Annotated in this window: 38 protein-coding genes and 1 pseudogene; 13 read left to right on the forward strand and 26 right to left on the reverse strand. The window is 70.1% G+C overall.

The annotated features are described in order from the left end of the window. The 9 genes from MOPEL_RS06840 to ychF all read right to left on the reverse strand — a co-directional run. The coding region (locus tag MOPEL_RS06840; protein WP_009482144.1) for a phospholipase D-like domain-containing protein at positions 1–371 on the reverse strand (371 nt) is incomplete at its 3' end. Further along, a complete protein-coding gene (locus MOPEL_RS17930) occupies positions 368–4,360 on the reverse strand; it encodes an Eco57I restriction-modification methylase domain-containing protein (RefSeq protein ID WP_009482145.1) in 3,993 nt (1,330 codons plus the stop codon). The genes MOPEL_RS06840 and MOPEL_RS17930, both read right to left, overlap by 4 nt. Before the next feature lie 8 nt (positions 4,361–4,368). Further along, a complete protein-coding gene (locus MOPEL_RS15870) occupies positions 4,369–4,806 on the reverse strand; it encodes a hypothetical protein (protein ID WP_009482146.1) in 438 nt (145 codons plus the stop codon). After that, positions 4,803–6,677 carry a site-specific integrase gene (locus MOPEL_RS06855; protein ID WP_009482147.1) on the reverse strand — a complete coding sequence of 625 codons (1,875 nt, stop codon included), beginning with the start codon at positions 6,675–6,677 and terminating at the stop codon, positions 4,803–4,805. The genes MOPEL_RS15870 and MOPEL_RS06855 overlap by 4 nt, the downstream gene beginning before the upstream one ends. After that, on the reverse strand, positions 6,674–8,422 hold the full coding sequence (locus MOPEL_RS06860; RefSeq protein WP_040633394.1) for a hypothetical protein: 1,749 nt from the start codon (positions 8,420–8,422) through the stop codon (positions 6,674–6,676). Before MOPEL_RS06860 ends, MOPEL_RS06855 begins: the two co-directional genes overlap by 4 nt. Before the next feature lie 11 nt (positions 8,423–8,433). Then, complete coding sequence (locus MOPEL_RS06865) at positions 8,434–9,909, reverse strand: tyrosine-type recombinase/integrase (protein ID WP_245544734.1); 1,476 nt, start codon at positions 9,907–9,909, stop codon at positions 8,434–8,436. Then, complete coding sequence (locus MOPEL_RS06870; RefSeq protein WP_009482150.1) at positions 9,860–10,459, reverse strand: hypothetical protein; 600 nt, start codon at positions 10,457–10,459, stop codon at positions 9,860–9,862. The genes MOPEL_RS06865 and MOPEL_RS06870 overlap by 50 nt, the downstream gene beginning before the upstream one ends. A gap of 39 nt (positions 10,460–10,498) precedes the next feature. After that, positions 10,499–11,155, reverse strand: a complete 657-nt coding sequence (locus MOPEL_RS16585) for a hypothetical protein (RefSeq protein WP_009482151.1) — start codon at positions 11,153–11,155, stop codon at positions 10,499–10,501. After that, positions 11,152–12,264: a redox-regulated ATPase YchF gene (gene ychF / locus MOPEL_RS06875; protein ID WP_009482152.1), complete on the reverse strand. Its 1,113-nt coding sequence runs from the start codon at positions 12,262–12,264 to the stop codon at positions 11,152–11,154. Before ychF ends, MOPEL_RS16585 begins: the two co-directional genes overlap by 4 nt. Positions 12,265–12,897: 633 nt before the next feature. Here ychF and MOPEL_RS18110 point away from each other — a divergent pair. Continuing rightward, positions 12,898–13,587 (forward strand): lipase family alpha/beta hydrolase, encoded by a 690-nt coding sequence (locus MOPEL_RS18110; protein WP_009482154.1) that lies wholly within the window; start codon positions 12,898–12,900, stop codon positions 13,585–13,587. Between the two features lie 39 nt (positions 13,588–13,626). Here the strand turns inward: MOPEL_RS18110 and MOPEL_RS06885 are convergent, their stop codons facing one another. After that, the gene (locus tag MOPEL_RS06885; protein ID WP_009482155.1) at positions 13,627–14,484 is read right to left on the reverse strand and encodes a thioesterase family protein; all 858 of its coding nucleotides are present in this window, start codon (positions 14,482–14,484) and stop codon (positions 13,627–13,629) included. 73 nt (positions 14,485–14,557) lie between these two features. On the opposite strand from MOPEL_RS06885, the gene MOPEL_RS06890 reads away from it, so the two are divergent. Then, positions 14,558–15,778: a DNA recombination protein RmuC gene (locus MOPEL_RS06890; protein WP_040633369.1), complete on the forward strand. Its 1,221-nt coding sequence runs from the start codon at positions 14,558–14,560 to the stop codon at positions 15,776–15,778. Between the two features lie 104 nt (positions 15,779–15,882). Continuing rightward, entirely contained in the window at positions 15,883–16,875 is a 993-nt protein-coding gene (locus tag MOPEL_RS06895) for an LLM class flavin-dependent oxidoreductase (RefSeq protein WP_009482157.1), read from the forward strand. Between the two features lie 77 nt (positions 16,876–16,952). Here the strand turns inward: MOPEL_RS06895 and MOPEL_RS06900 are convergent, their stop codons facing one another. Beyond that, a complete protein-coding gene (locus MOPEL_RS06900) occupies positions 16,953–17,954 on the reverse strand; it encodes a 4-hydroxy-3-methylbut-2-enyl diphosphate reductase (RefSeq protein ID WP_040633372.1) in 1,002 nt (333 codons plus the stop codon). A gap of 158 nt (positions 17,955–18,112) precedes the next feature. Here MOPEL_RS06900 and xseA point away from each other — a divergent pair, with 158 nt between their 5' ends. Together xseA and MOPEL_RS18940 are read left to right on the forward strand one after the other, a co-directional pair. After that, complete coding sequence (gene xseA, locus MOPEL_RS06905) at positions 18,113–19,354, forward strand: exodeoxyribonuclease VII large subunit (RefSeq protein WP_009482159.1); 1,242 nt, start codon at positions 18,113–18,115, stop codon at positions 19,352–19,354. Continuing rightward, complete coding sequence (locus MOPEL_RS18940) at positions 19,351–19,758, forward strand: exodeoxyribonuclease VII small subunit (RefSeq protein WP_009482160.1); 408 nt, start codon at positions 19,351–19,353, stop codon at positions 19,756–19,758. Before xseA ends, MOPEL_RS18940 begins: the two co-directional genes overlap by 4 nt. Positions 19,759–19,813: 55 nt before the next feature. Here MOPEL_RS18940 and MOPEL_RS06915 read toward each other — a convergent pair whose 3' ends face one another. The 6 genes from MOPEL_RS06915 to MOPEL_RS06940 all read right to left on the reverse strand — a co-directional run bounded on the left by MOPEL_RS06915 (position 19,814) and on the right by MOPEL_RS06940 (position 26,319). Beyond that, positions 19,814–20,482 carry a DUF4245 family protein gene (locus MOPEL_RS06915; protein WP_009482161.1) on the reverse strand — a complete coding sequence of 223 codons (669 nt, stop codon included), beginning with the start codon at positions 20,480–20,482 and terminating at the stop codon, positions 19,814–19,816. Between the two features lie 116 nt (positions 20,483–20,598). Beyond that, complete coding sequence (locus MOPEL_RS06920) at positions 20,599–21,684, reverse strand: trans-sulfuration enzyme family protein (protein ID WP_009482162.1); 1,086 nt, start codon at positions 21,682–21,684, stop codon at positions 20,599–20,601. A 168-nt stretch (positions 21,685–21,852) separates the two neighbouring features. After that, positions 21,853–23,175, reverse strand: coding sequence for an ABC transporter ATP-binding protein (locus MOPEL_RS06925; RefSeq protein ID WP_009482163.1), 1,323 nt, complete (start codon positions 23,173–23,175; stop codon positions 21,853–21,855). 42 nt (positions 23,176–23,217) lie between these two features. Further along, on the reverse strand, positions 23,218–24,084 hold the full coding sequence (locus MOPEL_RS06930) for a carbohydrate ABC transporter permease (RefSeq protein WP_009482164.1): 867 nt from the start codon (positions 24,082–24,084) through the stop codon (positions 23,218–23,220). A gap of 7 nt (positions 24,085–24,091) precedes the next feature. Continuing rightward, positions 24,092–25,045, reverse strand: coding sequence for a carbohydrate ABC transporter permease (locus MOPEL_RS06935; RefSeq protein WP_009482165.1), 954 nt, complete (start codon positions 25,043–25,045; stop codon positions 24,092–24,094). Next, positions 25,042–26,319, reverse strand: a complete 1,278-nt coding sequence (locus MOPEL_RS06940; RefSeq protein WP_009482166.1) for an extracellular solute-binding protein — start codon at positions 26,317–26,319, stop codon at positions 25,042–25,044. The genes MOPEL_RS06935 and MOPEL_RS06940 overlap by 4 nt, the downstream gene beginning before the upstream one ends. A gap of 251 nt (positions 26,320–26,570) precedes the next feature. On the opposite strand from MOPEL_RS06940, the gene MOPEL_RS06945 reads away from it, so the two are divergent. Continuing rightward, entirely contained in the window at positions 26,571–28,364 is a 1,794-nt protein-coding gene (locus tag MOPEL_RS06945) for a fumarate hydratase (protein WP_009482167.1), read from the forward strand. Beyond that, positions 28,364–28,993: a carbonic anhydrase gene (locus MOPEL_RS06950; protein ID WP_009482168.1), complete on the forward strand. Its 630-nt coding sequence runs from the start codon at positions 28,364–28,366 to the stop codon at positions 28,991–28,993. Before MOPEL_RS06945 ends, MOPEL_RS06950 begins: the two co-directional genes overlap by 1 nt. A gap of 185 nt (positions 28,994–29,178) precedes the next feature. Here MOPEL_RS06950 and glmM read toward each other — a convergent pair whose 3' ends face one another. The 3 genes from glmM to rplM all read right to left on the reverse strand — a co-directional run bounded on the left by glmM (position 29,179) and on the right by rplM (position 31,832). Continuing rightward, positions 29,179–30,531 (reverse strand): phosphoglucosamine mutase, encoded by a 1,353-nt coding sequence (glmM, locus tag MOPEL_RS06955; protein WP_009482169.1) that lies wholly within the window; start codon positions 30,529–30,531, stop codon positions 29,179–29,181. A 324-nt stretch (positions 30,532–30,855) separates the two neighbouring features. Then, positions 30,856–31,338 carry a 30S ribosomal protein S9 gene (rpsI, locus tag MOPEL_RS06960; RefSeq protein ID WP_141631231.1) on the reverse strand — a complete coding sequence of 161 codons (483 nt, stop codon included), beginning with the start codon at positions 31,336–31,338 and terminating at the stop codon, positions 30,856–30,858. A gap of 50 nt (positions 31,339–31,388) precedes the next feature. Next, positions 31,389–31,832: a 50S ribosomal protein L13 gene (gene rplM / locus MOPEL_RS06965; protein WP_009482171.1), complete on the reverse strand. Its 444-nt coding sequence runs from the start codon at positions 31,830–31,832 to the stop codon at positions 31,389–31,391. Between the two features lie 318 nt (positions 31,833–32,150). Between rplM and MOPEL_RS06970 the strand changes: the two genes are divergently transcribed. The 4 genes from MOPEL_RS06970 (at position 32,151) to MOPEL_RS06985 (ending at position 37,103) form a co-directional block, all read left to right on the forward strand. Beyond that, entirely contained in the window at positions 32,151–32,720 is a 570-nt protein-coding gene (locus tag MOPEL_RS06970; protein ID WP_009482173.1) for an ArsR/SmtB family transcription factor, read from the forward strand. A gap of 76 nt (positions 32,721–32,796) precedes the next feature. After that, positions 32,797–33,102, forward strand: a complete 306-nt coding sequence (locus MOPEL_RS06975; protein WP_009482174.1) for a DUF2249 domain-containing protein — start codon at positions 32,797–32,799, stop codon at positions 33,100–33,102. Positions 33,103–33,271: 169 nt separating this feature from the next. Further along, the gene (locus tag MOPEL_RS06980) at positions 33,272–34,330 is read left to right on the forward strand and encodes a DUF8744 domain-containing protein (protein WP_009482175.1); all 1,059 of its coding nucleotides are present in this window, start codon (positions 33,272–33,274) and stop codon (positions 34,328–34,330) included. Next, on the forward strand, positions 34,314–37,103 hold the full coding sequence (locus MOPEL_RS06985) for a multicopper oxidase domain-containing protein (protein WP_009482176.1): 2,790 nt from the start codon (positions 34,314–34,316) through the stop codon (positions 37,101–37,103). The genes MOPEL_RS06980 and MOPEL_RS06985 overlap by 17 nt, the downstream gene beginning before the upstream one ends. Before the next feature lie 42 nt (positions 37,104–37,145). On the opposite strand, the gene MOPEL_RS18115 is transcribed toward MOPEL_RS06985, so the two are convergent. Beyond that, entirely contained in the window at positions 37,146–37,778 is a 633-nt protein-coding gene (locus MOPEL_RS18115; RefSeq protein ID WP_009482177.1) for a class I SAM-dependent methyltransferase, read from the reverse strand. A gap of 184 nt (positions 37,779–37,962) precedes the next feature. Between MOPEL_RS18115 and arfB the strand changes: the two genes are divergently transcribed. Then, on the forward strand, positions 37,963–38,394 hold the full coding sequence (gene arfB, locus MOPEL_RS06995) for an alternative ribosome rescue aminoacyl-tRNA hydrolase ArfB (RefSeq protein WP_009482178.1): 432 nt from the start codon (positions 37,963–37,965) through the stop codon (positions 38,392–38,394). Positions 38,395–38,463: 69 nt separating this feature from the next. Here the strand turns inward: arfB and MOPEL_RS15875 are convergent, their stop codons facing one another. Next, complete coding sequence (locus MOPEL_RS15875) at positions 38,464–40,344, reverse strand: DEAD/DEAH box helicase (protein WP_009482179.1); 1,881 nt, start codon at positions 40,342–40,344, stop codon at positions 38,464–38,466. 146 nt (positions 40,345–40,490) lie between these two features. Here MOPEL_RS15875 and MOPEL_RS07005 point away from each other — a divergent pair, with 146 nt between their 5' ends. Continuing rightward, positions 40,491–44,594 carry an AAA domain-containing protein gene (locus MOPEL_RS07005; RefSeq protein ID WP_009482180.1) on the forward strand — a complete coding sequence of 1,368 codons (4,104 nt, stop codon included), beginning with the start codon at positions 40,491–40,493 and terminating at the stop codon, positions 44,592–44,594. Between the two features lie 85 nt (positions 44,595–44,679). Here MOPEL_RS07005 and MOPEL_RS07010 read toward each other — a convergent pair whose 3' ends face one another. The 4 genes and pseudogenes from MOPEL_RS07010 to MOPEL_RS07025 form a co-directional block, all read right to left on the reverse strand. Then, the gene (locus tag MOPEL_RS07010) at positions 44,680–45,336 is read right to left on the reverse strand and encodes a hypothetical protein (RefSeq protein ID WP_040633380.1); all 657 of its coding nucleotides are present in this window, start codon (positions 45,334–45,336) and stop codon (positions 44,680–44,682) included. Between the two features lie 168 nt (positions 45,337–45,504). Continuing rightward, a complete protein-coding gene (locus tag MOPEL_RS17635; RefSeq protein WP_169316292.1) occupies positions 45,505–46,326 on the reverse strand; it encodes a hypothetical protein in 822 nt (273 codons plus the stop codon). A 188-nt stretch (positions 46,327–46,514) separates the two neighbouring features. Next, positions 46,515–46,808, reverse strand: a pseudogene (locus tag MOPEL_RS07020) (integrase core domain-containing protein); the annotation flags it as partial. A gap of 4 nt (positions 46,809–46,812) precedes the next feature. Beyond that, on the reverse strand, positions 46,813–47,284 hold a 472-nt coding region (locus MOPEL_RS07025), incomplete at its 5' end, for an IS30 family transposase (protein ID WP_009482184.1).

Consider the following 47,284-nt stretch of genomic DNA (forward strand, 5'->3'; position numbering starts at 1 on the left):
ATGCGGCGGGCGTCAGCGTCGGGCTGGCGGGCGAAGCCCATCGTGTCCCGCTCGGCCGCGAGCCAGGCATCGTGCTGCTCAACCGCGGCATCAATGCGCGAGTCCATCGCGGCGTCATGAGCACTTACCGCGCGGACCGCTTCCTGCTCCGGCTCGGCCCCAAGCAACAACCGCACCCGGGGTGCCTGCTCCAGCTCCCCTGCAAGCAGACCGAATCCGCCGGGGTTGATGTATGCAGTCGCGATCGCCACTGGAGGTGGGGTCACCTTGTTCTGGCGCAGCAACCGGAGCAGGTCATTCACCCGGTCAGCGACGCGGACCGGCGGTTCGTTAGCGGAGTGGTTCGTCGCGAAATCTGGCAGTTGGGTCATTGCGTCGCCCCCCGTAGAGCCTGGAGCAACGAAGACCGGTAGGACGCTGGGACTGAGTCCTTAGTCTCCTTGAAGTCGGCGAGCACGATCGCCACGTCATCAGCGCCCAGCCCGAACCCTAGGACTGCTAGCCGATCAAGCTGAACACGGATGTCCGTATCCGACATCCGAGCGAACGGCGCCGCCTTGGAAACTACGTGCCCGCCCGGCAGGTTGCGTAGCCCTCCCCGCGCAAGGAGCTCGTGAACGTAACCAGCCGCTTCGGCAATCTCCGCCTCGGACCAATCCGGAAGGGGGACGCCATTGATTATACGAGAACCAACATGGCGGTCGACAAAACGTCTCGCCCACCAGTCCGCAACTAAACTGTTGATGTATCCCAGGAGCGCCAGCTTACGACGCACTGACGTCCCTTGGGGGTGGACGATACCGTGTGAGTACCCAGTTGAGTACAGGAACCCTTGAGCTGGTAGCGCCGTAGCGATCAGCGTCCGCGAATCATCGTTTCGCGACGGAAAACGATACGTAATAAAGGGGTGATCCTCGCTCAGTACGATTTGATCACCATCTCGCACCAGACCTCTCTCCGACTGCTCTCTAGCCAGGCCCCGAACGTCATTTATGAACTTTCGGAAAGGATCATCCGCGATGGCATACTGGTCCACGTGTCGGGTCATGAGGACACACCAAGAGCCTTCGCTAAGCTTGCTCGTCGCCCCGTAACTCTTGTGCTTACCAGAGCCCGAGAAGTCCCACCGGGAAGAGTCGCTCTTACCCTCGATCCAACCGACGTCCTCTCCGCCCAGCTTTGCATGGTGACGCATCTTTGAGAAAACACTCTCGTCCTGAGGCGAATTGAACCATGGCACGACCATGTCGTCCGTCAGCTCCTGAATTTCACTGAGCGGAATACGCATCGGGCCATGTTCCACAACTTCTCGGAAGTGGCCCAGGCTAGTAGCACCGGGATAGATGGCGACCTCAGGCGGCCTCTCCCCATGGGTGCGCGTGAGGGACAGGAAGACGATAGCCGTCGATTTGTGCACGTCTTGGAACATCCAACCCCCGGTGTTCCGCGCCTCTACAACCGCGACCGAACCGCTCCGCAGCAGTGCCTGACGCAACTTCGCCCAGCCGCCCAACAGGAGCACCCCCTGGGGCATGACCACACCAAGGGAGCCGCCGCAGCGCAAGGTCGAAAGATAGCGTTCCGCGAACATCTTGGCGAAGTCGAAATGGCCAACGCCGAGCAATTCGTACCCCTTGCGGGCAACGTCTTGCAGTAACTGACGTTGCTCTTGCTCGGTCTGCTCATCAGCAGCGATATCAGGGCGGATCGCTCGAAGGTGCTCGATGTGCGCCTCGCGATCGGCCGCGGGCAACGCGTTAAGACCAGGGTCCCTAACTACCCAGAACTGCTGCGCTTCGTGTCTAACTTTATCCCAAGGTGGATTGCCGATCAGCACGTCGAACCCTGGTTCCGTGCGCAGAAACACCTCCGGGAACAAGAACGGCATGTGGGCTGGGCGCAGCAGGTTGACAACATCCACGACAGTAGGCCGTTCACCCAGCGCCAAGAGTTGCTCTTCGCTAAAGATTAGCCCGACGTCAATCTTCCCCAGTCGCGCAGCAACTGCAGCGTCGAAGACTTTGCGTGCAGGCTCAGCAGCAATAGCTGCGTCAGCGAGCAGGCGTGCACTCTCCTCAACTTCACTCATGGTAGCTTCCGAGGCATTCGCGACGTCAGCGAGCAGGGTTCGGGCCTCAGAGAGGCTGTCAGTCAGCACAGAGTCGAAGAGCCCTTCCTCTCCTGGCTTCCGCGTTGGGTTGAGTGCATCAAGCGCCTCATCAATAGTGATTATTCCAGTGAGGCTGTTGGCATGCACGAGACCGTGATCCAGGTTGCTCATGGGCAGGCCGGGCACGAAGGTGTGAATCCACAACGCGAGTCGACACAACTCAACCGCCATCAGATTGACGTCGAAACCGTAGATGCACCGCCGGGCGATCTGTCTACGCAGGAGTCCGATCTCGTCCACCTCGGACTTGGCGACGTCGTCGCTCCCGAGAGCATCCTTCGCTGCGGTTGCGAGTCGAAGTAGTTCGTCAGTGACCCCGGGGACCGTGTGTTGGGTAAGGAATCCGCGCATTAGTGCTTCGATCTTGTCGACCGCCGCGACGAGGAAGTGCCCGGACCCCATGGCGAGGTCGGCGACGCGGAAGTCGAAGAAGTCGCGCGCGGCAGCCGCCGAGTCGCCGTTGTTGAGGTGGGTCTCGATCTTGGTGAGGTGCTCATTGAGCGCTGGAGTGATGGACCGCTCTATGAGATGGTCGACGACGACCTTGGGGGTGAAGTAGGACCCGGTGGCTTTGCGTTCGCCGGAGGCGCTGTGGAAGTACACTGAGCCGGTCGGGGCGTACTCCGTGTCCCCGTCCCTGGCCGGCACCCACGCCCCTGACTTGTCGACCGTTAGCGGCTGCTCAGCCCTCGACAGCGAACTTTCGAGCAGGCCCTCGTAGATGGTGCCGAATTCGCGCACGGACAGGGACCGGAAGTCGACAGGCCCTTCCGTCCCGTCCTTGGTGGTGTCGATGAGCAGGCGCCTCAGGGCAGGCCCGAGGGCACTGTCGGGCAACTTGATCCTCGTGAAGAGGGCACCGTCGGGTGACCTGTCCGGGTCGGAGGAGAAGAGCCCACCGTTGTAAGCGGGGATCTGCCAGGCGGTGTTCCCTTGGTCAATCGCGTCCCACACCTGCACCAGGTCCAGCCACAACGTCACGGAGTCTCCGAAGTCACTGTCGGCGGTGGTGATGAGGCGTTGGGCGTTGGTCTTGAGGCTGTTCGCGTCGAAACCTTCGTTCCGGCCCGACGGAAGGAGTCCACGGTCTTCGGCGTATGCCTGGAACAGGAGCCGGAACAGGATTCGCAGTGTGACCCGGTAGGCGACCGCCAGTCCGTCGGCGTCGAGCCGCAGTTGCGCGTGCTTGGCGAGCTGGTTGGCGACCTCGACAGCGAGCGAGGGGATGATCTCTTCGTAGATCCGCTCCCGGAGTCGGTCTCCGAGCTCGGTGGCGTACCGGGTGCTCTCGGCCAGCAGTTGGTCTGTCGTGCCAGCTACGGCTAGCGCGTCTGCGGTGAAGATCAGCGGCAGGAGCCCTGCGAAGGCTGCGTCGACCGTTGACAGGTCGATCTCGAAGTAGGTCTCGGCCTGACCCTTGGAACCGACACCGACGCCGTCTCGGCCGGGGTAGAGGCGGATCTGGTCCTTGCGCAGGACCACCAGCCACGGGACCTCCTGCTGCGCAGCAACTGCTAGGCCATAGGCGACGGGAGACAGCTGGAAGCGGGGGCTCTTGGAGTCGAACTGCTCGGTGTCGTCGAGCAGCACCGCGACGGCACGTGATGCGTCGGTGGGGGTCGACAGCAGGACGGCTCCACCGGTCGCCGGCTTGGTCTTGAATCCAAGAGCGTCGATGAGCTTCTGTCCGCGGGTGCTCAGCATGGCGGCGCCGGCACGGTTGAGGGCTTCCCAGTCGTTGCGCTGAGGAACGTTCTGGGTCAGGTGATGGGTCGCGAAGAGACCGCTGTTCGTGAAGCCTGCGACAGCGGTGGAGTCGTGGGCCTTCCGGAAGCCGGCGACGCGCTCGGTCGCCGCCAGGACATCAGGTTCTTCAAGAACTGATTGGAGTTGCCGTTGCGCCTGCTCCGTCGGCATCTCGATGGGTTGCGCGAGCGGGTCTGGTCCGAAGAGATGAGTGGTCGAACCGTTGACGACTGCGACGACGAGCTGCAACTGGGTCTTGCCGCGACGCGCAGCGAACAGGTCGCGAAGTGCCTGCCGAGAGGGTGGAGTCGCTGCCCGTCCGACGGCGACTTGGACACCCCCTAGGCCGAACGGGTCGGGCCCGATGAAAACCTTGTCCGTCGTGACGCCGGCATGAGTTGCGGGGTCGCTCCAGTTGACGGTCTTGCTTGCATTCAGACGCATTGGCCAGATCAGCCTTTCGGATCGGACGGCGGCTCTTCGGCCGGTTGGACTGGTTCAGGTACCGGCCGCAGTTTCCTTGCCGGGGTGGGAGCAGCTGGGGAGCGGTTGGACTCAAGGGCCTCGACCGCGATGTGCCGCTCCAGCATCGCGATGGTCGATCTGGTCTCCCGCAGCTGCTCACGCAGGCGGCCGTTCTCCTCGGTCAGGGTCTCGACTCGTTCCTTCAGGGCCCTGACTGGTTCGGGGTCGGTGCCGTGCGTGGCGATCCGGTCGCGGAACTCAGCCTGGAGGTCCTGGTGTCGGTGGGTGAGGATCCACCGTTTGACGCCGGCTTCCTCGGCGAGGGACTTGATGGTCAGCTTGCCGTCGGAGCGGACCGGCTGACCGTCCAGCAGTCTGGTCATTGCTTCCCGGATGGTCCGGCGTTCTGGTTCGTGCTCGCTCATGACCGCCCACCCTCTTCCTGTTCGTTGCGGTGGGTCGTGACGATGGTTTCTCGCCTGTCGATCTGGGCGCGGATACGGTGTCGCAACGGTTCGGGTGTCGTTGGCGAGTCATGCTCTTCCTGCAGCGCGGCCAGCTCGGATCGGGTGGTGTTGATGTGCTCCTCGGTGCGGGCGATGTTGGCACACCGGTGGTCGCAGGCCGTCAGGTCCGGGGTGGCTGCCGTCCGCGCGGTGGTGTCCTTGCGGCACAGCGCCTTTCGGGGGTCGAAACAGCAGGCGAGGGTCTGGCCTGGGGCGTCGTAGACGCGCATGGCCGGGTTGGCCATGAGGGCCGCCGCCTGCTTGGTCGTCAGGGCCAGGCCCTCGAAACGGTCGCGGTACTCGCCGGCTGCGCCCAGGTAGCGGGCGGCAGCCGGACCGCCGACGTGCGGGTGTGCTTGAAGGTGCTCGGCGGCCCGGTGCAGGGTGTCGCTGAGGGCGAAGGCTTCTTCCATCGGGAACAGGTCTCGCAGGCCGGTCGATGCCCTGCCGCCGTACCCGTCCGTGGTGGCCGCGTGCAGGTGGCCGTACTGGACGCCGAGGGCGACCCGGCCGCCGGGGCGGCGGTAGATGAACCAGGCCAGGGTCCGGCGTAGTCGTCGCAGGTTGACCGGTCCGTCAGGGTCCTCCGGGAGGACGTCCTGGGGACGCTCCAGGTCGCTCGCGCGCTGGTTGCACCAACCGGTCAGGTGCTTGATCGCGTCGATCACCCTTCTGGACGACGGCCCGCCAGGGTCCAGGTCGGTCCCGTTCACGCGGGCCTTGAAGAGGGTGTCACTGAACAGGAGGTCACCCTCGTGCAGGCCCTCCATGACTGCGATCGCGTCCGCGACGGGCTTGATGGCGACCCAGGGGTGTTCGCGGTCGACTCCCTCGGGAAGGCTCCGGCCTTCGGCCACGGCCGCCTTGTAGGTGCGGCCTCTGATCTCGTAGCCGGCCGCAGATCTGCCGGGGGTGCTGGCCGTGGGTGTGCAGCAGCCGCGACGCAGGCCCAGGACCTCATCAGCTCGCATCCCGGTCAGGTAGGCCACGGTGATCAGGCACGCGGTGCTGACTACTCGCCGATGGGTCTCGGCCCGGTCATGGCCGAGTTCACCGCTCCAGGGCAGGGACGTCGGACCGCCCGACGCGGGACGGGGGAGACTCGGGCTCAGGCTGAGCAGGTGGAGCAGGCGTGGCGCCTCCTGGACCAGTCGCAGGCACCACACGAGCAGTGCGGACATGGTGGCCGGGTGGACGGGGATGGACTTGTTCTCCGCGGTCCATTCGCTCTTGCCGATGACGTGCTCCATGCCTTCGCGTTCCCAGAACGGTTGCCTCAACCGGGCGCTCGAGCGCATGTAGGGGCTGAGCAGCCATAGCCTGCTGAGCCCGAACAGGCGACGCGACTTGGGGTTCTGCCCGACCGGTGCCGTGGCGACCTGGGCGGCGTACTCGCGAAGGTCGTCCTCGTCGAGCTCGGCGAGAGCGCTCAGACCGCGTTCCTCGAACCAGCCGAAGAACGGTTTGAGGTCCTCGAACAGGGTTTTCAGTGTGGAGGGCGCGAGCCGTTTCCGGGCACTGGCTGGCCGGTCGAGCTGCTCCAGCGGGGTGTCCATCGTCAGCAGCAGGTAGAAGAAGTGTTTCAGATCGGCGCGTAACGCTTCGGGACAGTGGGTGAAGTGCAGCCGGATCCACCGGGTGGTCGGTCGCGGGCACAACGGGCTCAGGTCCCAGACCTCGTCCCCGAAGACCGAGCCGCCGGGAACGACCGTGGCCCCGGCAGCCGGAAGCGATGGAATGCAACGGGCCGGGAACCCACCCAGGCGGTCCGGGGCTGCTGCTGTCGTCATGCGTCCAGGTCCCGTCGCAGAAGCCGTTCGATCACTGCCAGGTCGGCGTCGGTGGCCTCGTCACGGGCGGTGGCTCGCTCGGCGGGGGTGGTGCTGGACTCGAGCAGGTGTTGCAGCCGGTCCAGGTGCTGCCGGTAGCGGGCGTCGAAGCGGGCAGGGTCGACCGAGGCAAGGTTGTCCAGCGCCTCATCCAGCAGGATTAGCCGGGGGAGGTGCGCGGGCGTGGCGACCGCGTTCGGGCAGGCCATGCACATCAGGAAGGAGGCGGTGCAGGGCTCTCCGTCCGGGGTGAACGGGCTGTGGTTGAAGTCCAGGCACGCCGTCGCCGCGGTGTCCAGACTGCCGGAGCGGACGGCGTCGGCCGTCTGCGCCGGCAGGCCCAGGTCCTGCACAGGCGCGTAGCGCAGCCGCACCGTGTCTGTGGCGTGCTCGACGGCCGCCGCCTGGCCTTCCAGGATCACGCCCTGGTGAAGGTGCGCGGTCAGGGGGTCCGGTCGACGGTAGACGTCCTCACTGACCGCGGCGGAGTTCTGGCTGGACCTGCGGTTGATGACCTGCTCGGACAGGCGCAGACGCCCGAAATGCAGGTGCAGCAGGCCCCCGTCGTCATCCCGCAGGTCAGCGAGCTGGTCCCACCGGCACACTGTGCCGCCCTTGGTGAAGCCACTCGTGACGAACCACCTGGTGGCGTGGTCGGTGGCCCCGCTCGAGGAACCGGCGATCAGCAGCCGGTCCGTGGCATGTCCCAGGTTCTCCATGCACTCCCGGGCCGGTGCGGTGATCGTCAGCGCGGTGCGCAAGGTCCGGGCGTGAGCCCCGGAGAAAGAGTTGGTGAAGTACCTGCGGTGTCCCCGCCTCGGCTTGTCCAGGTGCGAGACCAGCACCTCGTCCCGCCCGGGTTCGGAGCCAAGGTCGGGCACCACCATCGACTCCAAGGTCGACAGGTTGTACCCGCGGTCGCACACCAGCGCTGCCATGATCGACAACACCTCCACCCTGGTCGGGAAGAGGGCGTAGGTGGGGTGCAAATCCCCGGTGCCCAGGACGGTAGCGGCGTGCATGGAAGCCTCGTGCTGGCCTCGGCCGAACCGCAGCCGCCCGTCCTGCACGAGCCGATCAAGTAGGGCTCCCCGGGACAGGTTGATCCCGCCATAGGAAACACGGGGACCGTCGTCAAGCCGCCCCTCACGGTGGCGCTCGAGCGCGGCGACGTTCGCCGAGATCCTCGCCTCGCACACCCGGGCCAGCTCGCCGGCGCGGCGGCGGATGGCCTCGAACTCGGCGACTGAGTAGGAGTCGTACAGCCTCTTGCGTGGTTTGTGGGTCCGCTGGGCAAGGGCGCGTCTGGCCAGGGCGCCGACCTCAGGTACCTCCTTGAGCAGGACCCGCATGATGTTCACCTGACCAGGCCACCGGTTACGGGCCTCCCGGTCACCACGCCAGGTCCACCAATGCTCCGGGGCGAAGTCGCTCAACGTGGCGATGTTGATCCCCAGCGGTTCCAGGCTGCGCAGGAACGCCAACGAGGTGCGGTGCGCCGTGTTCATCGACGTAGCTGAGCGCCACCTGCCGTCCGGTCCGGTGGCCGCGGCGAACGCGTCGACCAGCTGCTTGCGTACCTGCCCGTGGGCTGGGGCCACGCTGAAGTCGAACGGGCCGGCCTCCTGCCCGTCCGTGCCGATGACGGACACCACCAACCCGGTCGGGTCCAACCGTTCGGGGCGGCGATAGCCCGCTGCTGGCATCGACACCGGCGTCACCCTCGGCCACCCCCGCCGTCGTTGACCAGGCCGGTCGCGGCCAGATGCCGCTGCACGAAGTCGGTGAACTCCTGCTCGCTCCCCGTGGAGTCCCCGGCGTTGAGGAACAGGTCGACCTGCAGACCCGAGACCGGCTCCAGGTAAATGTCCCGGGTCGTCTGAGGGTTCGTGTGCCCCAGCAAGGTCTGCACCAGGATCCACGGGTCGCCGAACAGCATCCGGTAGTCCCTACGCTCCTCCGGCGTCAGGCCCATCCGCCGGTCGAACGCGTGCAGCAACGTGACCAGCATCCGTAGCGCGAACGAGTGGCGCAGCATGTGCGGGTAGCAGGAGACCGGGACTCCCAGTTGGGAGCACCGCCGGTTGGCGGTCGAGAAGACCGCCTCCCAGGACTCGTACCGCATCGGCAGCCCCGAGTCGCCCAGGAACAGCGTGGCCGGTGCGAGCCCTGCCTCCTCCTGGACGAACAGACGGGCGCGGTCGCGCCAGTCGAGCTGGTCCAGGGTGGTCGTTCGAACCTGTCCGTCCCCGTCCCGCACCCGGAGGCCCGAACGGTCCTGGCCGACCACGACTTGACGGCCCGGCATGTCTTCGTAGCGACCCTCACGTCGAGCTCGGGACACCGCCTCGGCCCTGGTGGAGAGCACATAGGCCTCCAGCTGTCGACGCGCGGAGGCGGACAACCAGAAGTCCCGGCCCCGTCCCTTGGCGACGCCAGCACCTACCCTTGCCCGCAGGAACTGGCCGGGGTTATCGACGGCGGGCAGCTCCTGCACCAACAACGTGCCGGCCTCCCTCAGCCGCAACCCGCTGGACCAGAGCAGGTCGGCGAAAGCCAGGTTGCGTCCATCGTTGCGCCCGCGCCAGGAGCGGTCGGCCGAGCCATCTGGCAGCCGGCCGGCAAGGCCCACGTCCCGCCACTGCCGGTACGCGCCCGGTGTTATCCACTTCACCCGGACAGGCCTAGCATCGCGGGGCCGCAACGAACGCGAGCCGGCACCCCCAGCAGAAGCGACTTCATCGGCGGCCGGGTCGCTGGCGGTCACACCATGCTTGTGCTGCCAGGCGAAGAACTTCTTGCACGCCGCAAGCTCACGACTGAACTTCGCCCCGGAGACTCGGTGCTCGTTGTCCGGATCGCGCCGACGCCAGTACTCAAAATCCAGAAGATCAGAAGGCGTCGCCTCCCTCCACGGCCTTCCCTGCGACTCCAGGAAACTCAAGAAGAGACGCAGATCCTTGGCGTAGGACAACTGGGTCTGCTCCGAGAGCAACTTGTAGCTCGCCGACGCGAAGAAGGCCAGCACGTCGACGTCGGGCGCGCCGTCCGGTCGGAGCAGGAAGGGCTGCCCCGGACCCAAACCTGCTGATCGCTCCCTCGCGACGAGCTCAGCCGCCCCCGAAGTGCTCACCCCGTGTCCCTCAAGCAGCGAGCGGCCCAGCCTCCACATCACCGGGGTCGAGCTCGACATGGCCACACACTACCCCGCAACACCCCCACTTTCGGGGGAAGGGTGGGTCGATGTAGATGAGGTCGACCGACTCTCGATGCGTGTAGGTCAGCATCTCGAGGGCGTGGAAGTTCTCGGAGTTGACCACCGTATGGAACGGCTTGCCCTCAGCGTGCTCGACACGATCAGTCTCGATGAGGCCGGGATAGATGCGGTCGCGGAACTCGGCCACGGCCACGAGAACCTCGCATAGCACGACTTGACTCTCGGGCTCGTCGGAGCCGAGCTCACTCAGATGGGCCAGGCGAACTCCGTCGGCCTTCTCGATTCGGTCGACGCGCCAGAGGCGGTGATCACGCGCCCCCGACGATCCACGGGGTGGAAGCACTCGTACCTTGTCGCCGCGACGCACCGGCTTGCCGGGCAGCTCGACAGCCTCGGGCTGATGCTGCTCGAAGACGAGACCGAACGTGCGACGTTTGGTGAGCGCGGCGATCTCGGCTTCCAGATCAGCACCGAGTTGCGGATCGGCCTTGCGTGCCTGCCGCAGCAGCTCCGTCAGTCTCGACAATGGTGTGCCCTCCTCGCCCGCACCGATGCGACCTAGCGCTTACTTCTTACTCCCAGACGGAATCCCTGTACGGAATTCCACGAGGCCCGCGTCAAACTTCTCTGTCAACCGTCGGATGAAGTCGGCCCATGAACGAACTCCGCCGAGGCTCAACCCCCCTGGCGTGGTTCCTCGATGGACAATCTCGCCGCGCACCTCCACAAGGGTCGAGATGTCTTTCCGTACGGCTGCATTCGACTTCTTCTGCCACCGGATTGCTCGCAGTGGACTGTACCCCAGGACCTGGTTGTAGAGCCCTTCGACGCCTGAAACGCTCGCGGTGTTGAACCCGAACCGCCCTTGCGCGTCTCCTTCAAGGCGGGAACGCACAAGTCCAAGCACAGCGGCACGCCACGAGTCACCGACGAACGCCCATGGGTCACCGTTCTGATCCGCCACCCACGTACGCAGCGCTTCAGGAAGGTCCTCGGGCGATCGGTTGTCGAGCAGCCAGCTCACAGACTCGAGCAGCGCCTCTTCAACATAGACCTCCCACGCCGTGTAACAGAGGGCGGTGCCAGCCCTGAGCAAAGGCCCGTAGCCTGGCCCCGGAGGCTTCCCAGGTTTCGGGTCCTTCTGAGCCGGATGATGGTCGAGGAGGGAAGCGACATCCTCGAGGAGGCTCCTCGCCGAATCGAGCGCAGGAGGCTGGCTCACTTCTTGCCGCTAGAGGTTAATCCGCTACGGAACTCCACGACGTCGCCGTCCTGCATGACGTACTCCTTGCCCTCCATGCGGACCTTGCCGGCGGACTTGGCCTCGGCCATGGAGCCGGCGGCGACGAGGTCGTCGTAGGAGACGATCTCGGCCTTGATGAAGCCCTTCTGGAAGTCGGTGTGGATGACGCCGGCGGCCTGGGGTGCGGTCCAGCCCTGGCGGATCGTCCAGGCGCGCGACTCCTTGGGCCCGGCCGTGAGGTAGGTCTGCAGGCCCAGGGTGCGGAAGCCCTTGTCCGCGAGCTGGTCCAGACCGCGCTCGGTGATCCCGACGGACTCGAGCAGCTCGGCGGCCTCGTCGTCGTCGAGCTCGGCGACCTCGGACTCGAGCTTGGCGTTGAGGAAGATCGCCTCGGCCGGTGCGACGAGCGACTGCAGCCTGGCCTGCAGGTCGGTGTCGGTGAGCTGGTCCTCGTCGACGTTGAACACGTAGAGGAACGGCTTCGTGGTCATGAGCCCGAGCTCGCGCAGGAGGCCCACGTCGACGCCCTGCTTGGCGAGGTCGTCGGCCTTCGCGAAGAGGGTGTCACCCGCCTCGAGCGTCCTCTGCGCCGCGACCGCGGCGTCGAGGACGGCCTTGTCCACCTTCTTGCCCTTGACCTCCTTCTCGAGGCGGGGCACCGCCTTCTCGAGGGTCTGCAGGTCGGCGAGGATGAGTTCGGTGTTGATCGTCTCCATGTCGGAGGCCGGGTCGATCTTGCCGTCGACGTGCGTGACGTCGTCGTCGTCGAACGCGCGCACGACCTGGCAGATGGCGTCGGCCTCGCGGATGTTCGCGAGGAACTTGTTGCCCAGGCCCTCACCCGTGGAGGCACCGCGGACGATGCCCGCGATGTCGACGAAACTCACCGTCGCGGGCAGGATCTTCTCGCTGCCGAACATCTCGGCGAGCGTGTCGAGCCGCGGATCGGGCAGCGGCACCACCCCGACGTTCGGTTCGATCGTCGCGAACGGGTAGTTCGCGGCGAGCACGTTGTTCTTCGTCAAGGCGTTGAACATGGTGCTCTTGCCGACGTTGGGGAGACCGACGATTCCGATGGTGAGTGCCACGGGGCCGGAGTCTATCGGCTCCGACGCACTCCTCCGGGAGCGCACCGCGGCCGCGGCGCCCGACGAGGAACCCGTGCACGGATGCCAACGGAACCGCAGGCGATCCGCACGCATGACCACCGGTCCTGACGGAGGCACCCAGGCGGGCCTAGCCTGCGGTCGTTCTTACCTGCGAGTAACGAGGCTCGCAGGTGCCACCGAGGAGAACCCCATGACCATGCGTCGCCTCACCGTCGCGGCCGCTGCCGCTCTCACCGTCACCCTCGTCGCCCCGCTCCCGGCGCTGGCCGCCGACACCACCCCGGCGCCCACCACGACCCCCGCGCCCACCGCCACGACTACTGCGCCGAGCGCCACGACCGACACCCCCACGACCACCACGGCGCCCGCTGCCACAGCCACCACCCCCACCGAGGTCTCCGACCCGGTCATGTCACCCCACAGCCCCCGCGGCGTGCCGTCCGGACCGGAGGGGCGCCCCTTCCTCACCTGGCCGCTCGCCTCCGCGCACTCCAAGCTCTACCCCGGTTCCCGGCCCATGGGCACCAACGACTGGTCCTGCCGCCCCACTCCCGGCACCCGCCCCGTGGTCCTCATTCCGGGCACCGGCGAGGACGCTTCGCCACCTGGTCGATGTACGCGCCCCGACTCGAGCTCGCCGGCCTGTGCGTCTACACGTTCAACGTCAACCCGGTGACCAACCCCCTCGACGAGGCGAAGCCGTTCTCCGGGCACATCCGCAGCTCGGCGATGTTCCTCGGTACGTTCGTCGACCGGGTCCTCGCGAGCACCGGCGCCGAGAAGGTCGATCTCCTCGGCCACTCTCAGGGTGGCGGGCCCCTCCCCCGCGCCTACATCAAGTACGAAGGTGGGGCGTCGAAGGTCGGGCGGCTCGTCGGTCTCGTCCCCTCCAACCACGGCACCACGGTCTACGGCCTGCAGACGTTGCTCGCGAAGGAGGGGACCGCCTCCAATTGGCTTCTCACCACGAACGCACGGCTGCACAACAACCACGCCCTGCCCGAGCAGCTCGTCGGGTCGCCGTTCCTCACGGATCTCAACGAGGGCGGGATGACGCAGCCGGGTGTCGAATACACCGTCATCACCACCCGCTACGACGACGTGGTCACGCCGTACACGAACGCGTTCATCCACGAGCCCGGCGTGAAGAACATCGTCATGCAGGACCTGTGCCGCCTCGACCACACCGACCACTTCGGGTTCACCTACGACCCGGTCGCCCTACAGGTCGTGCTCAACGTGCTGCGGCCCGAGAAGGCCACGCCTCCGACCTGTGTGTACGTGCCCGGCTACGTGCAGTGACCCCGGATCCCCGCCCGCTCGAGGGGTCATGGCGACACCTCAGGCGGGCGGGGTCCACCCCTGCGGGATGCGGACGCTGCACAGCTGCCGCGACTGCGCGACGAGCACGCCGCGCGAGTCCCAGATGAGGGCGTCCTCCTCCATGAGGCCGCCGGTGAGGGTCGCCGACCGCGTCTGCATCTGCAGCCAGCCCGGAGCCGGACGGCCGCGCACGTGACCGCTGAACTCCAGCGTCGGCGCCCACCCGCCGATGCCGAGGTCGAACGACACCGGCGGCATCGCGTCGAGGAAGAACAGGAGCGACATGGGGTCGGCGTCGCGCCCGTCGGCGAACCGGATCCACGCCCGCATCTCGCCGCGGCCGGACGGTCGGCCGAGGGCCCACCCGGTCGTCGCGGGGTCGAGCCGCAGGTCGAGGCGGTGCATGAGCGGCGGGACGTCCATCGGCCCCATGGTGCGGGCCTTCGCCGCGTCGACGCACTCGTCCGGGCCGGGCATCGCCGGCGCCTCGACGCTGCGCCGCACCGGTGAGGCCACGTCGAGATCCCCGTACGTCGCGAGCGCCCGCATGCGTTCCTGCACAGCACCGTCGGCGCCGGTCTGGGTGATGACGGCCTCCGCGGTCGAGAACGTACGCCCCCGCCGCAGCACCTCGGTGTCGACGCGCATCTCGCCGTCCGCACTGGCCGAGAGGAAGTGCGCGGAGAACGCGAGCGGGTCGGCGTGCGGCGTCTCCCCCTCGCCGAGGACGCGGGTGATCGCGTCGGCCGCGAGCGCCATGACGACGCCGCCGTTGACGGCCGGGCCGATCGCCCAGTCGTGGGAGAACCGCCCCGTGAACGCGCCGGGGGTGTCGGTCTCGGCGAGCTGCGTCGCCGTGTCGAATTCGAAGGCCATGGAGCGCAGGTCTACCAGAGCGGAACCGCGGGTCGGTGAAGGATTGTCGGTGGCGGCTGCCACAGTGCCTCCCATGGAGACCTCGCAGCTCACCGTGCCGCTCGTCGCCCTCCTCGTGGGGGTGTGCCTCGGTGCCGTGCTCGCGTGGCTCGCCGTGCGGTCGCGGTACGTCGCGCCGCTCGCGGCCCTCGGCGCGGAGCGCGACGTGTTGCGTCAACGCGTCGAGGAGCTGCGTCGTCAGGAGGACGACGACGAGGCCGTCATGGCGGCGATCGCGCCCGTCACGAGTGCTCTCGCGCGGGTGGAGCGGCAGGTCGGCGTCCTCGAACGCGACCGGGTCGAGCAGTTCGGGCGACTCGGTGAACGTCTCGGAGAGGTCGCCCGCAGCACCCGCGCGCTCCAGCAGGAGACCTCGACGCTCGCGAGTTCACTCAACTCCTCCACGACCCGCGGCATGTGGGGCGAGGTGCAACTCCGTCGTCTCCTCGAACACGCGGGGCTGCTCGCCCGGTGCGACTTCCAGGAGCAGGCCCCGGGCGAGAACGGGCAGGGGCGGGCGGTGCGTCCGGACGTCGTCGTGCGGTTGCCCGGAGGCAAGTCCATCGTCGTCGACTCCAAGGCGCCGCTCACCGCGTTCCTCTCCGCCCAGAGCCCCGAGCACGACGAGGCCCGCAAGAAGCAGCTGCTCGGCGCGCACGCCGCCTCCCTGCGGGGCCACGTCGAGACGCTCGCGAAGAAGGAGTACTGGACGGCGTTCGCGCCCTCCCCCGAGATGGTCGTGTGCTTCGTCCCGGCCGACGCCGTGCTCGCCGCCGCGCTCGAGGCCGATCCGGCGCTGTTCGACCACGCGATGAGCCGACGCGTCGTCCTCGCCTCCCCCGCCACGTTGCTCGCGCTCCTGCGCACGGTGGCGCACACGTGGCAGCAGGAGGCGCTCACCGAGAACGCTCGCGAACTCCTCGACCTCGGCCGGGAGCTCTACGACCGCCTCGGCACGCTCGGCGGCCACGTGGGCAAGGTCGGCGGCTCACTGCGGCGAAGTGTCGACGCCTACAACGCGATGGTCGGCGCGCTCGAATCACGCGTGTTCGTCACAGCCCGGCGCATGCACGACCTCGGCCTCACCCACGACGAGCCCGTGACCCTCCCCGTCGTCGACGTCGCCCCCCGCCCGCTCACGAGCGCCGAACTCCTCGACCACGTCGACGACGGGCCCGCCCTCCGCGACGCCGCCGCGCTCCGCGCCGAGCGCAGCCTGCCCGGCGCCGTCCGCCGCGACGAGGAGACCGCCTGAACGACACCGCCACGCACCCTCCCCGGCGAGGCGTCGGAGCGTGGGAGGAACACGGGACGTGCCATCGGTGTTGAGGGAGGGACACCCACCCCCGACGGAGGACAGTGAGCACCGTGCGTCTCTCCCTGCTCGATTTCGCCAGCAAGCACGACGGTCAGACGGCCGCCGAAGCCCTCGCCGCGTCGGTCGCCCTCGCCCAACGTGCCGAGGCGAGCGGCCGGTTCGAGCGCATCTGGTACACCGAACACCACAACATGCCCTCCATCGTCAGCTCGTCTCCGGCGGTGCTCATCGCGCACGTCGCGGCGAACACGTCGGCGATCCGGCTCGGCGCAGGCGGCGTCATGTTGCCCAACCACTCCCCGCTCGTCATCGCCGAACAGTTCGGCACCCTCGCCGAGCTGCACCCCGGCCGGATCGACCTCGGCCTCGGCCGCGCACCCGGCACCGACCAGGTCACGTGGCGTGCGTTGCGCCGCGACCCGCGCGCGTCCGACCAATTCCCCGAGGACGTCGAGGAGCTCCGCGGCTACCTCGCCGGCGAGAGCCTCGTCCACACGGTCGACGCCTACCCCGGCTCGGGCACGCGGGTGCCGCTCTACATCCTCGGGTCGTCGATGTTCGGCGCACGTCTCGCCGCCCGCCTCGGCCTGCCGTACTCCTTCGCGAGTCACTTCTCCCCCGCCGCGTTGCAGCCCGCCGTGGCCGCCTACCGGGCGGAGTACACGCCGTCGGAGGACTTCCCCACCCCGTACGTCATCGCCGGCGCCAACGCCGTCGCGGGCACGACGCTCGAGGACGCCCGCCGGCGCCACGAGACCGTGCTGCGCGGCCGCGTCACGAGCATGGTCAGGCAGAACCCGCAGTTCCGCGGACGCGAGCTGACCGAGGCCGACGTCGACGCACTGATGACGTCCCCGCTCGCCGACCAGGCGCGCACGATGCTCATGTACACGGCCGTGGGCACCACCGACGACCTGCGTACCTACCTCGAGGACTTCGCGCAGAAGGCGGATGCCGACGAGATCATGGTCGCCCTCCACGGCTCGACGACCGAGGAGCAGATGACGACCCTCGACGCCCTCGCCGCCGTCTGACGACGGCCCACGACGCCACGAACGACACCGGCCCGTCACCCTCGAAGGGGTGACGGGCCGGTGTCGCGTATGGGGACTCAGCGCAGCGAGGCGCCCGCGTCGGACTTGACCTTGCTGTCGAACGGGACGCCGCGGGCCTTGAGGTCCTTGCGCAGATCGGCGGGCAGCGCGAAGAGCAGGCTCTCCTCCGCGGCGACGACGGGCTCGACCGTGCCGTATCCCCGCTCGGCGAGGGAATCGAGGACGTCGTTGACGAGGATCTCCGGCACCGAGGCGCCGCTGCTCACGCCGACGGTGCTCACACCGTCGAACCAGGCGTCGTCGATCTCGTCGGCGTAGTCGACGAGATGTCCCGCCTTGGCGCCGTGTTCGAGGGCGACCTCGACGAGCCGTACCGAGTTGGAGGAGTTGCGGGAGCCGACGACGATCATGAGGTCGACCCGCGACGCCAAGGCCCGCACCGCACCCTGGCGGTTCTGGGTGGCGTAGCAGATGTCGTCGCTCGGCGGGTCCTGAAGGTGGGGGAACCGCTCCTTGAGGCGGCGCACCGTCTCCATCGTCTCGTCGACGCTCAACGTCGTCTGCGACAGCCAGACGACCTTCTCCGGGTCGCGCACCTCGACGTTGTCGACGTCGTCGGGGCCGTCGACGAGCGTGATGTGCTCGGGGGCCTCACCCGCCGTGCCGACGACCTCCTCGTGGCCCTCGTGGCCGATGAGGAGGATGTCGTAGTCGTCGCCGGCGAACCGCTTGGCCTCGCGGTGCACCTTCGTGACGAGCGGGCACGTCGCGTCGATCGCGCGCAGCGACCGCTCCTGCGCCTCGTCGTGGACGGTGGGGGCCACGCCGTGCGCGGAGAAGACGACGGTGGCGCCCTCGGGCACCTCGTCGGTCTCCTCGACGAAGATCGCACCACGCCGTTCGAGCACGGCGACGACGTGCTTGTTGTGCACGATCTGCTTGCGCACGTACACGGGGGCGCCGTACACCTCGAGAGCCTTCTCCACGGTGACGACCGCCCGGTCGACGCCCGCGCAGTAGCCGCGCGGGGATGCCAGGAGCACTCGCTTGTCGTTCATCGTCTCGTCAGTCACGCCCCCATCCTAGAGACGCCGCCCGAACCTCGGCTGGATGCCGCCCCGCCCCGGCGCCCGCGGCGAATCCCCGGATCGGGTACGCCTCGTCGCCGCGGTCTCACCTCCGGCCCCACTGGAGATGCGCTGGCATACTGGCGCAGGTGAGCGAGCCCCTGCCCGCGAAGGCGGCCGAGACGACCGCCGAACGCCCCTGGCCGCTTCGGCTCCTCTCGATGAAGATCACCGACTACGTCGACAGGATGTCGCCGGTGTGGATCGAGGGGCAGATCGTCCAGCTCAACCGGCGCCCCGGCTCCCGCACGTGCTTCGTCACCCTCCGCGACGCCGACGTCGACATGTCGATGACGGTCACCGTGCCCACCGTCGTCCTCGACCGGATGCCGATCACCGAGGGCAGCCGCGTCGTCACCCACGCGAAGCCGGCGTTCTGGAGCAAGCGCGGCTCGATGCAGCTCGAGGCCCGCGACATGCGGCCCGTCGGTGAGGGCGAACTCCTCGCCCGCCTCGAACACCTCAAGCGCACGCTCGCCGCCGAAGGCCTCTTCGCGATGGATCGCAAGCGTCCCCTCCCGTTCCTCCCGCAACGCGTCGGACTCGTCTGCGGCCGCGCGAGCGCCGCGATGCGGGACGTCCTCGAGGTCGCCCGCCGCCGCTGGCCCGCGGTCGAGTTCGAGGTGCGGGAGGTGCCCGTCCAGGGCGCCGACGCCGTCCTCGCCGTCACCCGCACGGTGCAGGAACTCGACGCGCTCCCCCACGTCGACGTCATCGTCGTCACCCGCGGTGGGGGCTCGTTCGAGGACCTTCTGCCGTTCAGCAACGAGTCCCTCGTCCGTGCTGTCGCGGAGACCCGCACACCCGTCGTCAGCGCGATCGGTCACGAGGTCGACACACCCCTGCTCGACTTCGTCGCCGACGTACGCGCATCGACGCCGACGGACGCGGCGAAGCGCATCGTCCCCGACGTCGAGGTCGAACGCGCCGGCATCGCCCAGCTCGCGGGTCGCGCGCAGGGCGCCCTCGCCGGACGTATCGCGGGCGAACGCCGGCACCTCGTCGTCCTGCGTTCACGCCCGGTGCTCACCGATCCCCACGCCACCCTCGCCCCGCACCGTGAGGCCCTCGCCCGCCACCGCGACCGTGGCGAACGGGCCCTCACCCGCCGCCTCGACCGGGAGCGGGGCCGCATCGACGCGCTCGCCGGGCAGCTGCGGGCGCTGTCGCCGCAGGGGACGCTCGACCGGGGGTACGCGATCGTCCTGCACGCCGACGGACGCCTGGTCACCGACCGCGAGGACGTCGACGCCGACGAGATCCTCCGCGTCAAGGTCGCGCGAGGAGACTTCGGGGTCCGCCCCGTGACGAGAAGAGAGGCACGCTCATGACCGACGCCCAGGACGGCACCGACGCCGTCGAGACCACCGACGCCGCCGTCGTCGTCGACGCCACGGCGGAGGTCGTCGCCGAGGAGACCGACGTCGAGGAGACCGACGCCGACGACGTGATCTCGGAGGAGGCGCAGCCCAAGAAGGCCGGCCGGGCGAAGGGCGGTGCCCGACGCGGACGCACGACGCCGCAGCAGAGCGCCCGGCCCGACGTCTCGCACCTCTCCTACGAGGAGGCGCGCGACAAGCTCGTCGAGACCGTGTCGCGGCTCGAGTCCGGCCAGGCGGACCTCGAGGCGAGCGTGGCCCTGTGGGAACTCGGCGAGGCCCTCGCGGCCCACTGCACCGCGGCCCTCGACCGGGCCGAGGCCCGACTCGATCGCGCCCGCGACGCGCAGGACTGACCCGAGGAGCGGCGGCGGGTGACTCGCCCGGCGGTGACGGCGGAAGACCTTCCCGTCAGCGGCGGTACGGCTGGAGCGAACCCGCGACGGATTCGAGCGTCGCGTAGTCGGCGAGGCCCGAGACGACCGTCGTCATGTCGTCCTTCTTGCCGAGCAGCCCCCGACGGGCGGGGTCGCCACCGGTCGTGAACCGCGTCCACGTCTCCCCACCGACGGTGCTCGTGCCGTCCTCGCGGCCGTTGGAGAGGGCGTCCTCACGCCACGTCTGCGCGGCCGCGGCCGGGGTGTCGGCCGGGATCTGCTGGACGGCGACGAAGGCCTTGTCGTCGTCGGTGCGCGTGTAACCGGCGTACCAGCTCGTCGGTTCGCTGCCGCGACGCACGCTCGTCGCCTTCCACGGCTTGCCGGGCTCGCCGAGCTGCGGGATCCACACGGTCGTGCCGGACTCCTCGGCGAGCTGACGCGCGACGGGCGTGACGTCGACGGGCGGCTGTGTCACGGAGTCCGGGCGCGGCACGATCGCGAAAATGACGAAGAGCAGCGCCCCCACGGCCGCCGTCGAGAGCAGGAGGCTGCGCCAGTTGCCGCGTCCACGGGGACGCGCGGCCGGAGCCTGGCCGGCTGCCGTCGCCCCGTGGCCGGTGGTCGCACCGTGACCCGCGGGGCCCGACCCGTCGTTCGGGGGGCCGGCGGGCGTCGGGGAGGAGGGGGCGGCAGACGTCATGGCGCCCATTCTGGCCCATTGCCGCCGTCGATCCCGACGACGGCTGCCGCGGGCCGATGCCCCGCCCTCCCCGTCGCCCACCGCCCGTCTCGCCGACGAGAATGCGCGTCACGCCGTCACGCGGTCGCGACGCCGTCGAGGGCGGCGGAAAGGTCGCGCCACAGGTCCTCGACGTCCTCGATCCCCACCGACAGTCGGAGCAGGCCCTCGGGGACGATGTCGGGCTCCGAGGGGTACCGGCGGCGGCGTTCGATCTGTGACTCGACGCCGCCGAGGCTCGTCGAGTGGACCCAGAGCCGCGTCGCGGTGCAGACGCGTTCGGCGAACTCCGCTCCCCCGCGGACGTCGACGGCGAGCATCGCGCCGGAGCCGGGGTAGCGCACCCGCTCGATCGCGGGGTGCTCCCCGAGGCGCGAGGCGAGGACGGCGGCAGTCGTCGACGCGCGTTCGACCCGGAGCGCGAGGGTCCGCAGCCCCCGGAGCGCGAGCCACACCTCCATCGGCCCGGGCACGGCACCGTGGAGGTGGCGGTGATGGTGGAACGCGTCGTACAGGCCGCGACCGCGTTCGTCGTCCCCGGTGACGAGGATCCCGAGGACGACGTCGCTGTGCCCGGCGAGGTACTTCGTCGCCGAGTGGAGGACGACGTCGGCACCCATCGTCAGGGGGCGGGCGAGGATCGGGGTGGGGAAGGTGTTGTCGACGACGCTCGTCGCGCCTGCAGCGCGCGCCGCCGCGAGGAGACGGGGCAGGTCGGCGACCTCCATGAGCGGGTTGCCCGGGGACTCGAGCCAGACGAGGTCGGCCCCGACGAGGGCCTCCTCGACGGCTGCGACGTCGGTGAGGTCGACCTCCCGCAGCGCGATCCGCCCGTCCGCCGACGCCTCGCGGAGCAGGCCGAGGACGCCCATGTAGGCGCTGCGCGGGGCGACGACGACGCCACCCGCCGGCACCGTCGCGAGTACGGCCGAGGCCGCCGCCATCCCCGAGGAGAGGACGAGCGCCCGCCCCTCCTCGAGCGCCCCCACCGCCTCCTCGAACGGCGCGAACGCCGGGCTCGACTCACGGGCGTACGTGTGCTCCCCACCGTGCGCGAACGTCGAGGTGAGGACGACCGGGGGATTCACGGGCTCCCCCGGCGCGTGCGGCCGCCCGGCATGGACGCAGTGGGTGGCGGGGGCGAGAGGATCCGGCGTCGTCATGCCGTCATCCTCCCCCGCGCCCGGACCTCACCGGCAGAACGCTCCGTCGACACGGCCCTGCGCGACCGGGAACCACGAGGCACGAGCGGGACGGCCTGAGAAGGGCCAGGAACGACGGACGGGGCCCCTCGCGATGGCGAGGAGCCCCGTCCGGGGTGGTGCGCCTGGTCAGGCGCGGGTCGCGCCGTGGCCGCTGGAGCGGTCGGTTGTCGCGGCACCGCCGTCGACGCCGCCCTGGCGGGTGTCGAGACCCTCGCGCTCGCGAGCCCGCTGGAGGGCGCGGTGGCGGTCCTCCTCGGACTCGCGCGCGATCTGCGCCGCGCGCTCGTCGTCGCGGGTGAGGCAGTCACCCGTCTCCGGGTCGAAGACGTGCATCGCCGCCGGGTCGAAGTACAGCTGCGCCTCGTCACCCTCACGGATGCGCGAACGACCGTCGAGGTTGACGACCATCTGCGTGCGCATACCCTCGCCGTCGAGCTCACGGTCGAGCTCGTCGAGCTTGTGCTGCACGGCCTCGTCGGCCTGGTACGGGATGTAGGCGTACTGCTCGTTGCCGAGCCACTCCGTCTGGTCGACGGGCGCCCGGAACGAGACGGCACCCTGCGCCTGGGCGTCCCCGAGGGAGGCGTCCTTGAGGTGCTCGGGCCGGATACCGACGATGACGAGTTCCTTGCCCGCGACCTGCTCGGCGAGACGACCCGAGACGGGCACGTCGACGAACGGTAGCGAGAGGACGTTGCCGTTGACGCGGGCGGGGAGGAAGTTCATCGGCGGCGTGCCGATGAAGCCGGCGACGAAGAGGTTGACGGGCTGTTCGTACAGCTCCCGCGGGCTCGCCACCTGCTGGAGGATGCCCTTCTTGAGCACGGCGACGCGGTCGCCGAGGGTCATCGCCTCGGTCTGGTCGTGCGTCACGTAGACCGTCGTGATGCCCATGCGGCGCTGCATGCGCGCGATCTCCGTGCGCATCTGTCCGCGGAGCTTGGCGTCGAGGTTCGACAGCGGCTCGTCGAAGAGGAACGCGTCCGCGTCACGGACGATCGCACGACCCATCGCGACACGCTGCCGTTGACCACCGGAGAGGTTGCCGGGCTTGCGCTCGAGGTGCTCGTCGAGCTCGAGCATCGAGCTCGCCGCCTGCACCTTGCCGCGGATCTCCTCCTCGCTGTGCTTGCCCTTCTCGAGGCGCAGCGGGAACGCGATGTTCTCGAAGACCGTGAGGTGGGGGTAGAGGGCGTAGTTCTGGAAGACCATGGCGAGGTTGCGGTCGCGAGGCGCGAGGTCGTTGACCATGCGCCCGTCGATGAGCATCTCGCCCGAGGTGATGTCCTCGAGGCCGACGATCATGCGCAGCAGCGTCGACTTACCGCAGCCGGACGGGCCGACGAAGATCATGAACTCTCCGTCGGCGATGTCGAGGCTGACGTCGTTCACCGCGGGAAAGCCGTCACCGTACTTCTTGACGATGTTCTGGAGCTGGATCTGGGACATGGGGTGAGGTGACTCCTTGTCGAGAGTGCGACGGTCGGGGCGTCAGCCCTTGACCGCACCCGAGGTGAGGCCGGACACGATGCGCTGCTGGAAGAGCAGCACGAGGATGACGACCGGGATCGTCACGATGACGGCCGCGGCAGAGATCGCCCCGAAGGGCTGCTCGAACTGCGAAGCGCCGGTGAAGAACGCGAGCGCGGCCGGCACGGTGCGCGCCTTGTCGCTCGTGAGGGAGATCGCGAAGACGAAGTCGTTCCACGCGGTGAAGAACGTGATGATCGCGGTGGTGAAGACGCCCGGGCTCGCGAGCGGGACGATGACCTTGCGGAAGGCCTGCCAGCTCGTCGCACCGTCGACCTGCGCCGCCTGCTCCATCTCCCACGGGATCTGCTGGAAGAACGCCGAGAGCGTCCAGATGGCCAGCGGAAGCGTGAGGGAGAGGTAGGGGATGATGAGGCCGAGCTGCGTGTCGAACAGCCCGATCTTGCTCCACACGTCGAACAGCGGCGTGACGAGCGAGATGACGGGGAAGAACGACACCGCGAGGGCGGTGACGAGGATGAGCTTCTTGCCCGGGAAGTCCAGACGGGCGATTGCGTACGCGCAGAACGTCGCGAGGATCACCGAGATGACCGTGGCGACGAGGCAGACGACGAGCGAGTTGACGAGAGCCGGGACGAACAGGTCGCTCGCTCCCCCCGTGAGGATGAGCCGGTAGTTGTCGAACGACATCTGATCCGGCCGCGGGAAGAAGTTGCCGAACACGTTGAGGTCGGGGTCGATCTGCGCCGCGGGCTTCTTGATGGAGAGCGAGAAGATCCACAGCAGCGGGATGATCGTGAAGACGATGACGAACAGGGAGGCGATCCCCATGAACGTCGCCGAGGAGTCCTTCTGATTGCGTGCCATTCGCGGCTCAGCCCCTTCCGCCGGTGAGGTCGACCTTGAACCCGCGCACGAAGATCGCCGCGATGAGCAGGACCGAGAGGAACAGGAGCACCGAGATCGCCGAACCCATGCCGATCTCGACGCGGTTGATCGTCTGGTCGTAGGCGAGCAGCGAGAACGTCGTCGTGCCCTGCGCGCCCTGGGTCATGATGAAGACGTTGTCGAAGATGCGGAACGCGTCGAGTGTGCGGAACAGCACGGCGACCATGATCGCGGCCTTCATGTTGGGCAGGATCACCTTGAACAGGCGCTGCCAGAACGTCGCGCCGTCGACCTTGGCGGCCTCCTCCATCGCGCCGTCGATCTGGGCGAGACCGGAGAGGAGGAGGAGCGACATGAACGGCGTCGTCTTCCAGATCTCCGAGGCGCAGATGACGAACATCGCGCTCCACCAGTGCCCGAACCAGTTGAAGTCGAGCGGCCATCCGAAGACACCGAGCCAGTGGTTGATGAACCCGGTGCTCGCCTGGAACCCGTAGAACCACGCGAACGCGGAGACGACGGTGATGATCGAGTAGGGGATGAGCACGATCGTGCGCAGCGCCTTGCGCGGCCACACGACGCGGTTCATGAGCATCGCGAGCCCGAAACCGATGACGAGCTCGACGACGACGGTGACGACCGTGATGAACAGGGTGTTGCCGACGGCATTCCAGAACAGGGAGTCCGAGAGGATCGTCGCGTAGTTGCCGAGTCCGACGAACTTGCGTGCGCCCGGGTCGGTGAGGCGGTAGCTGAAGAAGCTGTTCCAGATCGCCTGGAGGATCGGGTAGGCGGTGACGAGCACCATGACGAGGAATGCGGGCCCGGCGAGCTTCCAGCCGAGCGAGCGTTCTCCCCTGGCGCGGTCGGAGATCCCGGCCTTGCGCGGCGTGGCCGCGTCGCGGGGGTTCTCCGTGGGTGCGGTGGCGACGGTACTCACAGAAGTGCCTCCCCCTTGAGGACCTTGAGGATGAAGTCGGAGGCGACGGCGGGGGTTCCCTCGTTCACCTGGGCCGGCGGGCTGAACCGCTTGTAGAGCGCGGTGGAGATGTCGCCGTAGTACTGCGAGGACGGGCGGGCACCACCGGCGTCGAGGGACTCCCGGATGAGCGTCGCCATCGGGAACGCCTTCTGGATCTCCGGGTCGTCGTAGACCTTCTTGCGGGCGGCCGGGTTACCGGTGCCGAGCATGTAGGCCTTCTGGTTCTCCTCGCTGGTGATGCACTGGATCGCTTCCCAGGCCGCCTCGGGGTTGGCGCTCTTGGCGTTGACGCCGAGCTCGATGCCGCCGAGCGGGGGCCGGGACTCCTTGTCGGCCTCGACGCGCGGGTAGCGGGTGAAGCCGATGTCCTTCGTGTCGGTGCCCTTCTCGGGGAGGGCCGCCCACGTGTAGGGCCAGTTGACGAGGAACGCGCCGCCGCCGGCGAAGGCGTCGAGCGCCGCGGTCTCGTCGGAGGAGCCCATCGCGGGGCCACCGACGCCGATCCTCGCGATGTTGCCGATCACCTCGGCGGCCTTCTTGCCCTGTGGGGTGTCGAGGCCGAGCTTCAGCTGGTCGGCCGAGGCGCCCTCGTTCTGGATGATGTGGCCGCCGCCGGATTCGATGAGGGCGTTGATCCACACGGTGTAGCCCTCGTACGGCTTGGCCTGCACGCCGATGGTGGTCTTGAGTTCCTTCGAGGCGTCGACGAGCTGGTCCCACGTGACGGGCTTGGTCATGTCGAGGCCCGCCTTCTCGGCCATCGACTTGCGGTACCAGAGGACCTGGGTGTTCGCCCACATCGGGGCGGCGACCATCTTGTCCTTCCACATCGCCGACTCGACGATGGGCTTGACGGCGTCCTCGGTGAGCTTCGCCTGCTTGTCCTCGGGCACCTCGGTGAGGAACCCGGCCTCGGCGAACTCGGCGACGAACACCGGGTCCATCGACATGATGTCGACGCCCGGGTCGCCGGCGGCGAGGCGTCGCAGCAGCTGCTGCCGCTGGTCGCTCGCACTGTTGGGCAGCACCTGGGTGGTGATGCGGTACTTGCCCTGCGCCTTCTCGGTACACACCTTCGCGAGGTGGGCCTGGCCGGTCTTGCTCGGGTCGTTGCCGCCCGAGTCCGGGTTGATGTACCAGGTCAGCGTGCGGGCGTCCTTGGAGGTGTCCTGCCCCCCGCACGCGCTCAGTGCGCCCGTCGCAGCCACGCAGATCATCGCGAGGGCTGCCACGGATCTGGTCCTTCGTCTGGGCACCACGACTCCTTCGTCTCGGTCGCACCGTCGACCCGGGCCCCTCTCACGGGTCACCCCTGCATTCGCCGACAGTTCATGGTTGTCTAACACTCTTTGTCGTCGCACGGCGGGTACAACACCCCACGTTCTACGCTGGTGAGGCCACGTCGTGCGCGCAGCGTTGCGCAAGGTGGGCGCCGGGCAGCCCGAGGGGCCGCCGGAGTCGCAGACGAGAAGGAGCTTGTTCGATGGCCGAGTTCGCATACGAGGATCTGCTGCCCCTGGGCGACGATCCGATGCCCTACCGCAAGTTGAGCGACGACGGCGTCCGCACCGTCGAGGGCCCCGACGGCCGCACGTTCCTGCAGGTCGACCCCGAGGCGCTGCGTCTGCTGTCGGAGACGGCGATGCACGACATCGCGCACTACCTGCGCCCCGGCCACCTCGCGCAGCTCCGTCAGATCCTCGACGACCCGGAGGCGAGCGACAACGACAAGTTCGTCGCCCTCGACCTGCTCAAGAACGCGAACATCGCCGCCGGTGGCGTCCTCCCGATGTGTCAGGACACGGGTACGGCGATCGTCATGGGCAAGCGCGGCCAGCACGTCCTCACCGAGGGCGTCGACGAGCGCCCCCTCGCCCGTGGCGTGTACGACGCGTACACGAAGCTCAACCTCAGGTACAGCCAGAACGCCCCGATCTCGATGTTCGAGGAGAAGAACACGGGCAACAACCTGCCCGCCCAGATCGAGCTGTACGCCGACACCCTCGAGGGTCACGAGAACACGTACAAGTTCCTCTTCATGGCCAAGGGCGGCGGCTCCGCGAACAAGAGCTACCTGTTCCAGGAGACGAAGGCGATCCTCAACGAGAACACGCTCCCCGAGTTCCTCCGCGAGAAGATCGCCTCGCTCGGCACCGCGGCCTGCCCGCCGTACCACCTCGCCGTCGTCATCGGCGGCACGAGCGCCGAGTTCGCCCTCAAGACGGCGAAGTACGCGAGCGCCCGTTACCTCGACTCCCTCCCCACGCACGGCGACGCGGCCACGGGCCACGGCTTCCGTGACGTCGAGTGGGAGGAGAAGATCCTCGAGATCACGCGCGAGCTCGGCATCGGCGCGCAGTTCGGCGGCAAGTACTTCTGCCACGACGTCCGCGTCATCCGGCTCCCCCGTCACGGCGCGTCGCTGCCCGTCGCGATCGCCGTGTCCTGCTCCGCCGACCGCCAGTGCCTCGGCAAGATCACGCCCGAGGGCGTCTTCATCGAGCAGCTGGAGTTCGAGCCCGGCCGGTACCTGCCCGAGGTCACCGAGGAACAGCTCGGCGCCGCGAGCGAGGACGCCGCCGCGACGGACTCCGGCGAGGTCGTCCGCATCGACCTCACCCGCCCCATGGACGAGATCCGCGCGGAGCTCACGAAGCACCCCATCAAGACCCGCGTCTCCCTGACGGGCACCCTGGTGGTGGCGCGCGACATCGCCCACGCGAAGATCCGCGAACGTCTCGCCGCGGGTGAGGGCATGCCGCAGTACCTCAAGGACCACCCGGTGTACTACGCCGGCCCGGCCAAGACGCCGGAGGGCATGGCGTCCGGCTCGTTCGGCCCGACGACGGCCGGTCGCATGGACTCCTACGTCGACGAGTTCCAGGCGCAGGGCGGGTCGATGGTCATGCTCGCCAAGGGCAACCGCTCCCAGCAGGTCACCGACGCGTGCGCCAAGCACGGCGGCTTCTACCTCGGCTCCATCGGTGGCCCCGCCGCCCGCCTCGCCCAGGACTGCATCAAGAAGGTCGAGGTGCTCGAATACCCCGAACTCGGCATGGAGGCCGTGTGGAAGATCGAGGTCGAGGACTTCCCCGCCTTCATCGTCGTCGACGACAAGGGCAACGACTTCTTCGCGACCGTCGGCCCCAAGGCCGTCCAGAGGACCATCGAACCCCGCCCCGGCCTGCGCGCCGGCGAGACGAGCGACGGACACATGAAGGACGTCGACGCCGGCCCCGGGGAGACCCCGGCCGGCGCGGGAGAGGACAAGGCCTGATGGCCGCCCGTCCCACCACGCCCGCACAGGCCTGGGCCGCGCTGCAGGAGGGCAACGACCGATTCGTCGCGGGCACCCCGGCCCACCCCAACCAGGACGCCGCCCGCCGCGGCGAACTCGCCTCCGGCCAGGCGCCGTTCGCGACCTTCTTCGGCTGCGGCGACAGCCGCGTCGCCGCCGAGGTCATCTTCGACCAGGGCCTCGGCGACCTCTTCGTCGTCCGCACCGCCGGTCACGTCGTCGACGCCGGAGTCCTCGGCTCGCTCGAGTTCGCCGTCGAGGTCCTCGGCACCCCGCTCATCGTCGTTCTCGGGCACGACTCCTGCGGCGCGGTCAAGGCCGCCGTCACCCACGCCCAGAACGGCGCGATGCCGCCCGGGTACATCCGCGACATCGTCGAACGCGTCACCCCCAGCGTCGTCGCCGCCCGACACGACGACGGGGTCATGCCCTCGACCGACGAGGTCGAGAGCGAACACGTACGGCAGACGATCCACCTCATCGCCGAACGCTCCCGCCTCATCGCGACCGCCGTCGAGGACGGTCGCTGCGCCGTCGCCGGGCTCGTCTATGACCTCGCCGAGGGCCGGGCGCGCGTCGTCGAGACGATCGGCGCGGTCGACGGCTGACACCCTCCACGCACACCGACGCCGCCCCGGTGGAACATCCACCGGGGCGGCGTCGTGGTTCGTCGTCGCAGGCGGCTCCTCGTCGAACGTGGTCGTCTGCAACCCTCGGGCGGCGTGCGTTCGTGGTCGCCGCCCGTCGTCGGGGCCGACGATGAGTCACCGACCGCGGTGCGCCACAGACGACCTCAGAGCGCGAGACGCTCATGGACCACCGCGGCGAGGCGGTCGGCGACGCCCTGGGCGCGGTCGGCGGTGTCGGCCTCGACCATGACGCGGACGAGGGGCTCGGTGCCCGACTTGCGGAGCAACACCCGGCCGACGCCGTCGAGCTCCTCCTGCGCCTCGCGCACGGCGGACTGCAACGCCTCGTCGGATTCGACGCGGTCCTTGTCGATGCCCTTGACGTTGACGAGGACCTGCGGCAGACGCGTCATCACGCGGGCGAGGTCGGCGAGGCTGCGGCCGGTCTCGACGACGCGGGCGGCGACCTTGAGCGCGGTGAGCACGCCGTCACCGGTCGTGGCGTGGTCGAGCATGATGACGTGCCCGGACTGCTCGCCACCGAGGTTGAACCCCTTGGCGCGCATCTCCTCGAGCACGTAGCGGTCGCCGACGCCCGTCTGGGTCGTCGCGACTCCCTCGCGCTCCATCGCCTGGAGCAGGCCGAGGTTGCTCATCACGGTGACGACGAGCGTGTCGTCGTGGAGCTCGCCGTTGTCGCGCATCGCGAGCGCGAGGATCCCCATGATCTGGTCGCCGTCGACGATCGTGCCCTCGGCGTCGACCGCCAGGCACCGGTCGGCGTCCCCGTCCCACGCGAACCCCAGGTCGGCGCCGCGCGCGACGACGGCCTCCTGCAACTTGTCCAGGTGCGTCGAGCCGTAACCGTCGTTGATGTTGAGGCCGTCGGGCGACCCGCCGATGACGTCCACCGTCGCACCCGCACGCTCGAACGCGGCCGGGCCGACCTCGCTCGCGGCTCCGTGCGCGGCGTCGACGACGACGTGGAGGCCGTCGAGGCGCGTGGGCACGCTGTCGCGCAGGTGCTCGAGGTAGAACTCCCGACCCTGCGGGAACGGACGGATGCGACCCACCGCGGCACCCTGCGGACGGTCGATCCACGGCTCGTCCATGTGGGCGCTGATCTGGTCCTCGGTCGCGTCGGACAACTTGTGGCCGCCCTTGCCGAGGAACTTGATGCCGTTGTCGGGCATCGCGTTGTGGCTCGCGGAGAGCACCGCACCCATCTCGGCCTTCATGCGGGCCGTCAAGTAGGCGATGGCCGGAGTCGGGAGGACGCCTGCGTCGAGCACGTCGACACCCGCCGACGCGAAACCCGCACACACCGCCGCACCGAGGAACTCCCCCGAGGCCCTCGTGTCACGACCGACGACGGCGACCGCGCGGTGACCACCGAACGCGCCCCTGTCCCCCAGGGCGCGCGCGGCGGCGACGGACAGGCTCAACGCGAGGTCGGCGGTGAGGTCCTTGTTGGCGAGCCCTCGGACACCGTCGGTGCCGAACAGACGTGCTCCCATGACTGTGGTCTCCCTCTCTTCGGGGGCTCCGACCTGCAGGACGTCGCCGTCGTCTCCCTGATGGGCCAGGAGGCGGACGGACGGCGCGCGGGAGCCCGCTCACGCCGGTGGGGTGAGTTGATCCATCGTAACGGCGGGAGCGACGGCCCACGGTCGCCCCCTCCAAGACTCGTCACGCACACCCGGCATCGACGGGTCCCCCTGTACCCCTGGCGGATACGCCGCCCGGACACGGCGATGCCGCCGCATCCGAGAAGGATGCGGCGGCATCGACACGCTGCGGGCGGCGAGCCCGGGAGCCGTGCGCGAGGCGCACGACGCCGATCAGCGCTTGGAGTACTGAGGCGCCTTGCGGGCCTTCTTGAGACCGGCCTTCTTGCGCTCCGGGACGCGGGCGTCACGGGTGAGGAAGCCGGCCTTCTTGAGGGTCGGGCGGTTGAGCTCGGCGTCGACCTCGTTGAGGCTGCGGGCCACGCCGAGGCGAACGGCACCGGCCTGACCGGAGGGGCCGCCGCCACCGACGCGCACGAGCACGTCGTAGGCGCCGTCGAGCTCGAGCACCTTGAGGGGCTCGCTCACGATCTGCTGGTGCACCTTGTTCGGGAAGTAGTCCTCGAGGGTGCGGCCGTTGATCTTCCACACGCCCGTACCCGGGACGATGCGGACGCGGGCGATGGCCTGCTTACGACGACCCGTCGCGGCACCCGGCGCAGAGGCGGAGGGGCGGCGAACGGCCTCGTCGGTCGGCGCAGCGCTCGACTCGGAGGTGTAGGTGGACAGCGTGGGCTCGTCGTTCTCGAGCTCCATGTCCGGAGTGTTGTCAGTCACGGTTCTCCTCGTGGCGTATCACCCAGTGATTACTGGGCGACCTGCGAGATCTCGAAGGGCTCAGGCTGCTGCGCCTGGTGCGGGTGGGTGTCGCCGGCGTAGACCTTGAGCTTGCTGAGCTGCTGACGAGCCAGCGAGTTCTTCGGCAGCATGCCGCGGATGGCCTTCTCGACGGCGCGCGTCGGGTTCTTGGCCATGAGCTCGGTGTAGGAGGTCGCGCGCAGACCACCCGGGTAACCGGAGTGGTGGTACGCCTTCTTCTTCTCGAGCTTGGCTCCCGTGAGGGCGACCTTGTCGGCGTTGATGATGATGACGTAGTCGCCCGTGTCCACGTGGGGGGCGAACGTCGGCTTGTGCTTGCCGCGCAGGAGCTGCGCAGCCTGCGACGCGAGGCGGCCGAGAACGACGTCGGTGGCGTCGATGACGTGCCACTTACGCTCGATCTCGCCCGGCTTGGGGGTGTAGGTACGCACGGTTATCAGCCTTGCTTGGTCGATGATGGAACGGTCGTGCGTACACCTCGGCACCGTCGGGGCGCCGTGGCGTGATGATGTCGGACCCGGCGGTGCGGCTCGGATCGAGGACCCGGCCACCCTGCGGAGTGGCGCGACATCGGACGCGCACAACGAAGGTCAATGCTACCGGCGGCCCCGAAACGCACCCAAATTCGCATTCCAGGGCGCTGACCTGCAGCGATCCATGCACTCCCGCGATGAATCGTCCCCCATGCACACGATTTATGCAAAGATTCTGTGCATGAATCGCTCCGTTTGCCGCACGCGGAGGCACGCATGACCGCGACGCCCTACCCCTCGGACGCGTCCGCCCTGCGCGTCCTTGCACACCCTCTGCGCACCCGCCTCCTCGCCGAACTCCGCACGGTGGGCCCCTCGACGGCGACGGACCTCGCCCGCGCCCTCGACACGAACTCCGGAGCGACGAGCTACCACCTGAGGCGCCTCGCCGAGGCGGGCCTCGTCCGCGACGCGGGCGGCACCGGGCGCCGCCGCGTCTGGGAGGCCTCGACGGAGGATCGGAGCTTCGACACCGGTGACACCGACGACGACGACGCCGCACTCGACTGGCTGGCACGTGACTACATCGGGCACTTCACCGAGAAGGCGCACGCCTGGCTCACGGACTCCCCGGAGTGGCCGCTCGCCTGGCAGGAGGCGTGCGGCCTCGACGACCACCTCGTCCTCGTCACCGACGAGCAGCTCGCCTCACTGCGGGCCGACATCGCCGAACTCTTCGCGCGGTACCGCCGCGTGGGCGCCGGCAACCCGCAGGCCAAGCGCGTGACGTTCTACACGTGCCCCCTCCCCGTGGATCCTCCTCCACGTCAGGTGGAGGTCGACTGATCGGGCGCACCCCGGGGGTTATTTAAACCGGATTTTTCCTATAATATTCGGAGTCCGACGACGCAGGAGACACGCCATGCCCCATGACCTTCCCCTCACCGAGCCCGGCACCCACGGCTGCGGGTGCCACGACACCGGGCTGCCCACGCTGGACGCCCGGGTCATCCCCGGCGCGATCCGCCACGGCGCGATCCTCGGGGCACTCTCGCAGGTTCGCCCCGGAGCCGGCATGATCCTCGTCGCACCCCACGACCCGCTCCCGCTTCTCGCCCAGGTTCGGGAGACCTTCGGCGAGGGCGTCGAGATCGGCTACGTCGACCGGGAGGCCGACCTCGCCGCCGGTGACGGCGTGCGGGTGACGTTGACCAAGACCCACCCCTGACGACACCGAGGTGACGTCGCCCCACACGTCGTCCCCGCCCCCGAGCACGAACGGGGCGGCGACGACGCCTGCGGGCCGAGAGGCGCGCGCCCCTCGGGCACCTCGGAGCTTCGAGGCGCCACCCACCGCCGCGCGCCCACGACCGCGGCGGTCGGGGCGAGGCGCGAGGTTGGCTCTCCTCGCTCTCGGCGGGGCGAGCCTGCTCGCGGGGCTCGACGCCGCGCTCGGGCGGGCCGGGGTATGGGCCCCGGTGGAGTCGCCGCGGCTCGCGTCGTTGCACGGCGTGGTCATGGTGCTCGGGTTCCTCGGCGCCGTCATCGCGCTCGAACGGGCCCAGGCGCTCGGCACCTCGTGGGCGTTGCTCGCCCCGGCGACGCTCGCCGCGGGCAGCCTCGCCCTCGTCGCGGGCGCCCCCGTCGTCGTCGGGGCGCTGCTGCTCGCACAGGGATGCGCCGTGTTCCTCGCCGTCTACGTCGCCCTGTGGCGGCGGGCCCACGCCGAGGTCGTCGCCGTCGAAGGGCTCGGGGCGGTCGCGGCCCTGCTCGCCGCGGTGCTGTGGCTGTGGGCGCCGATCCCCGCGATCGTCTGCCTGCTCGTCACGTTCGTCGTGCTGACGATCGCGGCCGAACGCACCGAACTCGCGTTCCTCACGATGGGCGCGGGCGCGCCCCGGCGGCTTCTGCTGCTCGGGTCGGCGCTGACGCTCGCCGCCCTCCTCACCGTCGCCTGGCCCGCGGGCGGCACGCGCGTGTTCGGCGTGGTGCTGCTCGTCCTCGCCGCGTGGCTCGTGCGGGACGACGTCGCGCGGCGGTTCGTCCGCACCGAGGGGCTGCGCCGCTTCGCCGCGGCGGCCCTGCTCGCCGGGTACGCCTGGCTCGCCGTGGCGGGTCTCGTGTGGCTCGTCGGGGGCGTGCCCGTCGGCCCGGCGTACGACGTCGCCGTCCACGGGGTGTTCCTCGGGTTCGGCATGTCGATGGTCGTCGCGCACGCCCCGACGATCCTGCCCGCCGTCGTCGGCGCCCGACTGCCGTACGGTCCCGTGTCGTGGGGGCCGCTCGTCCTGCTGCACGCCGGGCTCGCCGTCCGCGTCGCCGGTGACGTCGCCGTCGCGACCGGCGGTGGTGACCTGCTCTTCCGGTGGGGGTCGGCCCTCACCGTCCTCGCCGTCCTGCTCTTCGTCGTCGTGTCGTTCGTCCTGGTGGTGACCGCTCGTGCCCGCGTCCGTTGACTCCCCCGGATCCCTGCCCGTCGGCGGGCCGCGACCCACGCCGGGCCCGCGCCGCCGCCACTGGCCGCTGCGCGACTACCCGTCGGTGTTCTGGCTGGCAGCGGCGGCCGCCGTCGCACTCGTCCACCGGTTCGTGCCGGAGTCGACGTGGCTGATGATCCACCTCGTGCTGCTCGGCGCGCTCACGCACGCGATCCTCGTGTGGAGCCGGTACTTCACGGACGCGCTGCTCAAGGTGCCCGCGTCCGATGCCGACCGACAGGCGCAGTCGGCGCGGATCGTCGGGCTGCTCGCCGGGTCCTCGTTCGTGCTCGTCGGGGTGCCCACCGGGCTCGCCCTCGCCGTCGCGATCGGCGCCGGCCTCGTCGCGGTCGCCGTCGTCTGGCACGGGGTGGTGCTGTGGCGGATGCTGCGCGGCGGGCTGCCCGGCCGGTTCCGGGTGTGCGTCCACTACTACGTCGCCGCTGCGGCCTGCCTGGCCGTCGGCGCGATCCTCGGTGGCCTGCTCGGCGCGACGCCCGGGGGCATCCCCGACCCCGCGCACGGGCGGTTCCTGCTCGCGCACGCGTCGGCGAACCTGCTGGGTTGGGTGGGGCTGACGATCCTCGGCACGCTCGTGACGTTCTGGCCCACGCTGCTGCACGCCCGCATCGACCCCCGCGCCGACGCCCTGGCCCGCGAGGCGCTGCCGACGCTGCTGCTCGGTGTCGCCGTCCTCGTCGGCGGGGCGCTCGCCGGGGTGCGGCTCGTCGCGCTCGTCGGGCTGCTCGCCTACGTCGTCGGGGTGCTGTGGTGGGGGCGGGCACTGCTCGTGCCGCTGCGTACCCGCCCGCCGCGCACGTTCGCGGCGGCGTCCGTCGCCGCGGCCCTGCCGTGGGCGCTCGTCGTGCTGGCCTGGCTCGGCTGGATCCTCGTGACGATGCGGTCCGGCGACGCGGGCTGGACCGACGTCGTCGCACGCCTCACGCCCGTCGCGGGTGTCGCGGCAGTCGGGGTCGGCGTGCAGATCCTCACCGGCGCGCTCGCGCACCTGGTGCCGACGGTGCTCGGCGGCGGGCCGGCCGTCGTCCGCGCGACCGGTCGCGTGTTCGACCGCCACGCCGCGGTCCGGCTCGTGCTCGTCAACGCGGGCCTGCTGTTCCTGCTGCTGCCCGTGCCCAGCTGGGTGAGCGTGACGACGTCGCTGCTCGGCCTGGTCGGGCTCATGTGGTTCCTGCCGCTCGTGTTCGTCGCCGTCCGCGTCAACCGGCAGGGGCGGCGGGCGGTCGCCGACGGTGAGCCGGTGCCCGACGGCGAACCCTCACGTGAGCAGGGCCGGCTCTGGTCGGCCGGCCAGGTCGTCGCGGCGTTGTCGGCGCTCGGCGTCGCTGTCGTCCTCGGCATCGGTGTCGACCCCGCGGCGGCTGGCCTCGCGTCGACGAGCGGAAGCACCCGGGCCGGGCAGTCCGCCGTCGCACCGACGGGCAGGACGGTGCGGGCGGCGGTGAGCGCCAAGGACATGCGGTTCACGCCCGCCACGGTGACGGTGCAGGCCGGGGACCGGCTCGTCGTCGACCTCGTCAACGACGACCCCGCACAGGTGCACGACCTCGTCCTCGGCGACGCGACCTCGGGACGCCTCGCGCCGGGCGGGAGGGCCGAGGTCGACGCGGGCGTGATCGCCGGCTCGACGCAGGGCTGGTGCAGCATCGCCGGCCACCGGCAGATGGGCATGACGTTCGACGTCGTCGTCGACGGCGCTCCCCCGGCCGACACGGCCGACACGTCCGCGGGCGGCGCACAGGACCACGCGGGGCACGACACGACGGGCATGCACGGCGGCACGGGCACCACCTCGTCGGCGCCCGTCACCGCGGTGCCCGACGCCGGGCTGACGACGCACGTCGACCCCGCCCTCGCGCCCCTGCCGCCGCGCACCGGCACGCCGACGGTGCACCGGATCACGCTGCGCGCCACGGAGATCCCCCTCGAGGTCGCGCCCGGGGTGTGGCAGACGCGGTGGACGTTCGGCGACGGACACGTCGGCCCCACACTGCACGGGCGGGTCGGCGACGTCTTCGAGATCACGCTCGTCAACGAGGGCGCGATGGGCCACTCGATCGACTTCCACGCCGGCGCGCTGGCCCCCGATCGACCGATGCGGACGATCCCGCCGGGCGAGTCGCTCGTGTACCGGTTCACCGCCGGTCGCGCGGGGGCGTGGATGTACCACTGCTCGACGCACCCGATGAGCCATCACATCGCCGCGGGCATGGCGGGCGCCGTCGTCATCGAGCCGGACGACCTGCCGGCCGTCGACCGCAGCTACGTCCTCGTGCAGTCCGAGGCGTACGTCGCTGCGGGCGCCGACGGGAAGGCCGCCGCGCGCCCCGAGGATGCGCAGCCGATCGACGCGGCCAAGATCGCCGCGCGCCGCCCCGACTTCGTCACGTTCAACGGCATCGCGAACCAGTACGACCGGTTCCCGCTGACCGCGAAGGTCGGTGAGCGCGTGCGCATCTGGGCCGTCGACACCGGCCCGAACTCTCCGAGCAGTCTCCACGTCGTCGGCGGCCAGTTCGACACCGTGTACGCCGAGGGCGGCTACCACCTCGTGCGCGGCAAGGACGCGTTCGGGCACACCGGCGGCGGCGCGCAGGCGCTCGCGCTGCAGCCCGCGCAGGGCGGGTTCGTCGAGCTCACGTTCCCCGAGGCCGGGCACTACCCCGTCGTCTCGCACGTGATGAGCGACGCCGAGATCGGCGCCCACGGCGTCGTCCGCGTGGCGAAGTGAGGCGCCCACCGAGCAGAGGGAGCGCCGACGCGGCGAGGCTGCTCAGCCGCGGGGTGCGGCGTCGCCGGGCAGGTGGCCGGTGACGAGGAAGACGGTGAACTCCCGCTCGACGTCGTGCTTGGTCTTGCGGATGCGGGTGCCGGTCTCGGCGGTGACGTCCTCGAACCCGAGGTCGCGCAGGCGGCGGCCTAGGTCGTCGCGGTCGATGCCACGGTGGCCGTCGTGGTCGTCGGAGTGGAAGTGGTTCTTCGGGTCGGCGTCGAGGTCGGCGAGCGCGACCCACCCGCCGGGGTTCAGGGCGTCGCGGATCGCGGCGAGGATCGCGCCCGTGTCGGGGATGTGGTGCAGCGCCATCGCGCTGACGACGAGGTCGACGCGTTCGCCGAGGGGGTCGCGGGTGAGGTCGATCCGACGGGTCACGTACCGTCCGGGGTCGTCGGCCGTGGCGGCGCGGGCGGCGTCGAGCATCCCGGCGGAGGTGTCGGTGAGGACGACCCGCCGCACGTGGTGCCCGAGTTCGCGGCCGAGCAGGCCGGTGCCGGCGCCGACGTCGAGCGCCGTCCACTCCTGCCGCACGGGCACGCGCCGGACGATCTCGGCCGCGAGCACGCGGGCGCGGTCGACCTTCTCGGGGGTGTCCCAGCCGGTGGCTTCGGCGTCGAAATCGGTGGCCATACCGGCAGCGTAGCGACGCGGACCGGCGAATCGGGCTCGTCGGCCGCGCCACCGGGTGCGGTCGAGACGGCCGGTCTTCAGGTCGCGGGGACGAACCGGCGCGCGCGGGCGTCCGGGTCCGCTTCAGGGCCTGACGCCAGAGCGACGTGGGCGGCGGTGTCGGCGCGCCTGGAAGGATGGGGGCGTGGACGAGGAACTCGTGGTGACGAACCGGGTGCGGATCCCGCCGGCCGAGCTGACGGAGCGGTTCTCGCACGCGTCGGGGCCGGGTGGGCAGGGCGTCAACACGGCCGATTCCCGCGTGGAGCTCACGTTCGACGTCGCCGGATCGCCGTCGCTTCCGCCGACCCTCCGCGAGCGTGCCCTCGCACGCCTCGCGGGTCGCCTCGTCGACGGGCGGATCACCGTCGTCGCATCCGAGCGTCGCAGCCAGCTCGCCAACCGCCGCATCGCCCGCGAGCGCCTCGCCCAGCTGATCCGCGAGGCCGTCGCCCCTCCCCCGCCCGCACGCCGCAAGACCAAACCCACCCGCGGGTCGAAGGAACGCCGCCTCGCGGGCAAGAAGCGGCGCGGCGAGATCAAGCGGGGTCGGGGTCGCGCCCGACCGGACGACTGAGACCTCCCGGGCACGTCGTCCGCGCTTCGGTCATGAACCGCTGCGGTGGGGTCGTCGGCGTGTGCGGGCTCAGCCCCGCAGGAACGCGAGCGCCTCCTGGGACTGGCGGGGCAGGGCGAACGTCGCGGCGGCGTCGGCGTGGGTGACGATCTCCTGGAGGTGCGCCGGGACCGTCTCGACGCCGGGGTCCTCCGACGTGCCGAGCGCGTAGAGGACGACGAGGCGGGCACTGCGGCCGTCGGGCTTGCGACGGACGACGCGGCCGAGGCGCTGGATCATCTGCCGCCTGCTCTTGCTCGCGGCGAGGATGATGCCGAGGTCGGCGTCGGGTACGTCGACGCCTTCGTCGAGGAGACGTGGCGCGCTGATGCTGCGGGTCTGCCCGGTGCGCAGGAGTTCCAGACGTTCCTCGCGTTCGCCCTGGTCCATTTCGCCGTGGACCGCGGCGCTCACGCACCCGGCGCGTTCGAGGGTCTCCGCGGCTTGCAGGGCCGACGCGGTGGCGCCGGTGAACACGATCGTGCCGCCGGAGGTCGACACCGCGGGCGCGAGGAGTTCGAGCGCCGTGACCTTGGCCGCCGCGCGGGCGAGGACGTCGCTGCGCTTCGAGAAGGCCGCGAGGAGGGTCCGCGCCGGTCCTGCGAGACGGCGGTCGTTCCGCGCGGCGAGGTGGGAGGCGTGGGCGACGATCTCGGCGAGTCCCGCCGTGGGGCGGCCGAGGTCGGCGGCGATGACGTACCAGGCCCGGCGGATGCCTGCGGACGCGGCGTCGTACTCCGCTCGCTCCGGGGGCGAGAGCGGGACGCCGACCTGGGCGACGCGGAACCGCGCGATGAGGCCGTCCGCGAGGGCGCGCTCGTAGCCGAGGCGGAAGCACACGTCGCGGAAGAAGGGGCGGAGGATGTCGTCACCCTCGTCGCCGCGTTCGAACGTCGCGGAGAGGCCGAGGCGCTGGGTGAAGCTCGGGCGGAGGGCCTGGGCGAAGGTCGGGGCACCGTAGCGGTGGGCCTCGTCGGCGACGAGGAGCGCGGCCTCGTCGGGCCACAGCGGGTCGTGTCCGGCGACGGTGTGGACGGTGTCGATGAGGACGTGCCATCCGGGTGAGCGGGAGGCGTCGGTCGAGAGCCGCACCCCGGGGAAGTGCTCGACGACCTGAGCGGCCCATTGGGTGACGAGACCTTGCGTGGGGGCGATGACGACGACGCGGCGTCCGTCGATGAGGGCGTTCGCCATCGCCGCGAGCCCGACCCGCGTCTTGCCCGCGCCGGTCACGGCCTCGACGACGCCGACCTTGCCGTCGTGGTGCCACGCCTCCAGCGCGTCGAGCTGCCACGGGTAGAGGTCGGGCATACGGATCTCCGGCAGGTCCGGGAGGCTCGCGATCGCGCGGAACGCAGCGACGGGAGCGCTGCCGGGAGGTGGTGTCTCTGCAGGCCCGGCCGTACGTCCGGGCGATCTGGATTCGTCGACCTCCACCTCAGGCTCGGAGATCTGCGGTGCGGGGGCCGGGGGCGATTCGACGGAGGGGCCCTTCCCTGCGGGCTCGTCCACCGCGGGCGACGGCTCGAGTACGACTCGCCGGTCGGCACCCGGAGCGACATCCGCACCCGGGTCGACGTCCTCGACCGCCGGTTCCTCGACGGGGGGCTCCTCGACGGGGGGCTCCTCGACAGCTGGCCGTCCCCCCGTGGACTGCACGACCCCCTCCGGAGGCGAGGACAGCCGCTCCTCGACGGCGGCGCTCTCAGAACTCACGACGTCTACCTGAGCGTCGGACCCGGCCCGCTCCCCCACCTCGTGAGCCTCGTCTGCGGCGAAGAGACGTTCGAGACGGGCGAGCCGGGCCTCCATGTCCGTGAGAGTCGTCGTGAGTGTCGCGGTGAGGGAGGCGAGGTCGGCGGCGAGGGCGCCGAACTCGGCCGCGACGGCCCGCCGATCCACGTCCGTCATCCCGTGCCCCGTTCGCCTCGGTGGTCGTCCATCGTCGTCCTCGTCTCCGATCGACGCGGGGGCGGCGCACCCAAGTCCGGACGACCGATTTCCTTGCCCGGGTGGGGGCACCGGCCGACCGGTAGGGGGAACGAGGAGGAGGCGACGTGACGGCCGAGGCACATGCTCTGGTCGGGGTGGTGGCCGCGTCGCTGACGCGTCTGCTGCGCCCGATGATGTCGGCGTCCTGCCCCGAGTGGGGTGGGTGGCCGGAGGCGTATCGCCGTCGTGGGGCCGAGCTGCCGCCGGGGGATGCCGCGCTCGACGATCTCCTCTTCCTCCTGCGCGTCGTCGCGGAGAACCCGAGTCGGTTCCCGGCGTTCGCGACGTCGCCCCACGTCGGTCTCGCGCGGCAGCGGTTCGCCCGCGCGTTCGGGCCCGCCCCCGAGGCGGCCGACGTCGTCGCGTGCGCGGAGGTCGCGACGGGGCTCTTCACCGCGGCGGATGTCGCAGTGCCACCGGAGGTCCGGGAGATCGCCGTCGCGCCGGCCGGGGACGACGGGGCGGAGTCGGCGACGGGTCCGTCCGTCGTCGCGCGCTGGCTCGGCGACCTGCTCGACCTCACCCGCCACAACCCGCTGATCTCCCTCGGCGACCGCGGTGTGCCGTTGCTCGTCGACGAGGACGCGATCGCGCGGGTCGAGGACGTGCTCGCCGACGGTCTCGAGCTCGTCGTCCACGGGTGGGACGACCTCGACGGGGTGGAGGACGGCTGGGCCGGTCTTTCCCTGCCGTCGGTGAGCGGGCCGGGTGATCTGCCGGGGTCGTTCCTCGACGCGATGCTCGACGACGAGGCGTCGGTGTTCCTCGGCCTCGACGTGCGCTCCTCGCGGAGGACGTTGCAGGACATGCGGCGTCGCGCGACGGTCGTCGCGGAGGAGACGGGTGCGAGTCCGCTCTACCTCACTGTCGGTGCCCTGCGGATGGACGACCGCACGGCGCCGTTGTTCCTCGTGCCCGTCGTCGTCGAGGGGCCGCGGCTGGGGCCGTGGACGCTGCACATGGAGCCGGGTGCCGAGCCGCGTCTCAACGAGTGTCTCGTCGAGTTCCTGCGGCGTGAGGACGGTTTCTCCCCCACCGTGCTCACGTCGCCGCCGACGGATCATGCGGGTCTGGACGTGCCGCGCATCTTCGCCGAGCTGCGGGAGGCATTGGCGGGGCGGCGGTTCCCGTACGAGGTCGTCGCCGACATGCGGCTCGCGTTGCTGCACTTCTCGACGTTGACGATGTGGCGTGATCTCCACGAGCACGCGGACGTGTTCACGGCGAATCCGGTCGTGAGGCACCTCGCCGAGGGTCGTACGGAGTTCGTCGATCCCGTGCCGGAGCCGGTCGTCGACGCCTCCGTCGAGGACGAGCTCTCGTTGCCGCTGCCGGCCGACGGGACGCAGATGCGTGCGGTGCGGTGGGCGCGGGAGGGGCGGTCGTTCGTCGTCCAGGGGCCGCCCGGCACGGGCAAGTCGCAGACGATCGCGAACCTCATGGCGGACGCCGTCGCCGCGGGACGGCGCGTGTTGTTCGTCGCGGAGAAGGATGCGGCGCTCGAAGTCGTGCAGCGGCGGCTCGACGCGGTGGGGCTCGCGCACCGGTCGCTCGACCTGCGGGCGAAGGACCTGACGATCCGCGCCGTGCGTGAGCATCTCGTCGCGTCGTCGCACCGGCGGTCGGGTGCGGGGCGTGCCGCGCTCGAGAGCGCGCGTCGTCGTCATCGGTCCCTCGTCGACGAGCTCGAGGCGCTGCCCGCGGCGATGCGCGCGGGTGAGCTGCCGCAGGTCGACGGGGAGGCGCGAGCCCGGCAGGTCGAGGCGTACCGGGAGGCCGCGGAGCAGCGGCGGGCGGCGCTCCGGGAGTGGCTGCGCAGCGCCGACGTCGCGCCCCGGCACGGGTACGGCGACGCGGCGGTCCTCGCGCGGGAGTTGCGGGTGGCGCGGACGAGCACGGTGCGGGAGCTGTTCGAGACGCACGCGGAGGCGATCCTCGACGTGACGCCGTGCGTCCTCGCCGGGCCGGCCGCCGTCGCGCGGTACCTGCCCGCCCGGGCCGACCTGTTCGATCTCGTCGTGTTCGACGAGGCGTCGCAGATCCGCGTGGAGGCGGTGATCGGGGCGATGGGGCGTGGGAGCGCGACGGTGGTGGTCGGCGATCCGCAGCAGATGCCGCCGTCCGACCCGCTGGTGCCCGACGGCGAGGACGACCAGCAGGAGTCGATCCTGCTCGAGGCCGTGCGCATCGGGATGCCGGTGGTGCGGTTGTCGTGGCACTACCGGAGCCGTTCGGAGGGGCTCGTCGCATTCTCCAACGCGCACTACTACGACGGGACGCTCGCGAGCTTCCCCATGCCGCCGGGCGGCAACGGCGGCGCGGGCGTGGAGTTCCGGCGGTGCGACGGCCGTTACGAGATGGGCCGGGGACGCAAGGAGAAAATCAACCTCACCGAGGCGCAGGAGGTCGTCGCCGAGGTCGTGCGGCTCCTCACCGAGGACCCGCAGGCGTCGGTCGGGGTCGTCACGTTCAACACCGCGCAGCGCGACGTCATCCTCGACCGGCTCGAGGCCGCCGCGGCGCCGCAGGTCGTCAAGGACGCGCTCGTGCGGGAGTCGGAGCCGCTCATCGTCAAGGCGCTCGAGCACATCCAGGGTGACGAGCGCGATCACATCCTCTTCTCCGCGACGTACTCCGTCGACGCGTCGGGCAAGCTCCCGGCGAACTTCGGCCTGCTGTCGCGGCGGGGTGGCGAGCGGCGCCTCAACGTCGCGATCACGCGGGCGCGGGTGCGGAACGTCGTGTTCGCGTCGTTCGAGCCGACCGACATCGACCGGCGGTCGAGTGCGGTGTCGCAGGGGCCCGCGCATCTGCGGGACTACCTCCTCGCGGCGCGGCACGGTCAGGCGGATGCGGCGACGAGCGCGTCGATCCCCGATCCGGCGCGGACGATGCTCGCGGCGCGGCTGCGGACGCGGGGTCTCGAGGTGCTCGAGGACGTCGGGATGTCGCAGTTCAAGGTCGACCTTGCCGTGCGGCGTGCGGGCGGGCCGTGGATCGCGGTGCTCCTCGACACGGACGAGTGGATCCGGCGTCTCACCGTCGCCGATCGTGACGGCATCCCCGACACCGTTCTCGGCACCTACCTCGGCTGGGCCGCGGTGCATCAGGTGTACCGGGAGGAGATGCGGCGCGACCCGGAGGTCGTGCTCGGCCGGATCCTCGCCCTCACCGGGCAGGTCGCCGGCGTGCCGGAGACCGTGTCCGCCGTCGAAGCGGCGATGCGCGGCGGTGTGGTCGCCCCCGCCCCCCCTGCTGCGGCGACGGCTGGAGCGCCCGAGTCGCCGGAGTCGGACGCGTCTGCCGCTCGCACGTCCCTCGGCGGCGCGGGGCGGGAGGTCCCGACGCGGAGGACGTCGACGCCGCGCGAGACGGCGGTGACGACGGCAGCGGTGACGACGGCAGCGGCGGCGACGGCGACGGCGACGTCGGTAGAGGCGCAGGCGGCGGCGTCGCGGCGGGCGGTGGAGTCGGTCGGGGTCGCGGGTCTCGTGCTGCGAGACTTCCGGCAGGCGCACGACGACGCGATCGGCCGTGCCGACGTGATCGACGGGTTGCCGGGCAAGGCGCAGACGGTGCAGGTGGCGGCCGAGTGGCGCGACGTCGTCGCGACGGAGGGCCCGGTGCTCGCGTCGCGGGCGTCGTCGGTGATCGGGCGGCGGTTCCGCACGCGGGTGCTGGGGCGTGACAAGCGTGACGCGATCATGGGGGCGATCCCGGCGGACCTCCCCCGCACCCGCGCCGGCGACGACGAATTCGTCTGGCCCGCAGGCGTCGACCCGGCGACGTACCGCGGCGTCCGCTCCAGCGTGCGCGCCCACCGCAAGATCCACGAGATCGCCCCCGAGGAGATCGCCAACGCCCTCCGCCTCACCCTCTCCCAGGCCGGCCCCGGCTGCACCGAGACCGAACTCGTCCGCGGCGTCACCGAACTCTTCGGCTACGGGCGCATGGGCCGCCTCATCAAGGAAGGCATCACCGTCGTCCTCGACCAGCACATCCGCAATGGCGAGTTCCGGCGGGAGGGGCAGCGGATCGTCTGGGGTGTCACGGCGACGAGCGATGGCGCCCTCGGCACCACAGGGGCGACGCAGCTCACCGGCTCTCGCCCCCGAAGCGCCGCAGCGGTCCGGGCGTCGCGACCCAACTGGAGGCTCCTCGGGCAGTGAGTCCTGACCGACGCCCGTCAGTCGGCGGTGACTCGACCGCTCGGTCGCCCCCTCTACTGGAGGAGCGCGCCGATGCGGGTGCGGATCACCACGGCAGCCGCATCCCGGTACCGGTGAAGGGTGCCCAGGGGCGGATGGCCTTCTCGGTGGCAGGCATGGTGGTGCGGCGCGTCTTCACGGGCACCCAGGTGTTCTTCGACCACCTGTAGGTCGTGAGGACGGCGCGGAACTCCCGCCGGGGGTGGTCGCGGACATCGGAGCCGACGAGTCGTTCGACGTGCCGGACCCCACGGACGGTGAAGAAGCGGTATCCCCCGGGCTGCTCCCCGTCCATCGCGCGCCAGACAGCGGTGCGGTGGCCGCGTTGCGACTCCGGCGGTGAGAGGGAGACGAGGCGGCCCGACCGCCACGTGAAGACCCGGAACCGCTCGACCTCGTCGTCGGTGATGTCGATGGCGATGTCGGCACCGGGTTTGCCGTCCACGATTCCGACGCCGACCCAGGGGGTGTCGAACTCGGGGTGCACCTCGAGGCCGAGCCGCACCGAGGAGGTCCGGCCGGCCGATCCCTTGACCGTGAGGGTGGTGTGGGCTCGAGTGCCGTCCACGGGCCAGCTCGTCGTCTGGATCACGCTGTCCCGACGACCGTCACCGTCGACGTCGGCGCGAGCGACGAGGCGTTCCTCCGTCGGACTCTCCTCCGCTCGGGCGACCGGGGTCGTCGTGACGCCGGCTGCTGCCATCACTGCCACGGTCGTCATCGCGACGGCCGGGCCTGTACCGGTACGGGTGCGCATCCGGATCCCTCTTCCCTCACGTGGCGGGGCCGGGCCCGTGCGGCCACACCCCTTGATGTGAATCATCGACCGCCCCGCGCACGCGGTGACCGTTCCGAGGGCGTCGAAAGACGCTCAGGCGTTGTCGCTGCCGGCCGGATCCTGTCGCGTGATGACGTCCTGCGGCGTGTCACCGGCGCGTTCGTCGGTTCCGAGGACGACCATGCCCGGCGCACCGCCCTGTCCAGGGGTGCTGCGGTTCTTCTTGAACCGGTCCATCGGGTCCTCGCCGAGAGCTTCGCGCGCGGCGAGGGCCGCATCCACCGCTGCCGTGTCCGCCTTCACCTGCTCCAGCGCCGTCTCCGCAGCGGCGATCGCCTCCGCCTGCTGGGCGTGCGCCGTCGGCGAGTTCGGCGCCGCGACGTTGATCGACTGCATGAGCGCTCGAGCCTTCTCCCCCTGAGTGGGGTCGAGCTTGACGACCTCCTGCCACCCCTCGGCCAGCACCATGAGGTAGAGCTCGCGGTTGTCGATCTGGCGGTGCGTGTTCTTCTTGGCCAACCCGCCGACGAGCGCGCCGCCGACTCCGGCGACTGCACCTCCTGCCACGATGCGCGTCAGGGTGCTCCTGTTCGTCACGTAGGCGGTGATGTCGCCGGTCTGATCGAGGGCGGCGGTGACGTCGGGGGTGAGGGAGCGGGAGTTGCCGTTGAGGCACACCTCGACCGGCGTGACGTAGTTCCCCCGACCGGCCGCAGCCAACTTCGCGGGATTCTGCGCGTCCTTGAGAACCCTCTGTGCGGCTCGCACCGCCTGCTCGTGCTGCTTCCGCGCCGCCTTGACCGCCTTGTCCGCGGCTCGGCACTCCTCGTGCCGCTGCAGTTCGGCGGGGCTCAGCTGTGCACGGCGCTTACGTCGACGCATGGCAACGGCGACGAGCACAGCGACGATGGTCACGATCACCACGACTGCGACCACCACTGGCACGACTGAGTCATCCACGCTGAATCTCCAACTCCACGAACGTCTTCCGAACCTCTCGCCGTGAACTCTACGAAGGTCACCGGCCAGATCCGGGCAGGCGGGCCGTGCGCCACCGTGAGTGGACGGCCGGGACTGCTGCACGCGACGGGACATCGGTGATGTCAGGCCGCGGCAGCGGCCTGTGAGGTTCTGATCGTCTCGAACTCGATAGGGGTGAGTCGCCCCAGGCGGGCTTGCCGACGGCGTCGGTGGTAGGTCCTTTCGATCCATGTCACGATTGCGATCCTCAGGTCCTCACGTGTGGACCACCTCTGCCGGTCCAGGACGTTCTTCTGGAGTAAGGCGAAGAAGGATTCCATCGCGGCGTTGTCACCGGCAGCCCCGACGCGTCCCATCGACCCGACCAAGCCGTGCCGGTTCAACGCGTGCACGTACTTGCGCGCTCGGAATTGACTGGGTTCAACCGGTCGCTGCAACACTCGGCTGTTGGAGCGATCGTAGGTTTTCCTCGAAGACTTCCGCGGGAGTTCTCCAGCCGAGCGCTTTGCGGGGGCGGTTGTTCAGGGTGTAGGCGACGGCTTGGAGGTCCTCGGCGCTCCAGCGGGATAGGTCGGTGCTTTTGGGGAAGTACTGGCGCAGCAGGCCGTTGGTGTTCTCGTTCGTGCCTCGTTGCCAGGGTGAGTGGGGGTCGGCGAAGTACACGCGGGTGCCGGTGTCCATCGTGAACTGCGCGTGGGCCGACATTTCCTTGCCGCGGTCCCAGGTGATGGTCTTGCGCAGTTGCTCGGGTAGCTCTGCGATCGTCGCGGTCAACGCGGTGTTCATCGTGGTGGCGCCGTAGCCACCCAGTGCCGGACCGTTCTTCACGTGGGGCTGTTCGCCCCACCCTGGGCATCGGGGCAGGTGGATCAGCAGTGTGGCCCGGCTGCAA

Origin of the sequence: Mobilicoccus pelagius NBRC 104925 (assembly GCF_000247995.1) — a bacterium.
GTDB lineage: Bacteria > Actinomycetota > Actinomycetes > Actinomycetales > Dermatophilaceae > Mobilicoccus > Mobilicoccus pelagius.

Excerpts from the sequence above, each read along its gene's own strand:
- MOPEL_RS06855 (WP_009482147.1), bottom strand. The coding sequence starts at position 6,677 with ATGACGACAGCAGCAGCCCCGGACCGCCTGGGTGGGTTCCCGGCCCGT.
- MOPEL_RS06915 (WP_009482161.1), bottom strand. The coding sequence starts at position 20,482 with ATGACGTCTGCCGCCCCCTCCTCCCCGACGCCCGCCGGCCCCCCGAAC.
- MOPEL_RS06900 (WP_040633372.1), bottom strand. The coding sequence starts at position 17,954 with ATGAACGACAAGCGAGTGCTCCTGGCATCCCCGCGCGGCTACTGCGCG.
- MOPEL_RS07010 (WP_040633380.1), bottom strand. The coding sequence starts at position 45,336 with ATGGCAGCAGCCGGCGTCACGACGACCCCGGTCGCCCGAGCGGAGGAG.
- MOPEL_RS15870 (WP_009482146.1), bottom strand. The coding sequence starts at position 4,806 with ATGAGCGAGCACGAACCAGAACGCCGGACCATCCGGGAAGCAATGACC.
- MOPEL_RS18115 (WP_009482177.1), bottom strand. The coding sequence starts at position 37,778 with ATGGCCACCGATTTCGACGCCGAAGCCACCGGCTGGGACACCCCCGAG.
- MOPEL_RS06920 (WP_009482162.1), bottom strand. The coding sequence starts at position 21,684 with ATGACGACGCCGGATCCTCTCGCCCCCGCCACCCACTGCGTCCATGCC.
- MOPEL_RS15875 (WP_009482179.1), bottom strand. The coding sequence starts at position 40,344 with ATGACGGACGTGGATCGGCGGGCCGTCGCGGCCGAGTTCGGCGCCCTC.
- MOPEL_RS06950 (WP_009482168.1), top strand. The coding sequence starts at position 28,364 with ATGGCCGCCCGTCCCACCACGCCCGCACAGGCCTGGGCCGCGCTGCAG.
- MOPEL_RS06975 (WP_009482174.1), top strand. The coding sequence starts at position 32,797 with ATGCCCCATGACCTTCCCCTCACCGAGCCCGGCACCCACGGCTGCGGG.
- MOPEL_RS06925 (WP_009482163.1), bottom strand. The coding sequence starts at position 23,175 with ATGTCCCAGATCCAGCTCCAGAACATCGTCAAGAAGTACGGTGACGGC.
- MOPEL_RS18940 (WP_009482160.1), top strand. The coding sequence starts at position 19,351 with ATGACCGACGCCCAGGACGGCACCGACGCCGTCGAGACCACCGACGCC.
- MOPEL_RS06945 (WP_009482167.1), top strand. The coding sequence starts at position 26,571 with ATGGCCGAGTTCGCATACGAGGATCTGCTGCCCCTGGGCGACGATCCG.
- rpsI (WP_141631231.1), bottom strand. The coding sequence starts at position 31,338 with ATGGAGCTCGAGAACGACGAGCCCACGCTGTCCACCTACACCTCCGAG.
- MOPEL_RS06865 (WP_245544734.1), bottom strand. The coding sequence starts at position 9,909 with ATGTCGAGCTCGACCCCGGTGATGTGGAGGCTGGGCCGCTCGCTGCTT.
- MOPEL_RS06860 (WP_040633394.1), bottom strand. The coding sequence starts at position 8,422 with ATGCCAGCAGCGGGCTATCGCCGCCCCGAACGGTTGGACCCGACCGGG.
- MOPEL_RS06970 (WP_009482173.1), top strand. The coding sequence starts at position 32,151 with ATGACCGCGACGCCCTACCCCTCGGACGCGTCCGCCCTGCGCGTCCTT.
- glmM (WP_009482169.1), bottom strand. The coding sequence starts at position 30,531 with ATGGGAGCACGTCTGTTCGGCACCGACGGTGTCCGAGGGCTCGCCAAC.
- MOPEL_RS17930 (WP_009482145.1), bottom strand. The coding sequence starts at position 4,360 with ATGCGTCTGAATGCAAGCAAGACCGTCAACTGGAGCGACCCCGCAACT.
- MOPEL_RS18110 (WP_009482154.1), top strand. The coding sequence starts at position 12,898 with ATGTACGCGCCCCGACTCGAGCTCGCCGGCCTGTGCGTCTACACGTTC.
- MOPEL_RS06930 (WP_009482164.1), bottom strand. The coding sequence starts at position 24,084 with ATGGCACGCAATCAGAAGGACTCCTCGGCGACGTTCATGGGGATCGCC.
- MOPEL_RS06890 (WP_040633369.1), top strand. The coding sequence starts at position 14,558 with ATGGAGACCTCGCAGCTCACCGTGCCGCTCGTCGCCCTCCTCGTGGGG.
- MOPEL_RS06885 (WP_009482155.1), bottom strand. The coding sequence starts at position 14,484 with ATGGCCTTCGAATTCGACACGGCGACGCAGCTCGCCGAGACCGACACC.